The organism is Arthrobacter sp. 9V, from assembly GCF_902506065.1.
Taxonomy (GTDB): Bacteria; Actinomycetota; Actinomycetes; order Actinomycetales; family Micrococcaceae; genus Arthrobacter.
This window is the reverse complement of the sequence record NZ_LR732912.1, coordinates 2,859,680-2,917,350: the sequence shown is the minus strand read 5'-3', so window position 1 is coordinate 2,917,350 and position 57,671 is coordinate 2,859,680. Positions and strand designations below refer to the sequence as shown.

General features: G+C 61.5%; 50 protein-coding genes (2 of these 50 running past the window's edge). 34 read left to right on the top strand and 16 right to left on the bottom strand.

What is annotated here, in order from left to right; all coding sequences use genetic code 11:
- A protein-coding gene (locus BACI9J_RS24780) for a hypothetical protein (RefSeq protein WP_159734821.1) crosses the window boundary here: on the bottom strand, window positions 1–552 show its 5' portion. 27 nt of this gene lie to the left of the window's left edge; 552 of the gene's 579 nt are visible here — the first part of the coding sequence; its start codon is at window positions 550–552; its stop codon lies off the left edge, out of view.
- A 72-nt stretch (window positions 553–624) separates the two neighbouring features.
- On the opposite strand from BACI9J_RS24780, the gene dinB reads away from it, so the two are divergent.
- From dinB to dnaE, 23 genes are all read left to right on the top strand, one after another.
- Window positions 625–1,887 carry a DNA polymerase IV gene (gene dinB / locus BACI9J_RS13420; protein ID WP_159734820.1) on the top strand — a complete coding sequence of 421 codons (1,263 nt, stop codon included), beginning with the start codon at window positions 625–627 and terminating at the stop codon, window positions 1,885–1,887.
- A gap of 238 nt (window positions 1,888–2,125) precedes the next feature.
- Window positions 2,126–2,494, top strand: coding sequence for a DUF3040 domain-containing protein (locus tag BACI9J_RS13415; RefSeq protein ID WP_159734819.1), 369 nt, complete (start codon window positions 2,126–2,128; stop codon window positions 2,492–2,494).
- A 428-nt stretch (window positions 2,495–2,922) separates the two neighbouring features.
- Window positions 2,923–3,354, top strand: a complete 432-nt coding sequence (gene mraZ / locus BACI9J_RS13410) for a division/cell wall cluster transcriptional repressor MraZ (protein WP_144652803.1) — start codon at window positions 2,923–2,925, stop codon at window positions 3,352–3,354.
- Between the two features lie 167 nt (window positions 3,355–3,521).
- Complete coding sequence (gene rsmH, locus BACI9J_RS13405; RefSeq protein WP_159734818.1) at window positions 3,522–4,520, top strand: 16S rRNA (cytosine(1402)-N(4))-methyltransferase RsmH; 999 nt, start codon at window positions 3,522–3,524, stop codon at window positions 4,518–4,520.
- Window positions 4,517–5,176 (top strand): hypothetical protein, encoded by a 660-nt coding sequence (locus tag BACI9J_RS13400; RefSeq protein ID WP_159734817.1) that lies wholly within the window; start codon window positions 4,517–4,519, stop codon window positions 5,174–5,176. Before rsmH ends, BACI9J_RS13400 begins: the two co-directional genes overlap by 4 nt.
- Before the next feature lie 42 nt (window positions 5,177–5,218).
- On the top strand, window positions 5,219–7,015 hold the full coding sequence (locus tag BACI9J_RS13395; RefSeq protein WP_159734816.1) for a peptidoglycan D,D-transpeptidase FtsI family protein: 1,797 nt from the start codon (window positions 5,219–5,221) through the stop codon (window positions 7,013–7,015).
- A gap of 102 nt (window positions 7,016–7,117) precedes the next feature.
- The gene (locus BACI9J_RS13390; RefSeq protein ID WP_159734815.1) at window positions 7,118–8,764 is read left to right on the top strand and encodes a UDP-N-acetylmuramoyl-L-alanyl-D-glutamate--2,6-diaminopimelate ligase; all 1,647 of its coding nucleotides are present in this window, start codon (window positions 7,118–7,120) and stop codon (window positions 8,762–8,764) included.
- 6 nt (window positions 8,765–8,770) lie between these two features.
- Window positions 8,771–10,261, top strand: a complete 1,491-nt coding sequence (locus BACI9J_RS13385) for a UDP-N-acetylmuramoyl-tripeptide--D-alanyl-D-alanine ligase (protein ID WP_159734814.1) — start codon at window positions 8,771–8,773, stop codon at window positions 10,259–10,261.
- Window positions 10,258–11,367, top strand: a complete 1,110-nt coding sequence (gene mraY, locus BACI9J_RS13380; RefSeq protein ID WP_159734813.1) for a phospho-N-acetylmuramoyl-pentapeptide-transferase — start codon at window positions 10,258–10,260, stop codon at window positions 11,365–11,367. The genes BACI9J_RS13385 and mraY overlap by 4 nt, the downstream gene beginning before the upstream one ends.
- Entirely contained in the window at window positions 11,349–12,938 is a 1,590-nt protein-coding gene (gene murD, locus BACI9J_RS13375; RefSeq protein ID WP_159734812.1) for a UDP-N-acetylmuramoyl-L-alanine--D-glutamate ligase, read from the top strand. Before mraY ends, murD begins: the two co-directional genes overlap by 19 nt.
- A 2-nt stretch (window positions 12,939–12,940) precedes the next feature.
- A complete protein-coding gene (ftsW, locus tag BACI9J_RS13370) occupies window positions 12,941–14,242 on the top strand; it encodes a putative lipid II flippase FtsW (RefSeq protein WP_159734811.1) in 1,302 nt (433 codons plus the stop codon).
- A gap of 6 nt (window positions 14,243–14,248) precedes the next feature.
- A complete protein-coding gene (gene murG, locus BACI9J_RS13365) occupies window positions 14,249–15,367 on the top strand; it encodes an undecaprenyldiphospho-muramoylpentapeptide beta-N-acetylglucosaminyltransferase (RefSeq protein WP_159734810.1) in 1,119 nt (372 codons plus the stop codon).
- Window positions 15,364–16,734 carry a UDP-N-acetylmuramate--L-alanine ligase gene (gene murC, locus BACI9J_RS13360; protein ID WP_159734809.1) on the top strand — a complete coding sequence of 457 codons (1,371 nt, stop codon included), beginning with the start codon at window positions 15,364–15,366 and terminating at the stop codon, window positions 16,732–16,734. Before murG ends, murC begins: the two co-directional genes overlap by 4 nt.
- Window positions 16,727–17,656, top strand: coding sequence for an FtsQ-type POTRA domain-containing protein (locus BACI9J_RS13355; protein ID WP_159734808.1), 930 nt, complete (start codon window positions 16,727–16,729; stop codon window positions 17,654–17,656). The genes murC and BACI9J_RS13355 overlap by 8 nt, the downstream gene beginning before the upstream one ends.
- A gap of 216 nt (window positions 17,657–17,872) precedes the next feature.
- Entirely contained in the window at window positions 17,873–19,093 is a 1,221-nt protein-coding gene (gene ftsZ / locus BACI9J_RS13350; RefSeq protein WP_141284800.1) for a cell division protein FtsZ, read from the top strand.
- A 26-nt stretch (window positions 19,094–19,119) separates the two neighbouring features.
- The gene (locus tag BACI9J_RS13345) at window positions 19,120–19,860 is read left to right on the top strand and encodes a polyphenol oxidase family protein (RefSeq protein ID WP_159734807.1); all 741 of its coding nucleotides are present in this window, start codon (window positions 19,120–19,122) and stop codon (window positions 19,858–19,860) included.
- A complete protein-coding gene (locus BACI9J_RS13340) occupies window positions 19,853–20,608 on the top strand; it encodes a YggS family pyridoxal phosphate-dependent enzyme (protein WP_159734806.1) in 756 nt (251 codons plus the stop codon). The genes BACI9J_RS13345 and BACI9J_RS13340 overlap by 8 nt, the downstream gene beginning before the upstream one ends.
- An 85-nt stretch (window positions 20,609–20,693) precedes the next feature.
- Window positions 20,694–21,230 carry a cell division protein SepF gene (locus BACI9J_RS13335; protein ID WP_159734805.1) on the top strand — a complete coding sequence of 179 codons (537 nt, stop codon included), beginning with the start codon at window positions 20,694–20,696 and terminating at the stop codon, window positions 21,228–21,230.
- 106 nt (window positions 21,231–21,336) lie between these two features.
- Window positions 21,337–21,624, top strand: a complete 288-nt coding sequence (locus BACI9J_RS13330) for a YggT family protein (RefSeq protein ID WP_159734804.1) — start codon at window positions 21,337–21,339, stop codon at window positions 21,622–21,624.
- 156 nt (window positions 21,625–21,780) lie between these two features.
- Entirely contained in the window at window positions 21,781–22,479 is a 699-nt protein-coding gene (locus BACI9J_RS13325; RefSeq protein WP_159734803.1) for a DivIVA domain-containing protein, read from the top strand.
- A gap of 99 nt (window positions 22,480–22,578) precedes the next feature.
- Window positions 22,579–23,187: a signal peptidase II gene (gene lspA, locus BACI9J_RS13320; RefSeq protein WP_159734802.1), complete on the top strand. Its 609-nt coding sequence runs from the start codon at window positions 22,579–22,581 to the stop codon at window positions 23,185–23,187.
- The gene (locus BACI9J_RS13315; RefSeq protein ID WP_159734801.1) at window positions 23,180–24,106 is read left to right on the top strand and encodes an RluA family pseudouridine synthase; all 927 of its coding nucleotides are present in this window, start codon (window positions 23,180–23,182) and stop codon (window positions 24,104–24,106) included. Before lspA ends, BACI9J_RS13315 begins: the two co-directional genes overlap by 8 nt.
- A gap of 57 nt (window positions 24,107–24,163) precedes the next feature.
- A complete protein-coding gene (gene dnaE, locus BACI9J_RS13310) occupies window positions 24,164–27,721 on the top strand; it encodes a DNA polymerase III subunit alpha (protein WP_159734800.1) in 3,558 nt (1,185 codons plus the stop codon).
- 41 nt (window positions 27,722–27,762) lie between these two features.
- Here dnaE and BACI9J_RS13305 read toward each other — a convergent pair whose 3' ends face one another.
- Window positions 27,763–28,263, bottom strand: coding sequence for a flavin reductase family protein (locus tag BACI9J_RS13305; protein ID WP_159734799.1), 501 nt, complete (start codon window positions 28,261–28,263; stop codon window positions 27,763–27,765).
- Between the two features lie 114 nt (window positions 28,264–28,377).
- Between BACI9J_RS13305 and BACI9J_RS13300 the strand changes: the two genes are divergently transcribed.
- The 3 genes from BACI9J_RS13300 to nrdR all read left to right on the top strand — a co-directional run bounded on the left by BACI9J_RS13300 (window position 28,378) and on the right by nrdR (window position 30,953).
- Window positions 28,378–28,911 carry a hypothetical protein gene (locus tag BACI9J_RS13300; RefSeq protein WP_159734798.1) on the top strand — a complete coding sequence of 178 codons (534 nt, stop codon included), beginning with the start codon at window positions 28,378–28,380 and terminating at the stop codon, window positions 28,909–28,911.
- 4 nt (window positions 28,912–28,915) lie between these two features.
- Window positions 28,916–30,280 (top strand): histidinol dehydrogenase, encoded by a 1,365-nt coding sequence (gene hisD, locus BACI9J_RS13295; protein ID WP_159734797.1) that lies wholly within the window; start codon window positions 28,916–28,918, stop codon window positions 30,278–30,280.
- A gap of 175 nt (window positions 30,281–30,455) precedes the next feature.
- On the top strand, window positions 30,456–30,953 hold the full coding sequence (nrdR, locus tag BACI9J_RS13290) for a transcriptional regulator NrdR (protein WP_159734796.1): 498 nt from the start codon (window positions 30,456–30,458) through the stop codon (window positions 30,951–30,953).
- 73 nt (window positions 30,954–31,026) lie between these two features.
- Here the strand turns inward: nrdR and BACI9J_RS13285 are convergent, their stop codons facing one another.
- The 3 genes from BACI9J_RS13285 to map form a co-directional block, all read right to left on the bottom strand.
- Entirely contained in the window at window positions 31,027–31,806 is a 780-nt protein-coding gene (locus tag BACI9J_RS13285; protein WP_236558687.1) for an SDR family oxidoreductase, read from the bottom strand.
- Window positions 31,807–31,813: 7 nt separating this feature from the next.
- A complete protein-coding gene (ppgK, locus tag BACI9J_RS13280) occupies window positions 31,814–32,617 on the bottom strand; it encodes a polyphosphate--glucose phosphotransferase (protein WP_159736471.1) in 804 nt (267 codons plus the stop codon).
- Window positions 32,618–32,688: 71 nt separating this feature from the next.
- On the bottom strand, window positions 32,689–33,567 hold the full coding sequence (gene map / locus BACI9J_RS13275; protein ID WP_159734795.1) for a type I methionyl aminopeptidase: 879 nt from the start codon (window positions 33,565–33,567) through the stop codon (window positions 32,689–32,691).
- A 108-nt stretch (window positions 33,568–33,675) separates the two neighbouring features.
- On the opposite strand from map, the gene BACI9J_RS13270 reads away from it, so the two are divergent.
- Entirely contained in the window at window positions 33,676–33,840 is a 165-nt protein-coding gene (locus BACI9J_RS13270) for an SPOR domain-containing protein (RefSeq protein WP_142939513.1), read from the top strand.
- Between the two features lie 44 nt (window positions 33,841–33,884).
- Here BACI9J_RS13270 and panB read toward each other — a convergent pair whose 3' ends face one another.
- The gene (gene panB, locus BACI9J_RS13265) at window positions 33,885–34,790 is read right to left on the bottom strand and encodes a 3-methyl-2-oxobutanoate hydroxymethyltransferase (RefSeq protein ID WP_159734794.1); all 906 of its coding nucleotides are present in this window, start codon (window positions 34,788–34,790) and stop codon (window positions 33,885–33,887) included.
- A 190-nt stretch (window positions 34,791–34,980) separates the two neighbouring features.
- On the opposite strand from panB, the gene glnA (BACI9J_RS13260) reads away from it, so the two are divergent.
- The 4 genes from glnA (BACI9J_RS13260) (at window position 34,981) to BACI9J_RS13245 (ending at window position 40,348) form a co-directional block, all read left to right on the top strand.
- Window positions 34,981–36,321 carry a type I glutamate--ammonia ligase gene (gene glnA, locus BACI9J_RS13260; RefSeq protein ID WP_159734793.1) on the top strand — a complete coding sequence of 447 codons (1,341 nt, stop codon included), beginning with the start codon at window positions 34,981–34,983 and terminating at the stop codon, window positions 36,319–36,321.
- Between the two features lie 9 nt (window positions 36,322–36,330).
- On the top strand, window positions 36,331–39,342 hold the full coding sequence (locus BACI9J_RS13255) for a bifunctional [glutamine synthetase] adenylyltransferase/[glutamine synthetase]-adenylyl-L-tyrosine phosphorylase (protein WP_159734792.1): 3,012 nt from the start codon (window positions 36,331–36,333) through the stop codon (window positions 39,340–39,342).
- Between the two features lie 19 nt (window positions 39,343–39,361).
- Window positions 39,362–39,931 carry a GNAT family N-acetyltransferase gene (locus BACI9J_RS13250; RefSeq protein ID WP_159734791.1) on the top strand — a complete coding sequence of 190 codons (570 nt, stop codon included), beginning with the start codon at window positions 39,362–39,364 and terminating at the stop codon, window positions 39,929–39,931.
- 66 nt (window positions 39,932–39,997) lie between these two features.
- Window positions 39,998–40,348, top strand: coding sequence for a hypothetical protein (locus BACI9J_RS13245; RefSeq protein WP_159734790.1), 351 nt, complete (start codon window positions 39,998–40,000; stop codon window positions 40,346–40,348).
- Window positions 40,349–40,418: 70 nt separating this feature from the next.
- On the opposite strand, the gene glnA (BACI9J_RS13240) is transcribed toward BACI9J_RS13245, so the two are convergent.
- The gene (gene glnA / locus BACI9J_RS13240; RefSeq protein WP_024820496.1) at window positions 40,419–41,843 is read right to left on the bottom strand and encodes a type I glutamate--ammonia ligase; all 1,425 of its coding nucleotides are present in this window, start codon (window positions 41,841–41,843) and stop codon (window positions 40,419–40,421) included.
- A 311-nt stretch (window positions 41,844–42,154) separates the two neighbouring features.
- On the opposite strand from glnA (BACI9J_RS13240), the gene BACI9J_RS13235 reads away from it, so the two are divergent.
- On the top strand, window positions 42,155–42,592 hold the full coding sequence (locus tag BACI9J_RS13235) for an RDD family protein (protein WP_159734789.1): 438 nt from the start codon (window positions 42,155–42,157) through the stop codon (window positions 42,590–42,592).
- 71 nt (window positions 42,593–42,663) lie between these two features.
- Here BACI9J_RS13235 and BACI9J_RS13230 read toward each other — a convergent pair whose 3' ends face one another.
- The 3 genes from BACI9J_RS13230 to lipB all read right to left on the bottom strand — a co-directional run bounded on the left by BACI9J_RS13230 (window position 42,664) and on the right by lipB (window position 45,182).
- Window positions 42,664–43,425, bottom strand: coding sequence for a DUF4191 domain-containing protein (locus BACI9J_RS13230; RefSeq protein ID WP_159734788.1), 762 nt, complete (start codon window positions 43,423–43,425; stop codon window positions 42,664–42,666).
- Window positions 43,426–43,509: 84 nt separating this feature from the next.
- The gene (gene lipA / locus BACI9J_RS13225; RefSeq protein ID WP_159734787.1) at window positions 43,510–44,517 is read right to left on the bottom strand and encodes a lipoyl synthase; all 1,008 of its coding nucleotides are present in this window, start codon (window positions 44,515–44,517) and stop codon (window positions 43,510–43,512) included.
- Entirely contained in the window at window positions 44,514–45,182 is a 669-nt protein-coding gene (gene lipB, locus BACI9J_RS13220) for a lipoyl(octanoyl) transferase LipB (RefSeq protein WP_159734786.1), read from the bottom strand. The genes lipA and lipB overlap by 4 nt, the downstream gene beginning before the upstream one ends.
- A gap of 149 nt (window positions 45,183–45,331) precedes the next feature.
- Here lipB and BACI9J_RS13215 point away from each other — a divergent pair, with 149 nt between their 5' ends.
- The gene (locus tag BACI9J_RS13215) at window positions 45,332–46,993 is read left to right on the top strand and encodes a serine/threonine protein kinase (protein ID WP_159734785.1); all 1,662 of its coding nucleotides are present in this window, start codon (window positions 45,332–45,334) and stop codon (window positions 46,991–46,993) included.
- Window positions 46,994–47,066: 73 nt separating this feature from the next.
- Here the strand turns inward: BACI9J_RS13215 and BACI9J_RS13210 are convergent, their stop codons facing one another.
- Entirely contained in the window at window positions 47,067–47,966 is a 900-nt protein-coding gene (locus tag BACI9J_RS13210) for a TIGR01777 family oxidoreductase (protein ID WP_159734784.1), read from the bottom strand.
- An 85-nt stretch (window positions 47,967–48,051) separates the two neighbouring features.
- Between BACI9J_RS13210 and BACI9J_RS13205 the strand changes: the two genes are divergently transcribed.
- Window positions 48,052–51,597 carry a S41 family peptidase gene (locus BACI9J_RS13205; RefSeq protein WP_159734783.1) on the top strand — a complete coding sequence of 1,182 codons (3,546 nt, stop codon included), beginning with the start codon at window positions 48,052–48,054 and terminating at the stop codon, window positions 51,595–51,597.
- A gap of 97 nt (window positions 51,598–51,694) precedes the next feature.
- Here BACI9J_RS13205 and BACI9J_RS13200 read toward each other — a convergent pair whose 3' ends face one another.
- The 5 genes from BACI9J_RS13200 to BACI9J_RS13180 form a co-directional block, all read right to left on the bottom strand.
- Window positions 51,695–52,123 (bottom strand): OsmC family protein, encoded by a 429-nt coding sequence (locus BACI9J_RS13200; RefSeq protein WP_024820504.1) that lies wholly within the window; start codon window positions 52,121–52,123, stop codon window positions 51,695–51,697.
- A 138-nt stretch (window positions 52,124–52,261) separates the two neighbouring features.
- Entirely contained in the window at window positions 52,262–52,615 is a 354-nt protein-coding gene (locus BACI9J_RS13195) for a hypothetical protein (protein WP_159734782.1), read from the bottom strand.
- A 177-nt stretch (window positions 52,616–52,792) separates the two neighbouring features.
- Window positions 52,793–54,559, bottom strand: coding sequence for a 2-oxoglutarate dehydrogenase, E2 component, dihydrolipoamide succinyltransferase (sucB, locus tag BACI9J_RS13190; RefSeq protein WP_159734781.1), 1,767 nt, complete (start codon window positions 54,557–54,559; stop codon window positions 52,793–52,795).
- A 111-nt stretch (window positions 54,560–54,670) separates the two neighbouring features.
- Window positions 54,671–56,053: a dihydrolipoyl dehydrogenase gene (gene lpdA, locus BACI9J_RS13185; protein WP_159734780.1), complete on the bottom strand. Its 1,383-nt coding sequence runs from the start codon at window positions 56,051–56,053 to the stop codon at window positions 54,671–54,673.
- A 292-nt stretch (window positions 56,054–56,345) separates the two neighbouring features.
- On the bottom strand, window positions 56,346–57,671 hold the 3' portion of the coding sequence (locus tag BACI9J_RS13180; protein ID WP_159734779.1) for a leucyl aminopeptidase. 198 nt of this gene lie beyond the right edge of the window; only the last 1,326 of its 1,524 coding nucleotides appear in the window; the start codon falls outside the window, past its right edge; its stop codon occupies window positions 56,346–56,348.

The following is a 57,671-nucleotide window of genomic DNA, read 5'->3' as shown; positions in this document are numbered from 1 at the left end:
CGCACCAATGGTGAACGTTGAGACGCCTTCCTTTTGCCTGACGGAAACATTCACTGTTTCGCCGTCACCGCGTATGAAGTCCAAGGATGTGACGTTCCCAACAGCTGACGGTCCCGGGACAAGTTTGAAGCCTTGGGCTTCCATTGAGGTCTTGTAGTAGTCCACTACACCCTCCGGGGGCGCCTTGATGGTTCCTACCAGGGCCACCGTGGCTACTGCCTCGCTCTTGTCCACGCTGCTTGAGCGGATGGAAGTGTTGGGCATGACAGGGATGAGCTGCGCAGGAAAACCCGGTACCAATGCGTTGACTGTTGCAGTGGTATCCGGCGCCGGCGCGGGTGTCTCGGTGAAAGTGGTGGTTTCCGGTGAGGCCGTGGACCCTGACGCAGAGGATGACGGCGTTGGCGTCGCCTGGGTGGACGCCGAAGCAGTACCTGGTGTGGACGGCGATGCAGAACCCCCGGGTGACGGTGTGCATGCTGACGCCGCCAAGGCGACACTGACTGCGAGCAGGGCAAACCCTCGCGATTGAGGAGTTCCAAAGAGCTTCACAGGGTATCCTTCCTGGGGCTGAGCCGGACTGTGCCTCCAGTTTAGTCAGAGCCCGGGCATAGTATTGCCGATGTGAGTCAGGAAGCATTCGGTGGCGCTCAAAGCGCAGGCAGCAGGCCCGCCCGCAGCGCTGAAGACGCCCTGCGGGAAATGCGGCGAACCAGCATACTTCACGTGGATATGGACGCCTTCTTTGTCTCCGTAGAGCTGCGGAGCCGTCCCGAGCTTCGAGGCAAGCCGGTCATTGTGGGATTCCCTGCGGAACGCTCTGTGGTGTTGTCCGCTTCCTACGAGGCCCGGGCCACGGGTGTGAAGTCGGCCATGCCGATGTCCATTGCCATGAGGCGGTGTCCGTCGGCGGTGATCATCAACCCCAGGCACAAAGAGTATTACGAGGTCTCCGCCCGCCTGATGGAGATTTTCGCCTCCATCACCGACCTCGTGGAGCCGCTGAGCGTGGACGAGGCCTTCCTGGACGTAAGTGGTGCAATTCGTCGACTTGGGTCGCCGATGGACATCGGACACCTCATTCGCCGCAGGGTGCTCTCTGAACTTGGCATCACGGCATCGGTGGGGATCGCCAGCACCAAGTTCGTGGCCAAGATCGCCTCCACCAGGTGCAAGCCTGATGGAATCCTGCAGATCGACGCCGAGGATTCCGTCCCTTACCTCCATGGTCTCCCCGTCGGGGCTTTGTGGGGTGTGGGGGGAAAGACAGCCGAGGTGTTGTCCCGACTGGGTATCCGCACGGTCGCCGACGTCGCAGCAACCCCTCTGGCGTCGCTCAAAAAGGTCCTGGGAGCCAGCGGTGAGCATGTCCACCGTTTGTCCATGGGTATTGACCCGCGGCCCGTGACTCCGGCCAGGCTTGAGAAAAGTATCGGAGCGGAGGAAACATTCTCTGTAGATACCGCGGACGAGGCCTTGCTGCACAGGGAACTGCTGCGGCTCTCGCACCGTACGGCCATCCGGCTGAGGAGCTCAGGCATGCTGGCAAGGACTGTGGCCTTGAAGCTGCGGTACTCGGATTTCTCAACGGTCACACGCAGCCGCACCGTGCAGACTCCCGTGGACAGCGCGCAACTGATCTACCAGGTGGCCGTGCAACTCCTTGATTCCTTGGGTGCGAGATCCATGAGCGTTCGATTGGTGGGGATTCGTGCAGAGCAATTGGAGCCGGCGGGTCAGACCTCCCTGCAGTTGAGCCTTGATCGGCGGGACGACAACTGGCGGGCGGCCGAACAGGCACTGGACCGTGTCTCCGAACGTTTCGGGTCCAAAACCCTTCTGCCGGCCCGGCTGCTGGAACCCGGAAAGCCCGCCACGGACACTTGATGTCCGAAGGGTTACCCGGGAGGACTCCCGGCGTCTTTCAGAACGGCGTCCGACAAACTATCCTATTTATTACAGAGATTTAGATCGTCTGGACAAACTGTTTCCTGAACAGTCGGCCCCGGGATGCCCGCTAAACCAAGAGGGGATTTCCGGGAACGATTTTCTTGGTCCGATCGTTGTGGAAACAGACGCACAGGAAGCGTTATGTCCAGACGCTGGCTGACTAAAGGAGGTCGCGATGCCCCTCTCGGAGCATGAACAGAAGCTGCTTGAGCAACTTGAAAAGCAACTTCATGAGGACGATCCGAAGTTTGCCAACACCATGGGTTCGGATCCCATCCGCAGCTGGTCTACCCGCCATGTGATCATAGGTGTGCTTGGCGCCATTGCAGGCATCCTTCTTCTGCTTGTTGGCGTATCACTGCAGGCGATACCTGTGGGTGTCCTCGGTTTCGTTGTCATGGGTGCTGGCGTCTACTTCGCTACGTTGCGGGGATCGGCCTTCGGCAAAGCCGGCAAGGGAAAACCTGGCAAGAGTAAACCTAAGAGTTCGTTCATGAGCAGCCTGGAAGAGCGATGGGACGAACGTCGTCGGGACGACAACTGACGGTCCCCTTCGAATCAGCGGCCGGCGGACCCGGCCTCTCCTAAGTCGGCCATGCCCCTGAAGTTCCCGGGGGACATAACGAAAGACCCGCATTGCGGGTCTTTTCGCGTTTAAGGGGCCATTTCCTCCACTTCCCACCCAATTCTCCACTTTCCTCCTTTCTGCTGTGGTGCATCCCCTAAATGCCGGGGTCCCGGGAGGAAATCAGGCAGGTGGACGCGGGCAGCTTGTTCCTCGGGCGCGCTGGCCTCCACTTTCCACCACCACCCATAAACCGCGTGAGTTCAGGACGGATGATTCTCAAAGTGGTGGAGAAACGCCATCAGCTGCGTTGACTGTGGGGCGTTGTGGAGTAAAGTGGAGAACATTAGAGGGTAGTGGCAGTGTTGGGGATGTGCGGGCACCTTGATTGAGGGGCGGTGGGGCCAGTGTTTCTGGGTACACACTCGCCGCGTCTCGATGAAAAGGGCCGGATCATCCTTCCAGCCAAGTTCCGCGAGGAGCTTGCCGATGGGTTGGTTCTCACCAGGGGCCAGGAACGCTGCATCTACGTCTTCAGCCAGAAAGAATTCGAGCGCATCCACGAGTCGATGCGGGAGGCGCCACTGTCTTCCAAGCAGGCACGTGACTACATTCGGGTTTTCCTGTCTGGAGCCTCTGATGAGGTACCTGACAAGCAGGGACGCGTGACGATTCCGCCGGCGCTCCGGGCTTACGCAGGACTTGGTCGGGAACTGGCGGTCATTGGAGCCGGTACCCGGGCCGAGATCTGGGACGCCGAAGCTTGGAATGAATACCTCAACGAGAAGGAAGCAGCCTTCTCGGAAACGGATGACGACAATCTGCCCGGGTTCATCTAAGCCCGGTTGGAGAAGCCGCAGTCCAGCTTCTTGAATGGGATCTCCAGCCGCCCATCGAACTGTCTTCCTGGCTCAACTTCCCCTGAGCCAGGCCGGCGGCCGATAGGCGCGGATGGGGATCCGATTTAAGAATCAGCAGGCAAGCGATTGAGGAAAGAGGAGGCAGCGTGGAAGAGCAGGACGCGGCAAAGCCCACATCGGAGCGCCACGTGCCCGTCCTGAAAGACCGCTGCATCAACCTGCTCGCTCCCGGCTTTGAAGCCGCCAGAGAACGCGGCGAAACCCCCGTTGCAATCGACGCCACGCTGGGAATGGGTGGGCACTCTGAGGCGATGCTCCAGCGTTTCCCCGATCTTCACCTTGTGGGCATCGATCGCGACGAGGAAGCATTGGCCTTGGCCGGCGCCCGTTTGGAACCCTTTTCCGGCCGTACGGACCTGGTTCACGCAGTCTATGACGAGATTGAGGACGTTCTGCTGGACCTCGGCATATCCGAAGTCCATGGCATTCTGATGGATCTGGGGGTCTCCTCCCTGCAGTTGGATGAGCGTGAGCGAGGCTTCGCTTACTCCTACGACGCTCCCTTGGATATGCGGATGGACACCAGCCGCGGACAGACCGCAGCTGATGTGGTCAACAACTACACCGAAGACGAATTGGTGCGCATCATCCGTAAGTGGGGGGAAGAGAAGTTTGCCGGTCGGATCGCCAACCGGATCGTCAATGCGCGCGCGGAGAAACCTTTTGCAACTACGGGAGAGCTCGTAGAGCAGATCCGCAGCGTTGTCCCTGCCGCAGCAGCCAAGAGTGGCGGACACCCCGCAAAGCGAACCTTCCAAGCTTTGCGGATTGAGGTCAATGAAGAACTCGATGTCCTGGAACGCGCTGTTCCGGCGGCTGTGGCCGCCACGGCCATGCGTGGCCGGATCGTGGTGATGTCCTACCACTCGCTGGAGGACAAGATCGTGAAGTCAGTTTTCCAATCAGGTTCCAAATCGTCGGCGCCACTTGGCTTCCCGGTGGAACTTGAAGAGCACAAACCCGAATTGAAGACCATCACCAAAGGCACGGAAGTGCCCACGGCAGCAGAAATCGCTGAAAATCCCCGCGCGGCGTCTGCCCGGTTGAGGGCAGTGGAGCGTATCAAACAGAGGAGAGACGCATGAGCAACGCCGCAGCGAAGACTTTGCCCTCCACGGCGGGCAGTGCCGCACGTGCGCTTCCGGTCCCTGCAGGAAAGCCCGATACTGCCCGCAAGGCACGCACTCCTCTCTCAGTTGTACGCAGTGCGCCAGGCAAGCGAAGGACGCCATTCGTGGTCCTGTGCTTTGTAGCGATGGCGGCCGCACTCCTGACGGTCCTGGTGTTGAACATCTCCGTGTCCACAGCCCAGTACCAGCTGGTGCAGCTGAAAGCCGAAGCTGCCACGCTGAACAAGGTAAACCAGGACCTGACACAGAAGAAGCAGAACTACGAAGCTCCGCAGAACCTGGCGGCGAAGGCTGCAGAATTGGGAATGGTTGCTTCGACCGTCAAGGGTCAGATCGATCTGAACACCATGGCGGTGACGGGCAAGGCTTCACCGGCGGTCAAGGGGGATAACCCCGGTGCCCTGCTTGCTGCTCCGGCCGTTGAGGGCTTGATTGATGTGGTTCCGTCGGTCACTACCAAGGATCCGCTGGAGAGCCGCAAGCCCGATGCCACTCCGGCTGCCACTCCGTCCACGCCGGCAGCAGCCCCTGCGTCTCCAGCAGCCGTCGCTCCTGTTGAGCTTCATGGGGGATCGGTACCGGCACCCATGCAAAAGGCACCAGGGCAGTAGATCGTCAAACCACCGAAGCAGGGCCAGCAGCAAGGAATCAACGTGGCAAAGAACCCCGGCACATCGATAAAAACGAAGACGCCGGCGGCAAGAAAGCGGTTGCGCGTTGGCCTTGGCATCATGCTGACCCTGCTTCTGGTGGTGGGCGGCAAGCTCTTCATGGTCCAGGGCCTGGACATGGGCGGGATGGCTGAGGCTGCCCTGGCAAGCCGTCTCAGGCCCCAGGTTCTCCCTGCTGAGCGGGGACAGATCGTGGACGCCAACGGTACAGTCCTGGCCAGTAGTGTTATCCGCTACAACATCGTGGTGGACCAGACAGTCAACACCGGTACGCAAACCTTCCACCGCTTCAATGAAAAAACTGAGAAGTTGGACGAGATCACCCGTGATCAGGGGATTGCCGACCTCGCCCGGCTTCTGGGGGCTAATGAAAGCACCATCCGCGAGTCATTGACCGGAGAGAAGAAGTACTTCACGGTGGCAAAGGACGTGAAGCCGGAGCTTGAAGACCGGATTTCCAAGCTCTACATCCCGGGACTGAGCGCCGAGGGTGTCAGCAAGCGCGTTTATCCCAACGGCAGCGTCGCCGGCGGCGTGGTTGGGTTCCTGAAGGACGGAACCAGTGGTCAAGCCGGGATAGAACAAACGCAGGACGAGATTCTTCGTGGTGTTGAAGGCAAGCGGGTGTTCGAAATCGGTGCTGATGGACTAAGGATTCCTGTGGCGACCGATGAGCTCACCCCGGCCGTTGATGGAAGCGACGTCAAGCTGACCCTCAACACGGACATCCAGTACTTTGCCCAGCAGGCCATCCAGAGCCAGGTCAACAAGATGAATGCCGAGTGGGGTTCCATCATTGTGATGGACACCAAGACCGGCAACCTCATTGCCCTCGCAGATACCAATTCGCCGGACCCCAACGACCCAGGGAAAGTTGATGCCAAGGACCGCGGAGTCAGGTCCGTGACGGCCGCCTACGAACCCGGTTCCGTACAAAAGATGATCACCGCCGCTGCCGTCATCGAGGAAGGGAAGTCATTTCCCTTGGACCACTTCACCATCCCCTCGGCCTACACCATTGATGGACAGACGTTCACCGACGCCTTTGAGCACGGCACTGAAGAGCGGACCCTCGCCGGAATCCTTGGATGGTCAATGAACACAGGGACAGTGATGGCAGGCAGCCGGCTCACCAAGGAGCAGCGGTACGACTGGCTGAAAAAATTTGGCATCGGTGAGCAGACGGACATCGGCCTGCCCGCGGAAGCCACCGGCATCCTGGCCAAGCCTGAACAGTGGGATGACCGCCAGCAGTACACGGTGCTCTTCGGCCAAGGTGTCTCCCAATCGACTCTCCAGACCGTGCGCGCGTTCCAAAGCATTGCCAACGATGGCGTGATGCTGCAGCCAAGACTCATTGACAGCTACATCACTCCTGAAGGCGAGGAACAAAAAGTTCCCGCCAAGGACTCACGCCAGGTGGTCTCCAAGGAGACTGCCCAGCAGGTCCGGGACATCCTGGAAAGCGCCGTGACCGAGGGCCAGATCAAGGATGCAGCCATTGACGGCTACCGCGTAGGAGCCAAGACGGGAACCTCGCAGGCACCCCGCGAGGATGGGCTGCCAGGGTTTGACGGCTTCACGGCCTCCATGGTGGGCATGGCACCCATGGATGACCCCAGGTTCATTGTGGAAGTTGTGCTGCAGCGGCCCAAGGGAAACATCTATGGCGTCACCAACGGTCCCGTGTTCCGGTCCGTGATGTCACAGGTCCTGCGGACCTACAACGTGGCACCATCCACCGGAACGCCCGCGCGGTTGCCGCAGTTCGTCAAGTAAGCTTCTTGGGCGTCTGTTTCGGCCAAATATCGATCCATCAGTTACGGACCGGGCGCCGCTGGCCCCCAGCCGGTCGTTCCACGAGCACCAACGGAGAACCACGTGTCAGAGCACTATGAGGCAGCTACCAACGCCACGACGCCGGATGCCGGCCACACAGGCTTTCGTCCCGCATCCGTGGCTGCAGTGCCGTTGGCCATCATCGCGGAAACACTCGGTGTGGCCGTCCCCGACGCCAGCCGGGACAGGGGAGTGACCGGTATCACCCTGAACTCGCGGGCCGTCGAAGCCGGCGACCTTTATATGGCCCTGCCGGGGGCCTCCCGCCACGGTGCGGACTTTGTTCCGCAGGCAATCGAGGCAGGGGCGGTTGCCGTTGTCACGGACGACGCCGGTGCACGGCAGCTTGCGCTGGCAGGTGAGCAGCCCGTGCCGGTACTCATTGTTGCCGAGCCGCGGACCGCCGTCGGACGCTTGGCCGCGCTGATTTACCGCAGCCAGCCCGCCGAGGGAGGGTTCCCTGCGCTGTTCGGGGTCACCGGTACCAACGGAAAGACCACCACCACCTATTTCATCAACTCCCTGCTGAATGCCTTGGACAAGAAGCCTGGGCTGATCGGGACCATCGAGATTCTTGCAGGAGGGCAGCCGATCCCCAGCCTCCTCACCACGCCGGAGTCCACGGATGTCCACGCCTTGCTGGCCCTGATGCGCGAACGGGGCCTGGACGCAGCCTCCATGGAGGTCTCCTCCCACGCGATCTCGTTCCACCGTGTGGACGGGGTGATGTTCGACGTCGCTGGATTCACCAATCTGACCCAGGACCACCTGGACCTCCATGGCAGCATGGACGAGTACTTCCGAACCAAGGCCGAACTTTTCACTCCCGGAAGAGCCAGGCGCGCTGTGGTCACGGTTGACGACCAGTGGGGCCGCCAGCTGGCCGGGACGGCCGACATCCCGGTGACCACCCTGGCCACCAAGCCCCTTGATGCAGGCAGTGCCGAGGCCGACTGGAAGGTTGCCTCCGTTACGACGCGTGGACTGGGCTCGGAATTCGAACTCCGACATGCCAGCGGGGCCAGCCTCCGCGTTCACACCGGCCTGCCGGGCGACTTCAACGTTGCCAACGCAGCCTTGGCCACCCTTATGGTGCTGGCGTCCGGGGTGGACGAAGTCGCGCTACAGGCAGCCTTGGATGCGCATGACCCCTTCACCGTGGCAGTTCCCGGGCGCATGCAGCTCGTTTCCACAGAGCCGGCGTCGGTTGTTGATTTTGCCCACAATCCTGACGCTTTGTCCCGTGCCTTGGAAGCCGTTCGCTCGCCCAAAGAGGGATCCCGGGTCATTGTGGTCTTCGGAGCAACAGGCCAGCGCGACCAAGGTAAACGCCCCACCATGGGCGCAATCGCCGCCCGCCTGGCCGACGTCGTGATCATCAGCGACGACGATCCCCACGACGAAGACGCAGCCGCAATCCGTGCTGAAGTCCTCCAGGGCGCCTACGCTGCAAGGGATTCGGAGAACTTGGACAGCGAAATTATTGAGTCCTACCCCCGGGATGCTGCCATCCGACTGGCGGTGGACAAGGCCACCAGCGAAGACACCATTCTCATTGCCGGGCGTGGCCACGAGGTCTGGCAAGAGGTCAAGGGCGTGAATCTTGCACTGGACGACAGAGTGGAATTGCGGGCCGCCTTGACATCCAAGGGATTCAGCGTTTCAACGGACCAGCGGATAGAGTCCTAAACCGAGATGATTGCACTTACTGCGGCGGAGATCGCCGACATCACCCATGGCCGATTGACCGGAGATCCGGTGATCGTGCCCACTTCCGTCGTCACTGATTCCCGGGAAGCGACGCCCGGATCCTTGTATGTTGCCAAACCCGGCGAGCATGCCGATGGACATGACTTCGTTGACGCCGCTTTCGAACGCGGTGCCGTCCTGGTTCTGGCCGAACGTGAAGTGGCCGACGCCGACGGCCGCCCATATCCCGCCGTCGTGGTTGAAGACGCGGTGTTGGCCATGGGTGCGCTGGCAGCCGAGTCCGTCAGCCGCATCCGTGCTGAGCGTCAGAGCCGCGGTGAAGACTTTACGGTGGTGGGCATCACCGGTTCCGCCGGCAAAACCACCACCAAGGACCTGCTTGCAGGTGTGCTTTCCACCGCCGGTGCCACGGTGGCTCCGCAGGGCTCGTACAACGGCGAGGTGGGCGTCCCGCTGACTGTCTTTGCCGCAGACGCCGGTACCCGCTTCCTGGTGATCGAGATGGGGGCTACCGGACTGGGACACATCAAGTACCTGGCAGAAATGGTCAAGCCGGACATCGGCGTGGTTCTGGTGGTTGGCACGGCGCATGCCGGTGAGTTCGGCGGCGTGGAGAACATTGCCAAGACCAAGGGCGAACTGGTGGAAGCCCTGGGCGAGCACGGTACGGCCGTGATCAACCTCGATGACGGCCGCGTTGCTGCCATGCGCACCCGAACCAAGGCCAAGGTGCTGGGGTTCACGGCCTCGCCTGCTACCACCGAAGAGGTGGAAGCGCGCAACGTTGTGGTCAACGATCAAGGCTTCCCTGATTTTGATTTGGTGCTGCCCGACGGCGGTCCCTCAGTTCAGGTGCGAAGCCGCCTGATCGGTGGCCACCACGTCACCAATCTGTTGGCAGCAGCCGCCGCCGCGTTCGCCGCCGGCATCCCGGCCGCTGACATCGCATCTTCGCTCAGTTCCCAGTCAGCGGCCAGCCGATGGCGGATGGAGCGGACGGAACGTGAAGACGGCGTTACCATCATCAACGACGCTTACAACGCCAACCCCGAATCCATGCGGGCCGCCCTTCGAACATTGGCGGACCTGGGACAAGGCAGAAGGACGTGGGCCGTCCTTGGAGCCATGCTCGAACTGGGCGAGGACTCCATCCGTGAGCACACCGCAGTGGGCACCCAAGTGGTGCGCCTGAACATTTCCCGTTTGGTGGTGGTGGGACGTGAGGCGCGTGCGCTTTACGTCTCCGCCATCCAGGAAGGCTCCTGGGGGGATGAGTGTTCCTTCACGGAGACAATGGAAGAAGCCTATGAGCTTCTCCAAAATGAGCTGGAACCCGGAGACCTTGTGCTCTTCAAGTCCTCCAACGGCGTGGGACTACGGCATTTGGGTGATCGGATAGCATTACCTCCACGGGCCGAGCCCACCGGAGAAAGCGCGGATGAAGCTGCCGCAAGCGAAGGGAACGAGCTGCTGTGATTGCACTTTTGATCGGCGCCGGCGTCGCCCTTCTGGTGGCCCTGATCGGGACACCCCTGTTCATCAAGTTCCTTGTGGCCAAGAGCTACGGACAATTCATCCGGGACGATGGGCCCACGTCCCACCACACAAAGCGCGGCACTCCCACCATGGGCGGAACCGTAGTGGTGGCTGCCGTGCTCATCAGTTACTTTGTGACGCACCTGATCATGTGGATGATGAATCCGGACTCCGCAGGCCCTTCTGCCTCGGGACTGCTGCTGCTCTTCCTCATGGTGGGTATGGGCTTTGTGGGTTTCCTCGACGATTTCATCAAGATCTCCAACAAACGCAGCCTGGGCCTCAACGCACGGGCCAAGCTGATCCTGCAGGCGGCTGTGGGGATCATCTTTGCAGTGCTGGTCCTGCAGTTCCCCAATGAGGACGGTCTTCGTCCGGCTTCCACCCAGATTTCCCTGGTGCGCGATATCCCGTGGCTGGACCTCGCATTTGGCGGCACAGTGGTGGGCGCCATCCTCTTTGTGCTGTGGTCCAACTTGATCATCACCGCAGCCACCAACGGCGTTAACCTCACCGATGGCTTGGATGGATTGGCCGCCGGAGCGTCCATTATGGTCTTCGGTGCCTACACCATCATGGGGATTTGGCAGAACAACCAGGCTTGTGGGTCACCCCGGGAAGCCGGCAGTGGCTGCTATCAGGTCCGCGACCCCATGGACCTTGCCCTGCTGGCCGCGATTCTCAGTGCCGCCCTGGTGGGATTCCTCTGGTGGAATACCTCACCTGCCAAGATCTTCATGGGTGACACGGGCTCGTTGGCCATTGGCGGTGCCGTTGCGGCTTTCGCCATCCTGTCGCGCACCGAACTTCTGCTCGCCTTCATTGGAGGGCTCTTCGTTCTCATTACTTTGTCCGTCATCATCCAAGTGGGCTTCTTCAAGCTCAGTGGCGGAAAACGTGTCTTCAAGATGGCACCCCTGCAACACCACTTCGAATTGAAGGGCTGGGCAGAAGTCACCGTTGTGGTCCGCTTCTGGATCCTCGCGGGCCTCTTCGTTGCCGCGGGTCTTGGAATTTTCTACGCTGAATGGGTGGTGCTGCTGTGAACGAAAGCCCCGACATGACCTCGTCCAACACCGACAGGCTGAGCACCCTCACCAGTTGGGATGCAGACTGGGCTGGTCTGCGCGTTGTGGTCACCGGCATTGGTGTCTCCGGCTTTGCAGCCGCGGACACCCTGATTGAACTCGGCGCAAAGGTGGTGGTGGTTGACGCCGCCACCAGCGCCAAGGCCAAAGCCCAGGCCGACACCCTCAAGATTGTGGGCGCTGTTGATGTGCTGCTGGGAGAGGACGCCGTTACCGTCCTCCCGTTGATCGATGAAGCTTTGCCTGACCTTGTGGTGACTTCGCCCGGTTGGCGCCCCGACCAAGCCTTGCTTGCCGCTGCGAAGCGCAAGCATGTCCCCGTTTGGGGAGATGTTGAGCTTGCGTGGCGATTGAGGGTGCGGGCAGGACATAAGACCGCGGACTGGTTGACGATTACCGGCACCAACGGCAAGACCACCACGGTGGGTATGGCTGAATCCATGCTGCAGGCAGCAGGGCTCAAAGCAATAGCTGTGGGAAACGTTGGCACCCCGATTCTTGACGCACTCCGGGATCCGGTGGATTACGATGCCTTCGCTGTGGAACTCTCCAGCTTCCAGCTGCATTGGAGCCATTCGCTCTCTCCCGTAGCCAGTGTCTGCTTGAACGTTGCAGAGGACCACGTGGATTGGCACGGTTCCTATGCTTCCTACCTCGCGGACAAAGCCAAGGTGTACGAGAACACCCAAAAAGCGGCGATCTACAATGCCGACCAGATTGAAACTGAACGCATGGTGGAGAACGCCGATGTCGTTGAGGGCTGCCGGGCGATCGGCTTCACCACCAACACTCCGGCCATCAGCATGGTGGGCGTCGTGGATGGTCTGCTCGTTGACCGGGCATTCATAGCCGAACGCAAAGACTCCGCCGCGGAGCTTGCTGCAATGTCCGATCTCGGCCCAGTGGCACCCCGCCACATGGTGGCCAATGCCCTCGCGGCAGCTGCCCTGGTCCGTGCGTACGGCGTTGATGCGGCAGCAGTGAAACAGGGAATTGCCAACTACCTTCCAGGTGCCCACCGCATTCAGCTGGTGGCCAACCATAACGATGTGTTGTGGATCAATGATTCCAAGGCGACCAACCCGCACGCTGCGTCCGCCGCCCTTTCGGCTTTTCAGAAGGTGGTGTGGATTGCCGGCGGCTTGTCCAAAGGCGTTAACTACGACGACCTCGTCAAACAGCACGCGCCAAGGATCAAAGCCGTTGTGCTCATAGGCACTGACACCGAGGCATTGGAGGGCGCCCTCCAGCGACACGCACCCGATGTCCCCGTGATCGCATCTTCGAAGGGCGACACTGAAGGAGTGCAGACCGCAGCCGGAGACGCCGCTTCGCCGATCTACGGTGAAACCATCATGGCCCGGGCCGTGGCCTCGGCGGCCCAAGTGGCAACGCCTGGCGACACCGTACTGATGGCACCGGCGGCTGCATCCATGGATCAGTTCTCTTCCTACGCTCACCGTGGCGACGCCTTCATCCTGGCAGTACGCGAGCTTGTGGAAGGGCAGGCACCGACCACCAAGGAGTAACAATGGTCAGCACGCCCACCCGCACCCGCGGTAAAGAACCCCGGGACGGGAAGCCCAAGCCGGGATCCGGCGACGGCAACCGCCCAACAGGGCTCCGCAGGCACTTGCGTGGCTTTTGGGACAGCCTTGAAGGCAAGAGCAAAGCACCGAACAGCTCCACCTACTACCTGATCCTCGGCTGTGCCCTCGCGTTGACGGCAATCGGGATCATGATGGTGTTGTCCGCCTCAAGCGTCGAAGCCATCTCCGAAGGCAAATCGCCGTACGCTGACGCTCTCAAGCAGGCGCTCTTCGGTGTTGTCGGACTCATTGCCATGTACGTGATTTCGCGGACCAACGTGAACTGGATGAAGAAACTCTCCTGGTGGGCGCTGGGGGCCGTGATTGTGCTTTTGGCGTTGGTCCAGGTCATGGGCAACACAGTCAACGGCAACAAGAACTGGATCGACATCGGGGGCATCACCCTCCAGCCCTCCGAGATGGCCAAGCTGATCCTCTGCGTGTGGATCGCCGCGGTTCTGGCACGGAAGCAGAAACTGCTCAACCGTTGGATGCACGTCATCATCCCCGTCGTTCCCGGTGCGGGCCTCGTTATTGTCCTGGTGATGTTGGGCAACGATCTCGGTACTGTCATTGTCATTGCGGCCATCACGGCTGCCGGGCTGTATTTCGCCGGGGTCCCTGGACGCATGTTGGCCATTGCCGGCGTCGTGGGCACTGTGGGTGCTGTCCTTGCCACCATCAGCAGCCAGAACCGGATCTGCCGCATCACCTCGTGGTTGGGGACCGCCTCGACGCAATGCACTGAGCAGTTCGACTTCGATTTTCAATCCACCAACGGCATGTATGGCCTTGCGCAGGGGAGTTGGACCGGTTTGGGCCTGGGGCAAAGCCGGCAGAAGTACAACTGGCTGCCGGAGGCACACAACGACTTCATCTTTGCCATCATCGGCGAGGAACTGGGACTTGTGGGAACCATCGTGGTCCTGGTCCTGTTCGCGATCCTTGGCATCGCCATCTTCCGCGTCGTGGTGCGGCAGACCGACCCGTTTCAACGCACCCTCGCTGGTGGAATCATGGTCTGGCTGCTCGGCCAGGCCAGCATGAACATGGCCGTAGTCACCCAACTCCTTCCCGTAGTGGGGGTGCCTCTTCCTTTCATCTCCTATGGCGGCTCGGCGCTGATCATGTCCCTTTGCGGCGTGGGCGTAGTGTTGTCTTTGGCCCGCGGCCAATTGCCGGCGCAACAGCGTTCAGGATTCTTCCCGCGCCTCATGTCCAAGACCGCACGAAAGCGTACTTAGCACTTCATGACTTTTGATTCCGAAAACGCGCCGAAGCCTTTATCCGTCGTCCTTGCCGGCGGTGGGACTGCCGGTCACGTCAGCCCACTTCTGGCCATTGCCGATGCCATCAAGGAAAAACATCCGCAGGCCGCGATCCTGGCTGTAGGAACGCCGTCGGGCATGGAAACCCGGTTGGTCCCCGCGGCCGGGTACCAGCTGGCCACCATTGACCGTGTTCCCTTTCCGCGGCGTCCGTCAGCGGACCTCGTCAAACTGCCCGCCCGGTTGAGCGGCGCGGTGCGGCAGGCCCGGCACATCCTGGAGGAGTCCCGCGCTGACGTTCTGGTGGGGGTGGGCGGGTACGTCTGCACGCCCATGTACCTCGCTGCCCGGAAACTCCGGATCCCCATCGTCATCCATGAGGCAAACATGAAGGCCGGCCTGGCCAATCGCGTCGGTGCCCGGTTCAGCAGGCATGTTGCCGTGGCCTTTGCCGGGACCCGCTTGAGGGGCGCACGACACGTGGGTATGCCCATGCGCCGGGCCATCTCGCAATTGGACAGGACCCAGGCTGCGCCTGCGTCAAAGGCTGCGCTGGGTTTGGACCCCGACCGTCCCGCGTTGATCGTCACGGGTGGCTCCTCAGGGGCCTTGAGCATCAACCGCGCCATCACTGCCGCTCTGCCTGCACTGGCGGCCGCCGGCATTGAGACCCTCCACATCACAGGCAAGGGCAAAGCGGTCAAGGATGACGACGGCGGCATTCTCACCGCAGAGGGTTACCGGCAGGTTGAGTACGTGGACGGCATGGAGAACGTCTACGCCGCTGCCGACGTCATCCTCGCCCGTGCCGGCGCTGGAACTGTCAGCGAGGTAGCCGCAGTGGGCGTCCCCGCTGTCTTTGTACCCTTGCCCATCGGAAATGGCGAGCAGGCGTTGAACGCAGCCCCCTTGGTCGCGGCAGGCGGCGCGCTGATGATCGATGACAAAGACCTCAGCCCGGAATGGCTCCGGAGTGAATTGATTCCGCTGCTGACGGACCGTAGCAGGCTCAGGGACATGGCTCGGAATTCCGAAGCCCTTGGTATCAGAAACGCCGATCAGCGGATGGCTGATCTTGTCTTGGAAGCGGTATCCGCATGACCACCAGCATCGCCCGGCTCGAGTCCCTCGGTCGTGTCCATTTCATCGGAATCGGCGGCGTGGGCATGTCCGCCGTAGCGCGCATCATGGTCTCGCGCGGTGTTCCGGTCAGCGGCACTGATGTCAAAGACCTGCCGGTGATGCGTGACCTCGCCCTGGCAGGCGCCCGCATTGCAGTGGGCTACGACGCCAGGAACCTCGGCGATTCCCAAACGGTTGTGGCTGGTTCAGCCATCCGGGCGGATAACCCGGAGTTAGTGGCGGCACGTGAGGCCGGGCTTCCCATACTGCACCGCTCCGAAGCTTTGGCTGCCACCATGGCCGGCCACCGGGTTGTGACCGTAGCGGGTACCCACGGCAAATCCACCACCACGTCCATGGTGGCCGTCCTTCTGAAGGAAGCCGGTATGGATCCCTCCTTTGCCATTGGCGCGAATGTGCCCGCACTCGGTGTCAACGCAGCGCATGGGGAATCGGATATTTTTGTGGCGGAGGCCGATGAATCCGACGGGTCGTTCCTCAACTACCGTCCGCTGATCGCCGTGGTCACAAACGTCGAAGCCGATCACTTGGATCACTACGGTACGCCGGAGGCCGTTTTTGCTTCCTTTGATAACTTTGCCGCGCTCCTGCCAGCCAACGGCGTGCTGCTGGCATGTGCCGACGACGCCGGAGCCAGGGCTCTGGCAGAGCGCACAGCTTCTGCGGGTTCAACACGGGTACTGACGTACGGAACATCCGATGATGCAGATATCCGGCTTCACGACGGCGGTCCGGGTGACGTTTCGGTTGCCGTCAGTGGGGACGTGCACAGGCTGGACCTGCAGGTGCCCGGCCGGCACAACGCACTGAACGCGGCAGCTGCCTTCGCGGTCGCCGTCGAACTCGGCGTGGAACCCGGCGCGGCCGCGGCGGCACTGGGCCACTTCACGGGCGCATCCCGCCGTTTTGAGCTCAAGGGCCAGGGGAGGGGAGTACGGGTCTACGATGACTACGCCCATCACCCCACGGAGGTCCGCGCAGCATTATCGGCGGCTCGTTCCGTTGCAGCAGGCAAGAAGGTACATGTCCTCTTCCAGCCGCACCTGTTTTCGCGGACCCGTGAGTTCGCCAAGGAATTCGCCGACGCCCTGGATCTGGCGGACACCGCGTTGGTCCTGGATATCTATCCTGCGCGCGAGGATCCGATTCCCGGGGTATCAAGCACGCTGATCACCGATCACTTGGTGAACGGACGGCTGGTTTCGGCTGATGAAGCCGTGGAGGCCGTTGCGGCCGCGGCAAGCGAAGGCGACGTCGTCCTGACGGTCGGAGCCGGAGACGTCACTGCCTACGGGCCCCTCATCGTGGCGGCATTGGATGGCTAGCACCCGCAAGCCCACCTTCAAACCGTCCACGGACCCTCGGCGGAATGCGGCAGGCCGTCCGGGAAATGACCCAGTGGAGGTCATTAGTGCGCAGCGTTCGGTAGAACCGGATGTCAAAGCCTCGGCGGTCACCGACAAAGCGGGAGGCAAAGCCAAGCCTGCCCCCGGCTCCCCGAAAGCCGGAAAGTCGTCGCAGGCTGACAACGTTATTGCCTTTCCCGAGCCCAGGAACCGGCGTCAGCGACGACTCCTGCTCTGGACGCTCTCCATAGTGGCCGTGGTAGTTGGATCCCTGATCGCAGGCGCCGTATTTTCGCCGGTACTGGCAGTCCGCACCATCACCGTGGACGGAACGTCGTTGGTCACACCCGATGCGGTGCAAAAAGCCTTGGCCGGCCTCGAAGGCAAGCCGCTGCCGCAAGTCAGCGAGCAGGAAATCAATGAACTCCTGAAACCACTCGTCCAGGTCCGTTCGGCCACCATGGAAGCGCGGCCGCCCTCCGAGTTGCTGGTGCACGTGGACGAGCGCGTACCCGTGGCTCTGCTGAAGCAGGGGGACAGCTACGTGATGGTGGATGTGGACGGCGTTCAGCTCGGCGCAACGCAGGACCTGGCCGCTGTTGCACTGCCGTTGATAGACGCCGGAGTCGGCACCACCAACACAGAGTTGTTCAAGGCGATTGCCGCTGTTCTGGACACCCTGCCCGCAGACATCCTTGCCAGGATGTCCACTGCCTCTGCAGCATCACCGGACGCCGTGGAGCTGAAACTGGTGGACGGAAAGACGGTAGTGTGGGGCAATGCCGAGGACAGGGAGCTGAAGGCAAAGGCACTTGAAGCGCTGCTCAGGATGCCGGCGGATCCAAAGGTCCCGGTCAATGTCTACGACGTCAGCGTTCCCAGGCATCCATTCACGAAATAAGCAATATTGAGAACGTAACCTGCAGCCGATGGTGGCCTTATTTCACGGCAATCACACGACACGCGCAAGCGGAGATTGCATGTGGGAACCAGAGGAAATACCGTCGCAGTAGAGTTACTTGACATAACTATAACCTTCAACTAGAGGGTTAAGGTCCAAGTATTCAAGTTGGACTCGATCAGTTTCGCTATAGGACACAAGCAAGGGGCACGAAACGTGGCAGCACCGCAGAATTACTTGGCCGTCATCAAGGTCGTCGGCATCGGCGGCGGTGGCGTGAACGCAGTCAACCGTATGATCGAGGTCGGCCTTCGGGGCGTCGAGTTCATCGCCATCAATACCGACGCGCAGGCGCTGCTCATGAGCGACGCAGACGTCAAGCTCGACGTCGGGCGTGAACTCACCCGCGGCCTCGGCGCCGGGGCAAACCCCGAGGTCGGCAAGCAGGCAGCAGAAGACCACGCCGACGAGATCGAAGAAGTTCTCCGCGGCGCTGACATGGTCTTCGTCACCGCAGGCGAGGGCGGCGGCACCGGAACCGGTGGCGCTCCCGTGGTCGCGCGCATCGCCCGCTCCCTCGGTGCGCTGACCATTGGCGTCGTGACCCGTCCGTTCACCTTCGAAGGCCGACGCCGTGCAGGCTCTGCCGAAGCCGGCATTGATGCCCTCCGCGACGAAGTGGACACCCTGATCGTCATCCCCAACGATCGCCTCCTGTCCATTAGCGACCGCAACGTCTCCGTCCTGGATGCCTTCCGTTCCGCGGATCAGGTCCTCCTGTCCGGTGTTCAGGGCATCACTGACCTCATCACCACTCCGGGTCTGATCAACCTTGACTTCGCTGACGTCAAGTCCGTCATGCAGGGTGCAGGATCTGCCCTGATGGGTATCGGTTCCGCCCGTGGTGAAGACCGCGCCGTCAAGGCTGCGGAACTGGCCATCGCCTCCCCGCTCCTGGAGGCGTCCATCGACGGCGCCCACGGTGTCCTGCTTTCCATCCAGGGTGGTTCGGATCTTGGCCTCTTCGAAATCAACGAGGCAGCCCGCCTTGTTCAGGAAGTTGCCCACCCGGAAGCGAACATCATCTTCGGTGCCGTTATTGATGATGCCTTGGGAGATGAAGCACGCGTGACCGTCATCGCCGCCGGCTTCGACGACGTCAAGGCCACCTCGCCTTCCATGGACCAGTCGCGTCCGGCCCAGAACCCGGTGCCTTCGGATCGCCCGGCTGCTCCGAGCAGTGCACCGTCCAACGCTGCCGCTCCCCAGCACGCTACGGCAGGTATTGGTGCCGCAGGCTTGAGCAACTGGGGGCAGCAGCGCCCGTCCGCTCTGCCCGCTGACTCCGGCTTCGACGTCGATCTTCCTGCAGTGGTTGAACCCGACCTTTCGGGCAGCCGCTCGGACGATCTCGACGTTCCTGACTTCCTGAAGTAAGCCGCGTTCGAAAGAGTCAGTACCAGGTGTTTTGGTGGCGAAATGAAGTACGTCCCGGCGTCTCTGTAGCCTTTACGGATACAGGCGCCGGGAACCTGGCTCTCCATGTGCAGGACGAACCCTTGGAAGTCATGGCTCGTCGCGCCCGATTGGAACAAGCTGTTGGCTTGGCGAAGCACGGCGCAGCTGCACGGCAGTTCCAATACATGGATCAGGTCCATGGAAATCACGTTGAGTTCATTGAAGCCCACGGTCCCGGACCGACCGCAGATGCCATGGTCGCCGCTGCCCCGTCCACGCCCTCGGCTATAAGTCGATCCGCGCAGCCTTTGGCCGTGATGGTGGCTGATTGCGTCCCGGTTCTGCTGGTTGGCACCGACGCCGGCAATAGTCCCGTGCTGGCGGCCGCCCACGCCGGCCGCCCCGGGGTTGCCTCAGCCATTGTGCCGGCCACTATCGCGGAAATGCGACGCCGTGGCGCTGTTGATATAAGCGCATGGCTGGGCCCGTCCATTTGCGGATCGTGCTACGAGGTTCCGGAGCAACTGCGCGCCGAGGTGGCGGCCAGGATTCCCCAAACCTGGTCCACCACCTCATGGGGAACGCCTGCCCTGGACTTGCCGGCCGGTGTTCGGGCCCAGCTGACCGCACTGAAAGTCCCCGTGGAGTATTCGGGGGAGTGCACGCTTGAAAACGGCTCCCTTTTTTCATATCGGCGGGACTCCCTGACCGGTCGATTCGCAGGTTTGGTGTGGACGCATGACTAGCCCTGAATTTGGCAACGAGCAGCCCGAGCCGGCCGGCGACACCCGCGCCGCTGAGCTGTCTGACAGGCTGGAGCTGGTACGTCACCGGATAGAGTCTGCTGCACGGGATGCAGGACGAAGCGACCTTCCGAGGCTGATTGTGGTGACTAAGTTCCATCCCGCAGCAGATGTTCGTCGCTTGGTGGCGCTCGGCGTCAAGGACGTCGGCGAGAACCGTGACCAGGAAGCAGCTTCCAAGAGTGCTGAACTCTCCGGAGCTGACGTGCGCTGGCATTTCATCGGACAGCTTCAGAGTAATAAGGCGAAGTCCGTGGCCAAGTATGCTGCCTCGGTCCAGTCCGTTGACCGCACGCAGCTCGTTGACGCGTTGGCCAAGGCCGTCCTAAGAGAGAAGGACGCCACAGGGCGCAACGACCTCGACTGCTTCATCCAAGTCAGCCTGGATGACGACGCCGGGGCACACCGTGGTGGCGCCCGCCCGTCTGATGTTGAGGTCCTCGCGGGAAAAATTGAGTCAGCGGACGGTCTCGTGTTGTCCGGGCTGATGGCTGTAGCGCCGTTGGGGGCTGATCCGGAGGCAGCGTTTGAGCGGCTCGCCGGGATTTCCGAGGCGCTGCGCGCAGTACATCCTGCCGCAACAGGTATTTCTGCCGGAATGAGCCAGGACCTGGAAGCGGCAGTGAGGTTCGGGGCGACACACCTGAGAATTGGCTCCGATATTCTCGGTTCCCGTCCGGCCGTGGGGTAGCGTCAAAGTATTGGAATGACGGGCCGGGGTTCCAATATGTCAAGTCATGGCGGCCCGCCTACTGCAGAAACGATAGGAGTGCACCATGGCTGGCGCTCTGCGCAAGACAATGATCTATCTTGGGCTCGCCGACGGCGATGAACACTACGAATCTGAGCAGTCCGTCGCCACGCACCACGACGAAGAACGCCCCCAGGCACAGGAACGGGAAGAGCGCCGCGCGCCCGCTCCCGTCCGGGAAGTTGTCCGTGAAATGCCCACTGTAGATGCCGAAGAGGAATACCGCGCCCCCGTGACACCCATCAAGCGTGCGGCATCCAGCCGCGAAGATGCCTCGGGCCTGAGGCAGATCACCACCGTTCACCCCCGTTCTTACAATGACGCCAAAGTCATCGGTGAGAGCTTCAGGGATGGCATTCCGGTCATCATGAATGTCACTGACATGGGTGAATCCGATGCCAAGCGGCTTGTGGACTTCTCTGCCGGCCTCGTGTTCGGACTGCATGGCAGCATCGAGAGGGTGACCAACAAAGTCTTCCTGCTGTCGCCGTCATACGTTGAGGTCATTGGAGATGACAAGAAGGTCAGCGAAACGCAGGCCAGCTTCTTCAACCAGAGCTGATAATAGGTTTTTGCGGATGCCAGGCGGGTCAACCTGCCTGGCATCTGTGTTGCAATAGTAGGGACCGATCGGCATTCCGGAACAAGTGGGAGATCTGAGCTAACTCGTGGGCATTGTTTTCGGCCTTATCTATATTGTGTTGTTGCTGTTCTTCATTGCCCTGATCATCCGTCTCATCTTCGAATGGGTCCAGATGTTCGCCCGCCAGTGGCGGCCCAGGGGTGTGGCGTTGGTTACAGCCCATGTGGTCTACTCCGTGACTGATCCTCCGCTTGGCAGGCTCAGGAAGCTGATACCACCCCTGCAACTGGGTGGAATATCCCTGGATCTGGGGTTCTTGATCCTTATTATTGCCGTCAGCATTGCCATGGCGGTGACCAACAGCTTGGCTTAGCTGTTCCGCGGAACCCGGGCCACCGATGGTCCTTAGGCCGCAAATTCTCCAAATCAACACGATGGTGTTGAATTGGAGGAACAAGATGATATTTAGGTACCGTAGTTTTGAACGGCCGGAAGGCCTACTGACTAACTAGACCAACGAGGTGACCAGATGGCTTTGACGCCAGAAGACGTTGTCAACAAGCGCTTTCAGCCGACCAAGTTCCGCGAAGGCTACGACCAGGACGAGGTTGATGACTTCCTCGACGAGATCGTGGTGGAACTTCGCCGCTTGAACCAGGAGAACGACGAACTTCGCAAGAAGCTCGGCGAGGCCGGTTCGGCCGTTCCCGCTGCAGCTGCTGCGGCTCCGGTGGTTGAGAAGGTCCCGGCCCCGGTTAAGGTTGACAAGGAAGCTGAGGCGAAGGCGGAAGCCGAAGCCAAGGCTGCAGAAGATGCCAAGAAGAAGGAAGCCGAGAAGGCAGCAGCTGCTGCTGCAGCTCCGAAGGCACCTGCTGCAAGCAACGGCGTCTCCACTTCCGCTGAGTCCGCTGCAGGCCTGCTTGCCATGGCGCAGCAGATGCACGACAAACACGTTTCCGACGGTGCGCAGCAGAAGGAAAAGATCATTGCCGAGGCTCAGATCGAGGCTTCCAGCCTTGTCAACGACGCCCAGGAGAAGTCCCGCAAGATCCTTGGTGCCCTCGAGCAGCAGCGCTCCGTTCTCGAGCGCAAGGTTGAGCAGCTCCGAGGCTTCGAGCGCGATTACCGTTCACGCCTGAAGGCTTACATCGAAGGTCAGCTCCGCGACCTCGACGCCCGTGGTTCTGTCGCTGCCCCTGAGGTCGGCGAAGCAACCGCTGACGTTTAGCAAGTATTCTGAAAGCCGGTGGCTGAGGACTCCTCGGCCACCGGCTTTCGCTGTTAAAAAGACTGACAGCACCCCGCTCGCTTCCCGAATGAAAGCACTATGACCGACGACTTCACCGCTGACGCCACAACGCAGACGCCCACCCAAGGCCGTAAGTGGCGTCCTGCCATGCTCTGGCTCTTTGCCGGCTTCGCCGTGTTCGCCTACGTTTTTGACCAGCTCACCAAGCTCTGGGTGACCAGCACCATGACAGAGGGTGAGCGCATTCCTGTGTTGCCTCCGCTGTTGCACTGGTACTACATCCGTAATTCCGGGGCGGCGTTTTCCATCGGCGAGAATGTGACGTGGATTTTCACGATCGTCATGGCAGCAGTCTCCGTGGCAATCCTCTTTCAGCTGCGGAAGTTGGGCTCGGCCTGGTGGGCGCTCTCCCTCGGGCTGCTCCTGGGCGGTGCCTTGGGCAACCTGACCGACCGCCTGTTCCGGGAGCCGTCCTTCGCCATGGGCCACGTGGTGGACTTCATTCAGCTGCCGAATTTCGCCATCTTCAACATCGCAGACTCCGCCGTGGTATCCGGCGTCGTTATTATCTGCCTCCTGACACTGCGGGGTGTGGGCATGGACGGAACGCGTCATGTTGCCGCACCAAAGCCTGCCAAGGATGCCAAACCCGCCGGCGGCACCACCGGGGAGCCCGCCGGTGAGTAAGTCTCTGGTAGTTCCTGAAGAGCTGGCAGGTGTCCGGGTTGACGCCGGGTTAGCGCAGCTTCTGGACATTTCCCGTTCTGCCGCGGCGCTGCTGATTTCAGAAGGAAACGTCACCAGCGGCGGAGTTGCGGTAGGAAAATCGGCAAAGCTCGTTGCCGGTGCACTGCTTGACGTCACGGTTCCCGAGCGGCCGGATCCCTTGGAAGTCGTGGAGGAAGTTGTGGAAGGCCTGAAGATCCTGCTGGACGACGACGAATTCGTTGTTATCGATAAACCAGTGGGGGTTGCGGCACATCCCTCACCGGGTTGGGTGGGGCCCACCGTAGTAGGAGGCCTCGCCGGCGCCGGATACAGGATTTCAACATCCGGTGCACCTGAGCGTGCGGGGATCGTTCACAGGCTGGATGTGGGAACGTCCGGTGTCATGGTGGTTGCCAAGACCGAGAACGCTTACACGGTGCTGAAGAAGGCCTTCAAGGAACGCACGGTGGACAAGGTCTACCATGCCGTTGTCCAGGGCCTGCCCGATCCCCTTCAAGGCACCATAGATGCCCCGATCGGACGTCATCCTGGCCACGACTGGCGCTTCGCCGTCATCGAGGACGGTCGGCCGTCAGTGACGCACTATGAGGTCCTGGAAGCATTCGGCAAAGCAACCCTGGTGGAAGTACACCTGGAGACCGGCCGCACACACCAGATCCGCGTCCACTTCTCAGCGCTGCGGCATCCTTGTGCCGGAGATCTCACCTACGGGGCGGATCCTCGTCTCGCAGCCACGTTGGGGCTCACCCGGCAGTGGCTGCATGCGCGTCAGCTTGGTTTCACCCACCCACGCACGGGGGATTGGGTGGAAGTCAGCAGCGACTACCCGGCCGACCTCCAGTACGCCCTGGATCTGCTGGCCACCGGTTCCGCATAGACGGATTTCACTGCCCGGGTCCGCTTCCTGTCGGACCCGGGACGGTAGACTGTCGTGGTGACTTCCAGCAATGATTCGTTCGTCCATCTGCACACCCATACCGAATACTCCATGTTGGATGGAGCTGCCCGGCTCGGTGAGCTTTTTGATGAAACCGAACGGCTGGGGATGCCCGCCCTTGCCACAACGGACCACGGATATCTGTTCGGTGCGTTTGATTTCTGGCGCAAGGCCACGGACAAGGGCATCAAACCGATTATCGGCGTCGAGGCCTATGTAACTCCCGGTACAGCCCGCGGGGACAAGGAGCGCGTGCGCTGGGGCGACGAAAGCCAGCGCAAGGATGACGTCTCCGGTGGTGGCTCGTACACCCACATGACACTCCTGAGCTACAACAACGTGGGCATGCGGAACCTCTTCAGGGCCTCGTCCATTGCTTCCCTGGACTCTGTCTTTGGTAAATGGCCGCGGCTGGACCGGGAACTCCTCAACACCTATTCCGAAGGTCTGATCGCCACCACAGGCTGCCCGTCCGGAGAGGTCCAGACCAAACTACGGCTGGGACTTTACCGAGAGGCTGTTGAGGCCGCAGCAGAGTTCCGCGACATCTTCGGAGCAGAGAACTACTTCTGTGAGTTGATGGACCACGGGCTGGACATTGAACGTCGTGTTACCGGCGACCTCCTGCGCTTGGCCAAGGAACTCAACCTTCCGTTGGTTGCCACCAATGACCTCCACTACACCCATGAGCACGACGCCAAGGCACACGAAGCGTTGTTGGCCATCCAGTCCGGTTCCACACTCCTGGAACCTACGTACGACAATGGGGGTTCCCGTTTCGCGTTCTCGGGCAGCGGCTACTACCTGAAGTCGCCGCAGGAAATGCGGGAGCTGTTCCGGGACCACCCCGAAGCCTGCGACAACACTCTGCTCATTGCCGAGCGCTGTGAAGTCTCTTTCAATACCGGTGCCAACTACATGCCCCGTTTTCCCTGTCCTCCCGGGGAAGACGAGACCTCCTGGCTGGTCAAGGAAGTGGATACGGGCCTGAAGTACCGCTACCCGCAGGGCATTCCTGACAAGGTACGGGCCCAAGCCGACTATGAGCTCGGCGTCATCACCTCCATGGGATTCCCCGGGTACTTCCTCGTGGTTGCGGACTTCATCAACTGGGCCAAGAACAACGGCATCCGGGTAGGTCCAGGCCGTGGTTCCGGCGCAGGTTCCATGGTGGCTTACGCCATGCGCATCACCGATCTTGACCCCTTGCAGCATGGCCTGATTTTTGAACGCTTCCTCAACCCGGACCGCGTTTCCATGCCCGACTTCGACGTCGACTTCGATGATCGCCGCCGCTCCGAGGTGATCGACTACGTCACCAAGAAGTACGGCGATGAGCGTGTGGCCATGATTGTCACGTACGGAACCATCAAGACCAAGCAGGCCCTCAAGGACTCCTCCCGCGTGCTTGGTTACCCCTTCAGCATGGGCGAGACCCTGACCAAGGCCCTTCCGCCTGCGGTCATGGCCAAGGACATTCCGCTGGCGGACATCCAGAATCCGGAGTCCAAGCGCTACAGCGAAGCAGGGGATTTCCGCCAACTGATCGCCACGGACCCTGAGGCTGCCAAGGTCTTCGAGACCGCACTGGGCATCGAAGGCCTGAAGCGCCAGTGGGGCGTGCACGCTGCCGGCGTCATCATGTCCTCGGACCCCATCATTGATGTCATTCCCATCATGCGCCGTTTCCAGGACGGCCAGGTCATCACCCAGTTCGATTACCCCACGTCCGAGGGCCTCGGCCTGATCAAGATGGACTTCCTGGGCCTCAGAAACCTGACAATTATTTCTGACGCCCTGGAAAACATTAAGATGAACCGCGGCGTTGACCTGGACCTGGAGAATCTGGAGCTCGACGACGCCGCGTCCTACGAACTCCTGGCACGTGGTGACACTTTGGGTGTGTTCCAGCTTGACGGTGGTCCCATGCGGTCACTGCTCAAGCTCATGAAGCCTGACAACTTCGAAGACATCTCCGCAGTTCTTGCCCTGTACCGGCCTGGTCCCATGGGCGCAAACGCCCACACCGACTACGCCCTGCGCAAGAACGGGATTCAGGAAGTCATTCCCATTCACCCGGAGTTGGAAGAACCTCTCAGGGAGATCCTTGGCGGCACCTTCGGCCTGATCGTGTATCAGGAGCAGGTTATGGCTGTAGCTCAGAAGCTGGCCGGATACTCGCTCGGCCAGGCAGATATCCTTCGCCGCGCCATGGGTAAGAAGAAAAAGTCCGAACTGGATAAGCAGTTTGCCGGCTTCTCCCAAGGCATGCAGGACAACGGCTACTCCATGGCCGCTGTCAAGACGCTCTGGGACATTCTGCTCCCGTTCTCCGACTACGCCTTCAACAAGGCCCACTCGGCAGCGTACGGTGTGATCTCCTACTGGACGGCGTACTTGAAGGCGCACTACGCACCGGAGTACATGGCCGCCCTTTTGACCTCCGTGGGTGATGACAAGGACAAGTCGGCCATCTACCTCAACGAGTGCCGCAGAATGGGCATCACGGTCCTCCCGCCGGACGTCAACGAATCCTCATTGAACTTCACTCCGGTAGGAACCGACATCCGCTTCGGCATGGGTGCCATCCGCAACGTGGGCGTCAACGTGGTGGATGCCATGGTGGCCGCCCGCACGTCCGAGGGCAAATACACGTCCTTCAAGGACTTCCTCTTGAAGGTGCCCGCCGTAGTTTGCAACAAGCGCACCATCGAATCGCTGATCAAAGCCGGCGCGTTCGATTCGCTGGGGCACCATCGGCGTGCTTTGGCAATGATCCACGAAGAAGCCATAGATTCGGTGATCACACTCAAACGCAATGAGGCAATCGGCCAGTTCGACCTTTTTGCAGGCTTCGAAGATCAAGAACCCGAAGCGTCGCTGACCACCGAGATCCCGGACCTGCCGGAGTGGGAGAAGAAGGACAAACTGTCTTTCGAACGGGACATGCTGGGCCTTTACGTTTCGGACCATCCCCTCCAAGGCTTGGAGGGCGTCCTCAGCCAGCATGCGGAACAGTCCATCACCTCGATCATCGCCGAGGACGGACCGCACGACGGCGCAATTGTCACCATTGCGGGCATGATCACCTCGCTGAGCCGCAGGATCGCGAAGGCCAGCGGAAACGCCTACGCCCGGGCAGAGATCGAAGACCTCGGGGCTTCCATGGAGGTCATGTTCTTCGGCCAGGTGTACGGGCCCATTGCCTCAGTCCTGGCGGAGGACTTGATTGTTGTGGTGAAGGGACGGTTGCAGCGCCGCGACGACGGTGCGGTCACTCTGAACTGCATGGAGCTTTCCGTGCCGGACCTCAGCGAGAGCGTGAACGGCCCCGTGGTGATCACCATTCCCACATTCAAGGCCACAGAAGCTGTAGTGACGGACCTGCGCGATGTATTGCGCACTCACCGCGGGAACTCGGAAGTCCGGCTCAAGCTGATGGGTGATACGAAGGTGGAGGTCATGGGTTTGCCGGTGCACATGAGGGTCAATCCCAGTCCGTCGCTCTTTGGTGACCTGAAGGTCCTGCTGGGTCCGGCCTGCCTGGATAACTAATCCGGATACCCGGACCTTTAGAGGACTGCATCTTTGGACGGCTAGATTTCATAGTCAAGCGGGGCTGGCTTGCTGTATCCGCCGCTGTGGTACAGCAGGGGAGTGCCGTCCTCGCCGACTTCTCCGGCAACAACCTCCACCACCACTACTGCGTTGTTCTCGAAGGACAGGCGCATCTGTATCCTGCCCACGAGCCAGCCGCTGACGTCCTTGAGGATGGGGACGTCGTGGGGGCCCGGCTCCCAGTGATCGCCGTCGAAGCGGTCACGTGTCCGTGCGAAGCGATTGGCGAGGGCTTGATTCTCCAGCCCCAGCATGTGGACTCCGATGTATTCCGTGTTGGCCACAGCAGGCCAGGAACTGGAGCTCCTGGCCATGTTGAAGGTGAAGCGTGGCGGCTCGGCGGAAAGGGAGGCCACGGACGTGGCGGTGAATCCAAACGGGCTTCCGTTAAGGTTCGCCGTGATGATCGCCACCCCGGCTGCATGCCGGCGGAACATTTCCCTGAAAGTCTGATCGAAGCCGGAAGGTTCGCTGGACACGTGGACATTCTCCTGAGCTGTGGCGGCTGTACATCTTTCTTTCAGAGTATTCCTCCCATACTGCGAGACCCACATTTTGTTGAGTAGGCGTGAACCTTTGTTAATGTGAGTTGCATGACCGAGCCCACCGTGCACGTCCCAGCCGTTGCAGAACCGTCGTCAGCCCTGAAGCCTTGGCGGTCCAAGGACATTCTTTGGCTGGTTCTTCCGGCTGCTTTGGGCGTGGTGGTCGGGGTGACCTGGTGGTTGCTCGCTCCCGGCGGTTTGAACCTGATCTCGGGCAATCCGGACCTGGCCAATGCTGCAAATCCTGATTCCTGGCTTCCGCGCGACTTGCTCCTGGCAGCCCTGATGCTGCTGGCAGGGTGCCTCACCGGCGTCATGCTTGACGGAAAGCTGCAGGGCGAGGGATCCGGCCGGCGTTTGGGATTTGCTCTTGTTGGCGGAGCCTTGGGTGCTCTCATTGCTTGGCTGGTTGGCTTGCTGGCAGCCCAATTGCTGGGGCCCGCCCCGGATCCGGCACTTGGCCCCGGGTATGGTTTCACGCTTCGCTCCTACGCCGTCCTGGTTCTATGGCCCGCCGCGACCGCCTTCATCACGTTCGTCCTGGCGCTGTTCGGGGTTATGTCGAAGAAGCCCGTAAAATAGCCGGGTGACCACTTCCTCGGATACCTCCGCCCCCTCCACTGACGCCCTTGAGTTCCGGAGCATCGATTTCCGGGGCCGCCATCTCTCCTTGGCGGAGCTGCGTGCCGCTGTACCCAGGGCGCAGCATCAGACCATGGCGGACGCGGAGCAGAAAGTCCTGGACATCATTTCCGATGTCCGAAGCCGGGGCTTTGCTGCCTTGGGTGAACTGGCAAGCAAGTTCGACGGGGTGGAGCAGTCCCACCCCCGGGTCCCGGCAGAGGCGCTTACCCGCGCGCTGACTGAACTTGATCCCACGGTCCGTGCGGCCTTGGAGGAGTCCATCAACCGCGCCCGGCAGTTTGCGGATCGGCAGCGCCCTGCCAACGTTGAGGTTCAACTGGGCGACGGTGCTGTTGTCAGCCAGAACTGGATCCCGGTAGGACGCGTTGGGCTGTATGTTCCGGGAGGGCTCGCCCCGTTGGCTTCATCGGTCATCATGAACGTCGTTCCTGCGGTTGCCGCCGGCGTCGAGTCCATTGCACTGGCCTCCCCGCCGCAGAAGGACTTCGGTGGCCTCCCGCACCCCACTATCCTGGCTGCGGCCAAGCTCCTGGGCATCGATGAGGTGTATGCCATCGGTGGTGCACAGGCGATTGTGTCGTTTGCTTACGGCGTCCCGGGAACCGGCGACGAGTTGCCCATTGAGCCTGTTGATGTGGTCACCGGCCCCGGCAACATCTTTGTTGCTACAGCCAAGAGGCTGGTGAAGGGTGTGGTGGGCATTGACTCGGAGGCCGGAACCACGGAAATTGCCATTCTGGCCGACTCCACGGCGCAGGCCCCTTTGGTGGCCGCTGATCTCATCAGCCAAGCCGAGCACGATCCCAAAGCAGCTTCCGTGCTGGTGACTGAGTCCGCGGAGCTGGCTGACGCCGTCGTGCTTGAACTGCGACGCCAAGCGGCGGCAACCAAGCACAGTTCCCGCGTCCTTGAGGCATTGTCCGGACCGCAGTCCGGTGTGGTGCTGGTGGACGATCTTGAGCAAGGAATCGCCGTCTGCAATGCCTACGCAGCTGAACATCTGGAAATCATGACGGCGGACGCGGCCGCCGTTGCATCGCGCATCCGCAACGCGGGTGCAATTTTCGTCGGCGACTTTAGTCCTGTAAGCCTTGGTGACTATTGCGCGGGTTCCAACCACGTGCTGCCCACCAGCGGCACGGCGGCTTTTTCGTCAGGGCTCAACGTCACTACGTTCCTCCGCGCAGTCCAGGTCATCAACTACGATCGCGCCGCATTGAAGCAAGTGAGCGGACATATTGAGAGTTTGTCCGGCGCAGAGGACCTCCCTGGCCACGGTGACGCTGTCCGAATCCGCTTCGCCTAAGGTGCCTTAACCACTACATATAAGGGTGCCGGCTACTACATGTAGTAATTACACGCTTGTCATTACGGTGTGGCGGGCCGTAAACTGGTGTCGGAAGTGAATCTTCCGGCACCATTTGCGTTTTCGGCTCCCTGCCGTTTTCGATCTGTGCCGGAGCTGTCAGGGGAGGCCCAACGTGTACTGTCCGTTCTGCCGGAATCCCGACTCCCGCGTCGTGGACAGTCGGATGGCTGACGACGGTTCCTCCATTCGCCGCCGCCGCCAATGCCCGGAATGCGGACGCCGCTTCACCACCGTGGAAACCACCAGCTTGTCCGTCATTAAAAGGTCGGGCGTCGGTGAACCGTTCAGCCGTATCAAGGTCATTAGCGGAGTCCGCAAGGCATGCCAAGGGCGCCCGGTAACAGAGGACGATCTGGCCATGTTGGCCCAGGAAGTCGAGGAGAATATTCGATCCTCCGGCGCAGCGGAGATCGATGCCCATGAGGTGGGCCTGGCCATTCTTGGCCCGCTGCGGAAGCTTGATGAAGTGGCATACCTTCGTTTTGCGAGTGTGTATCAGGCCTTCGAGTCATTGGAAGACTTCGAGTCAGCCATCTCGCTGCTCCGCCACGAGGCAGAAGAGGCCAAAGCAGGCGCCCAAGCCGCAGATTCGGAAAAAAGCCCGCTCTAACTCCGGTGGCGGCAGCGGAGGGGAAGCCGCAGCCGCCACCGGCACCAATCCTTTACCGGCGCCGAACCGGACCCTAACGTCCGCCGGATACGGGCAGCACTGCTCCTGTAACGTAGCCGGCAGAATCGGACATCAGCCACATCACTGCCGCAGCCACCTCTTCGGGCTCAGCGCCACGCCCCATGGGAATTGTAGGGTTCAACCTCTCCACCCGGTCCGGCATTCCGGCGGCCGCATGGAGGCCTGTGTTGGTGCTGCCGGGAGCCACGGCATTGACGCGGATGCCCTGTTTGGCCACTTCTGCCGCAAGACCAACCGTGAGGACATCAACAGCGCCCTTGGTGGCCGCATAGTGGACCCAGGTTCCGGGCGAGCCGGCTTTGGTGGCGGTGGAGGAGATGTTGATGATGGATCCGCCGATTCCGCCATTGTCCGTGGAGAGCCGCCGAACGGCCTCCTGGCACATGAAAATCATTCCGGACACATTGACGTCAACAACCCGCTGCACCGTTTCCGCCGGTACGTCAACCAAGGTCCCGATCAGGTTCCCGGTGACGGCGGCGTTGTTGATGACCGCGGTCAGGGCACCCCGGCCCGCAGCGGCGTCGAACAAGCGTCCGACGTCGGCTGGCTGGCTGACGTCGGCCTGAACGCTGACTGCCTTGCCGCCTTGGGCCAGGATGTCATTGACTACCGCCAGCGCGCCTTCGTTGTCTGTGGAGTAGTTGACCACGACGTCGTAGCCCGCGGCAGCCGCGGCCTTGGTCACGGCGGCACCGATCCCGCGGCTGCCGCCTGTGACAATCGCGACTCCGGGTCCGGTGTGCCGGACGGTTGTGGGTTGCACTGCCACGCGGCGGCTACTTGGCGAGTTTGTGGTGCAAAGCGACTTCCAGCGCGGCGCCCACGATCCCGGCGTCGTTCTTCAACTTTGCCGTGACGATTTTGGTCCGCAGTTGAAGGTGCGGGAAGTACTCGTCCGAGCGCTTGGAGATGCCGCCGCCCACGATGAAGAGTTCGGGGGAAAACAGGAACTCAACATGCTGAAGGTAGCGGTTCAACAGCACGCCGTACTCGTCCCAGCTCAGGCCATCGCGTTCGCGGGCAACAGCTGAAGCCTTGGTCTCGGCGTCGTGGCCGTCCACTTCCAAGTGGCCGAGCTCGGCGTTGGGGACCAACTGTCCATTGAAGATGAATGCCGAGCCGATCCCGGTACCCAGGGTGATCACCAGGACGGTGCCGTCCACGCCCTCGCCGGCGCCGTAGCGGGCTTCTGCCAGGCCGGCCGCATCGGCGTCGTTGATGACCTCTACCGGACGGCCCAAGCGCTTGGTGAAGGTAGCGTCGATGTCGGTGCTGAGCCAGCTCTTGTCAACGTTGGCTGCAGAGTTGACCACACCGTGCTGGATGATTCCGGGGAAGGTCACACCTACCGGCGTGTCCGCTGCCGGGGCGTCGGGACGGCTGGAGAGTTCCTCCACGATTTGAGCCACTACCTCAGCTACGGCCTCGGGGGTGGCGGGCTGGGGAGTGGGAACGCGGAAGCGGTCGCCAATCAGCTTGCCTTTTTTCAGGTCGACAATGCCGCCCTTGATGCCGGTGCCACCGATGTCGATGCCGATCAACGGGGCGTTCTTGTGGGTCTTCTCATCCTTCTTGGACAATGCAATTCCGATCATGGCAGGAGGGGATGGGCATGGCGCAGCCTCCGGGCTGCATGGACCTTCCGGAGAGCTCAGGGAAGGGTCAGGATTTCCGCGCCGGTCTCTGTGACCAGCAGGGTGTGTTCGAATTGGGCCGTACGCTTGCGGTCCTTGGTGACAACCGTCCAGTCGTCGGCCCACATTTCCCAATCGATGGCGCCAAGGGTCAGCATGGGCTCAATGGTGAAAACCATGCCTGCCTCGATCACGGTGTTATACGCCGGGGCTGCGTCGTAATGCGGAATGATGAGGCCGGTATGAAAGGCCTCTCCCACGCCGTGGCCGGTGAAATCCCGGACTACGCCATAGCCGAAGCGTTTGGCGTAGGACTGGATGGCCCGGCCGATTACGTTGATTTCGCGGCCAGGGGCCACAGCCTTGATGGCCCGGTTGAGCGACTCCTGCGTACGCTCAACCAGCAAACGGGACTCTTCATCCACGTCGCCAACCAGGAAAGTGTAATTGGTATCCCCATGCACTCCGTTGATGAAGGCCGTGATGTCGATGTTCAGGATGTCGCCATCCTGGACCACGGTGGAGTCGGGGATTCCGTGGCAGATGACTTCATTGAGGGAGGAGCACAAGGATTTGGGGAACCCCCGGTAGCCAAGCGTCGAAGGGTAGGCATGGTGATCCAGAAGGAACTCGTGCCCTATTTTGTCCAGCTGGTCCGTGGTGACGCCTGGTTGGAGGTGTTTGCCCACCTCAACGATCGCTTGCGCGGCGATCTTTCCGGCGATCCGGATCTTCTCGATGGTCTCCGGGGACTTCACCTCGGAGCCGGTGAACTTGGCGGGTGCCTTCTTACCTACATACTCCGGCCTGGGAATCGACGCCGGGACGGGTCGTTCAGGGCTGATGGTTCCCGGGGTGAGGGCGCCAATGGGTGCAGTCGAAGCAAGAGAAGGCATAGATTGATCATATAAGGCACACAAGAGACGTAAGTAACAAAGCGTGGCCGGGTTCCTGTGACCCCGCCAACGTTACGCGTCGAAGGGCCCCGGGATGGAGGAGGAGACGTGACGGAGTACTGGTACAACGTCAAGACGCATGAGATCGAAGAGGACGCGATGTCCGATTGGTCGCAGCTGATTGGCCCTTACAAGACCAGGGAAGAAGCTGAGCACGCCCTGGAGAAGGTCAAAGCACGAAATGACGCCTGGGACGCCCAGGACGACGACTAGCCCGGACCAGGAACGGGCCTGGACGAGGACTATCAGGACGAGGACTAGAAGGAGTGTTCCGGTCCAGGGAACTGGCCGGAACGGACCTCTTCCCCGTAAGCGGCGGCGGCATCGCTCAGGGTAGTGCGAAGATCTGCGTATTGCTTGACGAATTTGGCCATCTTGCCGCCCCGCAATCCGGCCATGTCCTGCCATACGAGAACCTGACCCGTGGTGCTCTTGCCTGCGCCGATTCCCACGGTGGGCACCCGCAAGGCTGCATCCACAGCCGCTGCGGTCCCGGCAGGCACCATTTCCATGAGGACGCAGAAAGCGCCCGCGTCCTGCAGTGCAACGGCGTCATCCACCAGTCGCTGAGCGTCATCGCCGCGGCCTTGGACACGGTATCCGCCCAGGGAATGTTCGCTTTGGGGCGTGAATCCGATGTGGGCCATGACGGGGATTCCAGCCTGAACCATGGCTTTCACGGTCTCGGCATAATAAGCGGTTCCCTCAATTTTGACCGCGTGGGCCAGTCCTTCCTTGAGGAATCGGACTCCGGTGGCGACTGCCTGGCCGGGTGAGACTTCATAGCTGCCGAAAGGCAGGTCTGCCACTACCAGCGCACGCTTGGCTGTCCGGCTGACTGCCCGCGTCAACGGCAGGAGCTCATCGACGGTGACAGGAAGGCTTGTCTCATTGCCGAACACGTTATTGGATGCGGAGTCGCCCACCAGGAGGACTTCGATTCCGGCCTGGTCAAAGATCTCGGCCGTGTACTGCTCATAGGCTGTGAGCATTGCGAAGTGTTCGCCGTTGTCCTTGGCCTGCTGAAGGTGGTGGATGCGGACCCGGCTGATGGGTTTCCTGCCGGCGGCCGGAGGCACATCGGCCCCGGTTGCCGGGCCCGTGCCGTAGGGTGCGGGAAGCTCGGCGGGCGTGGTGGACTCAGGAAGGTTGCTTGGGGCCATGGATAGAGCCTAAGCGGTGCCGACGACGGCTGCCACCAGTGTGCCGGGCGTCACCTAATGTAAACGCTGTGTTACGCGCAGCTACTGCTGCGGCATTAGCACGGAACTCTTAGTAGAGTGAAGGCTGAGCTGCCGTGGCTTCTATCCATTGAAACCAGCGGCATGGACACTGAATCGGAAAAGAGGCCCTATGGACCGCCAGCAAGAGTTCGTTCTGCGGACAATCGAAGAGCGTGACGTGCGCTTCGTACGCTTGTGGTTCACCGACGTCGTAGGTTCGCTTAAATCAGTGGCGCTTGCGCCCGCTGAAGTTGAGGGTGCCTTTGAAGAAGGCCTTGGCTTCGACGGTTCGGCCATTGAAGGCCTGGCCCGCGTGTTCGAGTCTGACATGCTCGCGCAGCCGGACCCGTCCACGTTCCAGATCCTGCCATGGCGTGGAGAGACCGAGCAGACGTCCCGCATGTTCTGCGACGTCCTGACTCCCGACGGCGAGCCGTCTGCCGCGGACCCCCGCAACGTCCTCAAGAGGACCCTTGCCAAGGCAGCTGACATGGGGTTCACCTGCTATACCCATCCTGAGATTGAGTTCTACCTGTTGAAGTCCAAGGACCTCGGCCCGGACGGCGCCCCTGTTCCTGTGGACGAGGGCGGCTACTTTGACCATGTCCCCGGTGGTGTGGCGCAGGACTTCCGCCGTACCGCGGTGACCATGCTCGAATCCGTGGGCATCTCCGTGGAATTCAGCCACCACGAGGGCGGCCCGGGCCAGAACGAGATTGATCTTCGCTATGCGGACGCGCTTCAAACCGCGGATAACATCATGACCTTCCGGACGGTCATCAAAGAGGTGGCTCTTCAGCAGGGTACATATGCCACCTTCATGCCCAAGCCGTTCACGGACCACCCGGGTTCGGGCATGCACACGCACTTCTCCCTGTTTGAGGGCGACACCAATGCGTTCTTCGAAGCAGGCGCCGAGTTCCAGCTGTCCAAGACGGCACGCCAGTTCATTGCCGGCATCCTCAAGCACGCTCCGGAATTCACGGCGGTTACCAACCAGTTCGTTAATTCGTACAAGCGCCTTTGGGGCGGCGGCGAGGCTCCGAGCTACCTGAGCTGGGGCCACAACAACCGCTCTGCGTTGGTTCGTGTTCCCCTGTACAAGCCCGGCAAGGGCCAGTCGGCACGTATCGAGTACCGTGGCATTGACAGCGCAACCAACCCGTACCTGGCCTACGCTGTGCTGCTCGGTGCCGGTTTGAAGGGCATTGAAGAAGGCTACGAACTTCCCGCCGCAGCTGAAGACGACGTATGGTCGCTGACAACCGCGGAACGCAGGGCCATGGGGCACGCGCCGTTGCCGGCCAGCCTCCACGACGCCATTCGCACGATGGAGGAATCCGAATTGGTGGCTGAGATCCTTGGTGAGCAGGTGTTCGAACACTTCCTGCGCAACAAGCGTGCCGAATGGCAGGACTACCGCCTTCAGGTCACCCCGTACGAGTTGCAGCGCAACCTCGGCATTCTTTAGGCCGGGGCAATGAGCCTTGCGCGTCGGCTCATCTCAGCCGGATTCAGTGACCTCGAAAAAGGCGAACGGTTCCTTGCTGCCCCGGAACTGGACGGGATAGATGAGGATGCCCTGTTCGCCGGGCTGTCCTTGTCGGCAAGCCCGGATACGGCTCTTCAATCACTGGTCCGGCTGATTGAGAAGAATCCCGGGCTGAAAAAGCTGGCCGCGGCTGACCAGGACACCAGCGAGCCCATGTACCGGCTCCTGGGTGCCTCGGAGGCGTTGGGGGAGTTCCTCATGCGCCGACCGGAGCACTTGGACGTGTTCAATGTCCGGGTCAGCCCGGAGCCTGTTCAGGCCTCCAACGACGAGCTCCGGGCGAGGCTGCTGCGCTCCGTGAAAGCTGAGCCCGCTGCTCAGCGGCCGGTAGCCGGAACGACCGGATTGCCCGCCTACGCGGCCCTGCGGAGCGCGTACCGCCGTGGTCTGACAGAACTGGCCATTAAGGATATCTGCGCTGCATCGCCTACGGACTTCATGCCAGCGGTCGGCGCTGAATTGGCCGACCTCGCCGGTGCTGCCATCGAGGCTGCCCTTGCCGTGTCCCGGGCCGAAGCTGCTGCCCAGTTCGATACGAACGAGATCGCCGACGTCGGGCTTGCCGTTATTGGCATGGGCAAGTGCGGCGCCCGGGAGCTGAACTACATTTCCGACGTCGACGTCATCTATGTCATCGAAGCCGGAGAGTTGGACGATGCCCGCGCGTCCACCATCGGTACAGCCTTGGCCTCGGGCATTTCGAGGGCCATTTCTTCCTCCGCCCCTGAACCGGGGTTATGGGAAGTGGACGCCAATCTCCGTCCGGAGGGAAAGTCCGGCCCGCTGGTCCGCACGCTGCCCTCCCATTTGAGTTACTACGCCCGGTGGGCGGAAAGCTGGGAGTTTCAGGCGCTTCTGAAGGCGCGGACGATTGCGGGCGATCGGGAGCTGGGCCAGCGCTATGAGAAGGCCGTGGAGCCCCTTGTCTGGGCATCTGCGGGACGCGAGGGATTTGTGGAGTCGGTCCAGGCCATGCGCCGCAGGGTGACCGACTACATTCCGGCTGCCGAGGAACAACGTCAGATCAAGTTGGGCCGCGGCGGCCTCCGCGACGTTGAATTCACCGTTCAACTGCTGCAGTTGGTGCATGGCAAATCTGACGAGTCACTTCGTCGCCGGGACACCACGTCTGCCATCGCTGCCCTTTCTGCGGGGGGTTACATTGGACGCACGGACGCCGCGGCCTTTGACAACGCGTACCGATACCTGCGTCTGCTGGAGCACCGAATTCAGCTGTTCCAGTTGCGCCGGACCCATCTCATGCCCGTTGCCGAGGATGCCCAGCGCTTCCTGGCCAAGGCAGTCCTGGGGCCGTTCGCTTTGGAGCGGCCGCACCCTGACCAGCTGATGGCCACATGGCAAAAGACCAAAAAAGCTGTCCGTGAGCTTCATGAGCGGATCTTCTACCGTCCGCTGCTCAACACCGCAGCTAAGCTGAGCAGCGAAGATGCGAAGCTCAGTCCGGAGGCTGCCCAGGGTCGTCTTGCCGCACTTGGTTACGTGGACCCTCAGGGTGCCATGCGGCATATCGAAGCACTCACCGCAGGAGTCAGCCGACGCGCAGCCCTGCAAAGGCAGCTATTGCCGATCCTCTTGGGATGGCTGGCCGAGGGAGTTGACCCCGACGCCGGACTGCTCGCCTTCCGCAGGGTCAGCGAAGCACTGGGAACCACTCACTGGTACTTGGGGCTTCTCAGGGATTCCCAGGCGGCGGCTGAGCGGCTCTGCCAAGTGCTTGCCAATTCCCGGCTGATTTCGGATCTGTTGGAAGTATCCCCGGAGTCCGTTGCCTGGTTGGGCAGCGATAAGGAACTGGTGCCCATACCCTTTGAAGCCCAGTGGCAGGAGATCCGGTCCAAGCTCTCCCGTCATGCCGACCCTGAAAGTGCCATGAGGCTCATCCGGCTGATCCGGCGCAGGGAAATCCTCCGTACCGCAATCGCGGATAGCGCAGGATTGCTCGATCAGGATGCCGTTGGGTTGGCCTTGGCTGAAACGGACCGGGCCACGGTTCTAGGAGCATTGCATGTAGCGGAGTCGGTGATCGCGTCCACCGGGCCATTGAAGACTGATGTCCTGGTGGTTGCGATGGGCAGGCAAGGTGGGCGGGAGATCGGCTACGGCTCGGATGCGGACGTGATTTACGTTCACCGTGCCCGTCCCGGGTTCACTGATGCCGAGGCCCAGGAGCAAGCCACCACCATTGTGGCCAAGCTTTCCAGCTTCCTCACGCAGCCGCTCAAGCCCGCGATCATGGCAGAACGAGTGCTCATGGTGGACGCGGATCTCCGTCCTGAAGGCAAGAACGGCGCCATGGTCCGGTCCCTGGATTCATATGCGGAGTACTATCGGCGCTGGTCACTCATTTGGGAGGCGCAGGCCCTTCTGCGGGCCCGGCCCATGGCAGGCTCGGATGAACTGGCCGCCGACTTTGTCCGTCTCATCGACCCCATCCGGTACCCGGAGCAACTCGCAGAGACCGATGTCCGCGAGATCCGCCGTGTCAAGGCCCGGGTGGAGTCCGAACGGCTGCCTCGCGGGGCTGATCCTGCCCGGCACGTGAAACTCGGCCGTGGCGGGTTGAGCGATGTTGAGTGGTTGGTTCAGTTGATTCAGCTTCAGCACGCCGGAAAGCATCCGGAGCTGCGGACATCGTCCACCCTGGACGCACTGGCGGCTGCGGAAAAGTTGGATTACATCTCTGAAGACGACGCCACGCTTCTGCGCGAGGCGTGGAGACTTGCCAGCCGCATCCGTTCCGCAAACGTCATTGTGACAGGACGCGCCTCGGATCTCGTGCCCTCATCACGGAAGGACCTGGAAGCTGTGGCGCGCTGGTGCGGCTACCAGCCCGGCAATGCGGGTCATTTCGAAGAAGACTACCTGCGGCTGAGTCGCAGGGCGCGGGGCGTATTCGAGAAAGAGTTCTACGGCAACTGAAGGATGAGAAATCCACGTAATGCTTGAATCTGAATCAGAAGAGGATTTCTCTATCCCCGGTGAGCCTCATGGGCCAGGTGACATCTGGTTGATTCCCCTCAAAATGCTCGACGACGACGCCCGCGCCATTCAGCTCGGCGCTGTGGCAGAGTTGGCCGTGGAAGCCCAGCAAAGGGAATTCGTGGGGGATCCCCTTCGCATGATGCTCATCTCCTTGGAAGAAGAATCCCGATTCCCATATGTCATTGAGTCGGGGGGAGTAGCGGTGGGTGTGCTGACCCTCCAATCGGGGGCCGCGACGCTCGCAGGCTGGCCCGATGACGAGTCGGTGTGGTTGTTGCGTGGATTCCTTATTGATTCAAAATGCCAAGGGCGCGGCCTCGGTACCCTGGCCGCACGCGCCTCAGTGGAGGAAGCACGGAAACTGATGGCCAGGCTGGGTGGCGGGCAGGCCGGCGTCGTGCTTTCGGTAAATGAGCGCAATCCGGCAGGGCTGGCCGCATATACGAAAGCCGGTTTCGTGGACTCGGGCCGCTATGTGGGCGGTAGCGCGGGGCCACAGCGGACCATGTACAAATCCTTCGGATGACTCCAAAAGCTAAGTGTCCTTATAGACTTCTTATGTATCTGTTCTCAACGCGCATAGGGGAAGTACATGGAATACAACGGAAATCCGTCTGAGAAGGCCATTCCTGCCGGAGAACTGGACCGGCGTCACGTAGGCCATTCTGTGAGCTTTCAGCCCAATGACTTCACGGTAGTCTTCGGTACCATCGCGGGCATTGCAAGGACCGAAGCTCTTGTGTACCTGTCGCTCGCCGGAGTTGGCGGTGGGACTCATCTGAAGGACGAATACGATCTTCCCATCGACAAGAACGTGTACCTTCAGCTGGACCCGCTAGGTAGCGCGGAAAAGGGAATTTCGGAGGCCGCCAGCTTCGTCAAGGACAAGCTGGACGAGATCACCAAGAATCTCAGGGACCGCGACCCTGGCAAGTCCGAGTAGCCCGGACCCACAAAAGAGGCCAGCCTCAGTCCGTTGGGACTGAGGCTGGCCTCTTTGTTACGCGGTGATATTAGACGCCGTAGTAGAGCTCGAACTCGTAAGGGTTCGGGCGCAGGGACAGCGGGCGGATCTCGTTCTCGTACTTGTAGTCAATCCAAGTGTCGATCAGGTCCTGGGTGAAGACGCCGCCGGCCTGGAGGAACTCGTTGTCCTCGCGCAGAGCCTCAAGTGCTTCTTCCAGGGAACCCGGAGCCTTGGGGATGTCCTTGGCTTCCTCGGCCGGGAGCTCGTAGAGGTCCTTGTCGATGGGAGCCGGCGGTTCAATGCGGTTGCGGATGCCGTCAATGCCGGCCATCAGCTGGGCAGCGAAGGCCAGGTACGGGTTGGAGGAGGGGTCCGGCGCGCGGAACTCGATGCGCTTGGCCTTCGGGTTGGTGCCCGTGATCGGGATGCGGATACCGGCGGAGCGGTTGCCCTGCGAGTAAACCATGTTCACGGGGGCTTCGAAGCCCTTGACGAGCCGACGGTACGAGTTGACAGTCGGGTTGGTGAAAGCCAGAACTGCGGAAGAGTGCTTCAGCAGGCCGCCGATGTACCACCGAGCCATGTCGGAGAGGCCTGCGTAGCCCTTCTCGTCATAGAACAGGGGATCGCCGTTGCTCCACAGCGACTGGTGGCAGTGCATACCCGAGCCGTTGTCACCGAAGACAGGCTTCGGCATGAAGGTGACGGACTTGCCCCAAGCATCGGCAGTGTTCTTGATGATGTACTTGAACTTCTGCAGATCATCAGCGGCCGCGGTCAGCGTGGTGAACTTGTAGTTGATCTCAGCCTGGCCGGCGGATCCAACTTCGTGGTGGGACCGCTCAACCTCAAGGCCGGCCTTGTCCAGTTCGATGCACATGGCGTCGCGGAGGTCGGCTTGCTTGTCGGTGGGGGAGACCGGGAAGTAACCGCCCTTGACGGGGGTCTTGTAACCGAGGTTACCGCCCTCTTCCTTGCGACCGGTGTTCCAGTGTGCTTCTTCAGAGTCGATCTTGTAGAAGCTGCCCTGCGGGGAGGACTCGTACTGGATGTTATCGAAGACGAAGAACTCGGCTTCGGGAGCGAAGAACGCGGTGTCGGCGATGCCAGTGGATGCCAAGTACGCTTCGGCCTTCTCAGCCACGCCACGGGGGTCGCGGTGGTAAGGGTCACCCGTGCGGGGGTTCACGATGGAGAAGTTCAGCGCGAGCGTCTTCTCGATGCGGAACGTGTCGATGAAGGCCGAGGTCACATCCGGGATGAGCTGCATGTCGGATTCGGCGATGCCCTGGAAGCCGCGGATGGAAGATCCGTCGAAGAGCTGGCCGTGGACGAAGAAATCGAGGTCGACGCTCTTGGCCGGCACGTTGAAGTGCTGCTGGACACCAGGGAGGTCGGTGAAGCGGATATCGACGAATTTGACGTCTTCGTCTTTGATGAACTTGAGGACTTCGTCCGCAGTCTTGAACATCTATGCTCCTTATGCATATCAAGTAACAGGCCCGGAAGGCCGCGTGGTGCAGCCCATTCCAGGGGCCGGAGACACAAAAAGATCCCCGTTCCATGGTGGCTGGCAACTCATACCACCATAGGGAGATGGGATTTCCCGGGGGTGTCAGTATTGTTTCCGGCAGGTTACAGAATCATCTGTCGTGTAAACGGTAGTCGGCTGTCCGGTATCCGGTCCATCCGGGTCCGGTGGGCGAACACCCGCAGGCGTTGCGCGCCGGCGGCTGCTCCTGCGGGTCGGTTGGCAGTCATGCCAGCAGTTAGGCTTGGAGTGTGGTAGATCGAAAAGACATTGGCTCCTGGTTGAGCGGCCCGGACACTTCCGGAATCTCCAAATATCCCGGCGAACGGCTGGGCCTGCCCGAGTCCGGGCCGGGCTCCATGGCGCGAGCCGGCCGCCGCATCCTGGGCATCGTGGTGGACTGGGCGATCGCGCTGGTGATCAGCAATTTTGCCTTCGGCGGTGACTCGTGGGCAACTCTGGCTATTTTTGCCGCAGAGCAAATCCTCCTGATTGGAACGCTGGGATACAGCATCGGTCACAGGATCGCCGGAATTCACGTGGTTCGCTTGGGCGGTGGCCCTGCGGGACCTTTGGCCGCAGTGGTTCGAACCCTCCTTCTATGCCTGGTCATTCCTGCTGTGGTGTTCGATCCCGACCAGCGCGGCCTGCATGACAAAGCGATGAACACGATCCTCATCAGGATGTAAACGTAGTCAGCCCCAACGAAAACCGCCCCTGTCTCAACGTGAGAGACAGGGGCGGTTTCAGTTAATGGGGATCAGCGTCCGCGGGCTGCCTTGCGGTCCGGGCGGGCCTTGTAGGGGTCAATGCCTTTGGGGATCGGCAGCCGGTTTCCAAGGGAGTTGATGCGCTTTGACACGGCGTTAACTTCTACCTTGGTCAGTTCGTTCTTCAGTTTGCCCATGGTCTTGGCCAGTTTGTTCAAGGGCACCTGGCCTTCACCGCGACCTGATTCCAGAACATGGATGGTGACGTTGGGCAGGATGCGGGTGAGGCGCTTACGCTCGGCATCGACCAACGGCTTGACGCGGTGTGTGGGCCCTTCGCTGACAAGGACCACACCCGGACGGCCAATGGCCATGAAGACGGCGTCCTGTGTGCGCGGGTTAACGGCAACAGGCTGATCTTGCGTTACCCAACCGCGGCGAAGAGTACCCAAAGCGGCGCCGGAAGCGCCCGGCTGGTTCTCAATCTGCGCGAAGGCGGCCTTTTCTGCCCGACGGGAGAGAATGAAAACTGCCGCGAGAAGACCCAGCGGAATACCAATGATCAGACCGGTAACCCAGTTCTCCAGCAGGAAGCCGATAAGGAGGGCCACGGCAACCACTGCAAGGAATGCCAGCAGCATGACCCAGACAACCTGCGGGTCATTCCGCCTGGTCATCTTGAAGACTTCAGCGATCTGCTTCAGTTGGCTAGGCTTCTTGGCCTTGGCTTCCTTGGGCTTGCGCTTGAACAGCCCACGCTTGGGTGCGTCGGCCGAGGGGGTCGAATTGCTGGAATCAGAGGAGTTCGCCATAGTGCCTTAATTCTACGTGATGGACACAGAAGGACCGGACGCCGTTACGTGGGCATCCGGTCCTTCGCTGCTGATCGGTGGTGTCTAGCTGTGGGCGGCGAGGATGGTGGAGGCTTCCTGGCGGGTGGTGCCGGAGGACTCGATGTGTGCCAGGGCTGCGGGGATTTCCCAGCCCTTCTTGCGCATGGCCGTGGCCCACAAACGCCCTGCACGGTACGAGGACCGCACCAACGGACCCGACATGACACCAAGGAACCCGATTTCTTCGGCCTCGTTCTGAAGGTCCACGAACTCCTGCGGCTTGACCCAACGGTCCACGGGCAAGTGCCGCTCGGACGGGCGCAGGTACTGGGTAATGGTGATCAAATCACACCCGGCCGCGTGCAGGTCCCGCAACGCTTCGGAAATTTCCTCGCGGGTCTCGCCCATGCCCAGGATCAGGTTGGACTTGGTCACCATGCCCAAATCCCGGCCCTGCGTGATTACGTCCAAGGAGCGCTCGTACCGGAACGCCGGACGGATCCGCTTGAAAATCCTCGGCACGGTCTCCACGTTGTGCGCGAACACCTCGGGCTTGGAATCGCAGATCGCCGCGATGTGCTCTGGCTTGCCGGAGAAGTCCGGGATCAACAACTCCACCCCGGTGCCGGGGTTCAGTTCGTGGATTTTCCGGACGGTTTCGGCGTACAACCACACCCCCTCATCGGCGAGGTCATCACGGGCCACCCCGGTCACGGTGGCGTAGCGTAGCTGCATGGCCTGGACACTGCGGGCCACCTTGGTGGGTTCGAACATGTCCACCGGGGAGGGCTTGCCGGTATCGATCTGGCAGAAATCACAGCGCCGGGTGCACTCGGACCCGCCGATCAGGAACGTCGCTTCCTTGTCTTCCCAGCACTCGAAAATGTTCGGGCAGCCGGCCTCCTCACACACCGTGTGCAGGCCTTCCTTCTTCACCAGGTTCTTGAGCTGGACAAACTCCGGCCCCATCTGGACCTTGGCCTTGATCCACTCAGGCTTACGTTCAACCGGGACCGCCGAGTTACGCTGCTCAACGCGCAGCAACTTACGGCCTTCAGGTGCCAAGGTCACTGGAGTGCTCCTTCGGGTGTGGAAACGAGTGCTTCTTCGTGCTTGCTGAATTCTTCAACAAAGCGGTCAACGATGTCGGCCGGGTTGATGGTCCGGCCGGTTTCCAGCGACATGGTGGTGACGCTGGCGTCGGTGATGCCACAGGCGATGATCTGGGCATAGGGCGCCAGGTCATTACTGCAGTTGATGGCTACGCCGTGCATGGTGACGCCGTCCAGGACCCGAATGCCGATTGCCGCAATTTTGCGGTCAGGGCCGTGCTCGTCGGCGAGGATCCAGACTCCGGCCCGGCCTTTGACCGTGACTGCCTTGATGCCGTAGTCCTGCATGACGGCGATCATGATCGCTTCTAGGCGTTCCACGTAATCGCGGATGCCGGCACGGTTCTTGAGCTTGAGGATTGGATAAGCAATGAGCTGGCCAGGGCCATGCCAGGTCAGTTTCCCGCCGCGATCCACGGGAACCACAGGAGTCCCGTCAAAGGGGCGCTCGTGGTCTTCGGTGAGCTTGCCCGCCGTGTAGACGGCGGCGTGCTCGAGGATCAAGACGGTGCTGTTTTTCTCGCCCGCAACAACTTTGTTGTGGATTTCGCGTTGCAGGTCCCAGCCCTGCATGTAATCAACGAAGTCCGGGGCAAGACCCAGTTGTGAAAACTCTAGAGTCATGGGTTCAAGCTTAGACCCCGCAGGAGACTGGCCATGGTTTTGTGGTGAAGCTCTCAGTCGCATCCCGGGTGGTCGGTACCGGGCCGCTGACGAGGCAGGGGCTGTGGATAACTTCTGCGCAAATTCCTGCATTCCGGTACACCTTGTTTATGGAAACTCTGGACACCCCCGAGGCCGTGGCTCCCCACGTTCCGGGTTATGTAATATCCCGCCCTCTGGGTCATGGCAGCAGCTCGACTGTTTGGCTCGCCACGAGGGATAAGGACGGTGCGCGCTTTGCGATCAAGTGCGCCAGGCCAGATGCCGCCGGTGCGGGGCTGAGGGGAATGCCTCATGTTGCGGGGGACGCCGTCCGGGAGATGAGGCTCCTCTCGGGGCTCAAGCACAAGCACCTCATACGTGTTCACGAAGTCCTTCCGGTGCGTGGGATGGCGGAGGGAACGCTGGGGGTGGTCATGGACTACGCAGCGGGAGGCTCGCTGGGCAACCTGATCTCTGCGAGGGGGAAGCTGCGGATCGGAGAAGCCGTGACCATCCTGACTCCCGTCGCCCAGGCATTGGATTACCTGCACGCCAACGGTGCGGAGCACGGGGACGTGGCACCTGGAAACGTCTTGTTTACTGCAGAAGGAATGCCATTGCTGGCAGATTTTGGTCTTGCCGCAAAGGTGGGGGACAAGCCGCACGGCCCCGGGCCAGGAACGCCGGGCTTCATGGAACCCGCGGCGCAGGCAGCCGGGAACGGGGAGTATTCCGGGTCAAGCCTGCAACCGCAACGGGATGTCTATTCGCTCGGAGCGGTGGGCTGGTATTGCCTGACGGGAACAATACCGGGGCCGGAACAGGACCGTCCGCCCTTATCAATCCTCGTACCTGATGTCCCGAAGGCCTTGGTGGCTGCCCTTGAAGCTGCCTTGGACGGCAATGCCCGCAATCGGCCCTCGGCGAAGGAGCTTGGCACGGCGATCTTCAGGAGCGCTGCTCCTGAGCCGCTGGATCTGTCCGGCGCCGTGCATGCCTCGGTGATCCCTGAATTGCTGACCAGACGCGAGACTTTGGGGCGTTCACCACGCCGTCCAACCCGTTGGCTGACGGCGTGGTGGAGACGATTGCACCGGCTGCCCATGCCGGAGCTTCGGGCGGCACATCCTTCTCGCAGTCTACGCGGCCGCCCCCGCTGTGGGGGTGGCGGTCGGCCACTGGCCATGACAGCGGTGGTAGTGCTGATTGGTGTCGGGTGGTGGATCACCTGGCAGCAGAGCGTCCCGACGACGGCGATTGTCCAACCAGCCGCGACCGAAACCGGCCTTGCCGTCCCCGGTGAAAGGGCGGATCCCGGGGCCGCGCAGGATCTTTCGAACACCCCGGACCTCCCGCCGGCACTCGCGGAAGGGCTGCGATCCCAGGATCCCTTGATTGCGATCCCGGCATTGTCAGCCGTGCGCGACATTGCCTTGGGGAACCGGCGCTTGGAGCTTTTGCAGACAGTTAATGCGCCGGGTTCACCGGCCGAGGCCACCGATAAACAGTTGGGCGATTATCTACGGGGCGCGGGGACGGCGTTTGCAGGACTCCACACAGCCTTGACAGCTTTGGCCGTGGATGGACCCCCGCAGGGAGACCGTGTGCTGGTGTCCGTAACAGCCACTACGTCCGGATATGAGGAACGCCTGGCATCAGGGGAGGTTGTCAGGACCGAGGGCGCAGGGGCGCCACAGCAGCTCCGGCTGGACGTGGTTCGAACAGACGGGCGCTGGCAGATCTCGGGAATCCTCGAGGCCGCACCCGCAAGAAATGGCATGGCTGAGTGACGGCAGCTCGGAGTGGTAGCTGGAACTTCGGCGTGAGCACAACACACCATCACCAGCACGAGCCGAGGACCTGTCAGCTGCTCATTTCCTGGCGCAGCCATGCCATGGCGTCAGGGAGGGAGGGGTGCAACCAGTGGAAGCCGGCCTCCTGCAGCCGAGCGGGTTCCATCCGCTGGTTGGCCATGATGAGTTCATCCGCCAGTCCGCCCAGAACCAGCTTCAGGGCTGGTCCGGGCACCCGAAGGAAAGCCGGCCGGTGGAAGGCCTTGGCGAGTTCGGCAACGATGGTGTTGACGTCTGCACTCTGCGGGGCGCAAACATTTACCGGCCCTTCCAGGTTTCCTGTGATCAGGTATGCGAGGGCGCGGGCTTCGTCGGCCAACGTGATCCATGGCCAGTACTGGCGGCCGTTGCCGAACGGTCCTCCCAGCCCCAGCTTCAATAAGGGCAGCAGCGGCCCCAGAGCTCCGCCGGAGGTGCTGAGCACCACACCGGTTCGCGGAGTCACCACTCTTACTGCCGATGGCGAGGTCCTGGCCATTCGCTCCCATTCGAAGGTCAGATGCCCCAGCACGCCGGTGCCTTGGGCTGCATCTTCCCGCAGGACACCATCGCGGGAAGCGCCATAAAAGCCGGAAGCGGATTGGCTGATGAACGTGCCCGGTGGTGTGCTGAGTCGCCGCATGGCATTAGTCAGGGTCTGCGTGGGCCGAATGCGGGATTCCGTGAGGACTTTGATCCTGCGTTTGGTCCATGGACGGTCTCCGATTCCAGCGCCGGAGAGGTTGACCACAGCATCTGCGCCGTCCAGGACAGTCTCATCAAGCTCACCCTTGTCCGGATCCCACGTCCATTCAAACGCCGATTCAGCTGGTCTCCGCACCAAGCGGATCACCTCGTTGCCTTCAGCGGTCAACTGCTCGGACAGGGCGGTTCCGATCATTCCCGAAGCTCCGGACATCACGATTCTCATGACCCATCTCACCATGGCGAACGCTTGTGGTGGAAACGGCAGTGGATGCCGCAACTGAGGGGTGCCTCTTGACTATGATCGAACAATGACCTCCTCCAGCTACCTCCGTTTCCCGCATGTGCACGGCGATCTGGTCACCTTTGTGGCCGAAGACGACATCTGGATCGCACCCCTTTCAGGCGGCCGCGCCTGGCGCGTTTCCTCCCAGCAATTGCCGGCCAGGAACCCGCGGTTCACTCCGGATGGCAAGAGGCTGGTCTGGACCACAATTGTGGGCACGTCACCGGAGGTGGTGACGGCAAACGTTGACGGCGGCGGGTACAGGCAGCTCACCTACTTCGGGCACAGCACCACCAAGGTCAAAGGCTTCACACCAGCAGGGAACGTTGTGGTGACGAGCGCCTTCCAACAGGCCGAAAGCCGACACACACACGCCTACAGCCTCCCGCTGGACGGTGGCGCCGCCGTCGAACTGCCCTTCGGGCCAGTGGAGGCTGTTGCCTTCGGTCCTGAAATTGGTGACGAGAAACCTGTTGTCCTGGCAAGTGTGCTCTCACGCGAGCCCGCATGGTGGAAGCGCTACCGGGGCGGCACGGCCGGGAAGCTCTGGATCGATGCTGACGGAAACGGTGAGTTCGAGCGGCTTGTGAAGGAGATCGACGGAAACCTGACCGACCCCCTGTGGATCGGCGGCCGGATCGCCTTCCTTTCGGATCACGAAGGTTACGGAAACCTTTATTCGGTACTCCCGGATGGTTCCGGGCTGCGCCGGCATACGGACCACGAGGACTTCTACGTCCGCCACGCCAGCACGGACGGCAACCGGGTGGTCTTTGAATCGGCAGGCGAGCTTTGGATGTTGCCGTCCTTGGACGCCGAAGCCGAGCCCGTTAAATTGGACGTTACCCTTGGCTCGGCATCTCCGGGTCGGCGCCCCGCGCCTCTGAAGACGTCGGCCCACTTGGGTGATGTCATCCCCAACGCCACCGGTACCGCCAGCGCTCTTGAAGCGCACGGGACCATCCACTGGCTCCGTCACAAGGACGGACCTTCGCGGGTGGTTGAGGCGACACCCGGGGTACGCGCAAGGCTTCCCCGGCCACTCACAGATGGCCGAATCGCCTACATCGCCGATCATGGGGGAGTGGAGGCGTTGTACGTCAAGCGCATCGCTGCCCGCCTGGCTGCTGTGGTGCAACTTCCCAAGGTCATTGCTGAACAACCTGCGCCCGTTGCAGAAGAATCAGCCCCTCTTCCGAAGCCTGTTGCCGCATCCAATGTGTTGGGAACGGCAAACGCTGCGGCAGTCACGCACTCCGCGGACGCGCCCGCGGAGCAAGCACAGGCCGGCTCGGCTGCAAGCGCCAACACCGAGCCATCAGCTGACACTGCAGGCGGTGCCTCTGCACCTGCAGTTGCGGTGGCATCCGAAGATTCCGCGGAGCTTCGTTTGGAGTTCCCGGCCCCTAGCCGGACGGTTGCGTTGGAAACCAGCCCGGATGGTCGTTGGATTGCTGTCGGCACCTCGTTCGGCGACGTCTTCATTGCAGACACCTCGGCAGGAACACTGGAGCGCCTGGTCAGCGTCGGCGAGGGCAGCATCGAGCAATTGTCGTGGTCCAGTGACTCCCGGTGGCTTGCCTGGTCAGAGCCGGTAACGTCCTTCGGTTCGCGGAGCAAACTCCGCATTGCCCGTCCGGCAGAGCCCGCAGCAGAGATCATCGACGTCACGGACGGCCGGTTCTGTGACGAGTCTCCTCAATTCACGCCTGACGGAAAGTTCCTGGCATTCCTGTCCAACAGGAGTTTCGACCCCGTCTACGACGGTCATTCCTTCGACCTCTCCTTCCCAAGTCCCATCAAGCCGTACATGGTTGCCTTGGCCGCGGACACGCCGTCGCCGTTCGGCCCGTCCGTGGACACGCTTGAGGACGCCGCGCCGTTTGCGGCCACATCAGCGGCGGCCAAGTCAGGCGACGTCAAGTCCGACGCCGGTGACGCTGCTGCCGTGCGCGTGGACCCGGAGGGGCTGGCCCACCGGGTCATTGCTGTGCCGGTACCCCAAGGTAACTACTCGCAGCTGTCTGTGGGTGACGGCGCACTGTTGTGGCTTGACACCGAACTTTCCGGTGTCATGGGCGATGGGCGGGGAACCCTCCAGGACAAGAAGACACCGCCATCCCTGGTCCGATATGACCTTGCCAAGCGCAAGCAGGCCACGCTGGTCAAGGCAGTGGACAGCTACCGGTTGTCTGGCGATCTTAGCCGGATCGTTTACGTGCTGGACAAGCAAGTCACGTCTGTCCCTGCTGAGAGCAAGGTGGAAGAAGACTCCGCTGAGCTTGTAAAGGTGGAGCTGAACCGGGTTCGAGTCATCATGGACCCTGTGGCTGCTTGGGGGCAGGCTTTCGACGAAGCCTGGAGGCTGCAGAGGGACTTCTTCTGGACTGCCGACATGGCGGGCCAGGACTGGGATTCCGTGTACAAGCGCTACCGTCCTATTGTTGACAGGCTCGGGTCCCACGATGACCTGGTTGACCTGCTGTGGGAGATCCACGGCGAGCTGGGCACCTCGCACGCCTACGTCAAGCCCGCCCCCGTCACCGAGCCTGGACGAAACGGCCAGGGCAGGCTTGGTGCGGAGTTCCAGCTCGGCGACAAGGGCTGGGAAATTACCCGGATCCTGGCAGGCGAGTCCTCCGATCCCCTGGCTACTTCACCGTTGACCCGTCCTGGCGCGGATGCGAAGGTGGGCGACATCCTGCTGGCGATCGACGGCGTCGAGCTTTCAGCGGTGCTGACCCCGGCGATGCAGTTGGTGGGTTCGGCGGGCAGGACCGTTGAACTGACCCTCTTGAATGGCGAGGGCCATGGTGGCGCTGCCGGTGCCCAACGACGCGTGGCAGTAGTTCCCGTGCGTGATGAGGAACGGTTGCGGTACCAGGATTGGGTCCGGGCGAACCGACGCACAGTCCGCGAGGCCTCGGACGGAAAGTTCGGCTACCTGCACGTCCCGGACATGATGGCCAACGGTTGGGCGCAGCTGCACCGCGATTTGGACACCGAGACGGCCTTGGATGGCCTGATTGTGGATGTGCGCCGGAACCGCGGTGGACACACATCCCAGCTGGTTGCCGAACTGATCGGACGCAAGGTCACGGGATGGAGTATGCCGCGTGGTGAAAAGCCCCGGACCTACCCACATCACGCTCCACGTGGTCCGGTGATCATCCTCGCCGATGAATTTGCCGGATCCGATGGCGACATCATCACCCAGGTTTCCAAGCTCAGGGGCATTGGTCCCGTTATTGGTACGCGTACGTGGGGAGGCGTTGTGGGCATTGATAACCGCTTCTCACTTGCTGATGGCACAGGTGTCACGCAGCCCCGATACGCCACATGGTTCAGCGGCGGGATAGGTTGGGACGTCGAAAACCGGGGCGTGGAGCCGGACATCGAGGTACTCTTTCCGCCGCACGCGTATGCGGCCGGAACTGATCCGCAGTTGGAGTATGGGATTGGCGCACTGAAGGAAATGATCCAGGAACTGCCCACAGACCGTCCACCACTGCGCGAGGGCTACCGAAAGCTCCGACCGGCACCATTGCCGTCGCGTCCCAAAAAGGGTTAGTCCACGCGTAAACATGGAAAGAGCCCCGCCACTTCCCTGAGGAAGTGGCGGGGCTCTTGCTTACTTTCAGGGCTGCGGTGTTCAACCCCGTGTGATGCTATGCGGCGAGGGTGGCATCCAAAGTGATTTCGATGCTGGCCAATGCGCCGGAAACCGGGCAGCCGGTCTTGGCGTCTTCGGAGATACGGCGGAAGTCTTCCTCGGAGAGACCGGGGACCTTGGCCGTCATGGTCAAGTGGCTGCCGGTGATACCGGTGCCGGGAACAAACGTGACGTCTGCCTTGGTGTTGACTTCTTCCGCGGTGAATCCTTCGCCTGCAAGGGCGTGGCTGAACGCCATGGAGAAGCACGCGGAGTGGGCAGCGGCGATCAGTTCTTCAGGGCTTGTCTTGCCACCGGACTGCTCAGTGCGGGCCTTCCAGGTGACATCGAACGTGCCCAGTCCCGAGCTGTCCAGCGTTGTGTTGCCGGCGCCCTCGATCAGGTTGCCGTTCCAAACCGTGTGTGCGGTGCGTGTTGCTGCCATGTCCACTCCTTGGGGTCGTTGTGAGTCGGCAACCAGCCTTCGGCAGGTGCCACCGGGATCAATCCTATGGATTTGCTTCCCGGACCGCACGGCTATTCCGCTGATGGTGGATTGTGACCCCCACAGCGGGGCCGGGAACTAGTTCCAGAGGGTGGCAATGGCGATGTTGATCAATGCCAGGCCACCTACGCTGTGGGCCAGCCCGGTGGAAACCGGCTCGCCGTTCTTAACCTTGCGCGAGCCGATAACGGCGAGAACAGCTACCGCCACTGCAATGGCGAATTTGACGCCGAGTTTGAAGTAGTTGGGATCTGCGTCCGGCAGCAGGGGAAGCACGCCCATCATGGCAATGCCTGTGAGGAGCTGAAGGAAGGCGCCGTCGCGCTGGCGCGGGTGGACAGTAGGCGTCTTGAGCGTGGCGATCCAGTAGCCCACAATCATGGCTGCGCCGACGATGTGCAAGAACACCAGGATGTTGAAGAGAATACTCATGACCTCAGCTTATCCAGTTGGTTCTACGTCCTGTAGCAAAGCCACGCGGACGCGAGCCAGGAGCCGATGAAGCGGGCGGATAGTCAGAGCAATCGGCATACACAGCAGAAAGGGCAGGCTACCGGTTTCGGTAGCCTGCCCTTGTGCTGATGCAGTGGTACTTAGTGGCGTTTGGTCCTAGAGACCGAGGTCTGCTTCGAAAGCGCCCTCTTCAAGGCGGGCCTTGAGAGTCTGCAGGAAGCGGCCTGCGTCCGCACCATCCACCAGACGGTGATCGTACGTCAGCGACAGGTACATCATGGAGCGGATGGCGATCGAGTCGTCGCCGTTCTCGTCGGCAACCACAACGGCCCGCTTGACGATCGCACCGGTTCCGAGAATGCCTACCTGAGGCTGGTTAATGATGGGGGTGTCAAACAGTGCACCAACGGAACCGATGTTGGTGATGCTGAAGGTGCCGCCGGAAAGCTCGTCCGGGCCGATCTTGCCATCGCGGGTACGGCCTGCGACGTCGGCGATCTTGCTGGCCAGGCCAGCAAGGTTCAGGTTGCCGGCGTCGGAAATGACGGGAACCAGAAGGCCCTTGTCAGTGTCCACTGCGATCGCCAGGTGCTCGGCGTTGTGGTACGTGATTTCCTGCTTGGATTCGTCGTACGCGGCGTTCAGCTTCGGGTGCTGCTTGAGAGCCTCGGCCACCGCCTTGGCGATGAACGGCAGGAAGGTGAGCTTGACGCCGTTCTGGGCCTGGAACGAGTTCTTGGCCTTGAGGCGGAGCTTGGCGATCTTGGTCATGTCGACCTCGTGCACCTGGGTCAGCTGAGTGGAGACCTCAAGGGACTCACGCATACGGCGGGCAATGACCTGACGGATACGCGGGGCCTTCTCGGTGGTGCCTCGCAGCGAGGACGCCACTACCGGGGCTGCGGCCTTGGCAGCCGGAGCAGCCGCCGGAGCAGCTGCAGCGGGGGCTGCGGCTGCCTGCTTGGCTTCAGCGGCGGCCAGGACGTCCTGCTTGCGGATGCGGCCACCGACGCCCGTGCCGGAAACCGAGGCGATGTCCACGCCGTGCTGGTTGGCAAGCTTGCGAACCAGGGGAGTTACGTAACCGGATTCCGAAGAACCTTCTGCTGCGGGAGCAGCGGGGGCCGGTGCAGCGGAAGGTGCAGGAGCGGCCGCTGCGGGAGCGGGAGCAGCTGCGGGTGCCGGAGCGGCTACGGGTGCCGGAGCGGCTGCGGGTGCAGGAGCTGCTGCAGGTGCCGGAGCGGCAGGAGCTGCTGCGGGTGCCTCGGCTGCGGGAGCAGGGGCGGCTGCCGGGGCTGCTGCACCGGAACCGATGACGGCCAGAACGGAGCCAACCTCAGCGGTCTCGTCCTCGCTGACACGGATTTCCTGCAGCGTGCCCGCTACCGGGGAAGGAATCTCGGTGTCAACCTTGTCAGTGGACACCTCCAGGAGCGGCTCGTCAACCTCAACGGTGTCGCCTACGGCCTTGAGCCAGCGGGTGACAGTACCTTCGGTGACGCTTTCGCCCAGTGCAGGGAGAGTTACTTCATGGCCTTCGCCGCCGGAAGCAGCGGGGGCCTCAGGGGCAGGCGCTTCTTCAGCTGCAGGCGCAGCAGCAGCCTCTGCGGGTGCAGTTTGCTCGGCAGGGGCAGCGGGTGCTTCCTCAGCCGGTGCGGCTTCAGGTGCCGGAGCGGCTGAGCCGGAGCCGTCGCCGATACGGACCAAGGGGGCGCCTACTTCGGCCGTCTCGTCTTCAGCGACGAGGATTTCTTCGATGACGCCAGAGATCGGAGAAGGGATTTCAGTGTCTACTTTGTCGGTTGAAACCTCGAGCAACGGCTCGTCGATCTCCACCCGGTCACCAACCTGCTTGAGCCAGCGGGTGACGGTTCCTTCGGTGACACTCTCACCGAGGGCGGGCAAGTTAACGGATTCAGACATGTCGTCCCCGTTCTCCTTATTGATCTTTGTGCGGATGAATTCTGCTGGTCCGGGTCAGGTGCATGCGGCATATTCCGCCACACGCACCTGACCCGTGGGTCTTGGTAAGACTTAGCCGTGGAGAGCCTTGCCCGCGAGGGCAAGGTGGGCTTCGCCCAGGCTTTCGTTCTGGGTGGGGTGGGCGTGTACCAGCTGGGCCACGTCCTCCGGGTAGGCTTCCCAGTTCACGATCAGCTGGGCTTCACCGATCTGCTCGCCCATGCGGGAGCCGATCATGTGGATGCCCACCACGGGGCCATCCTTCTGGCGGACAAGCTTGACGATGCCACCGGTGCCCAGGATTGAGCTCTTGCCGTTGCCGGCCAGGTTGTATTCCTGGGTCTGCACCTGGTCGTCGCCGAACTTCTCCTTGGCGGCCTTTTCGGTGTAGCCCACCGTGGCGATTTCAGGCTCGCAGTAGGTGACCTTGGGGATGTTGATGTCCTCGACGATTGCCGGGTTCAGGCCGGCGATTTCCTCTGCGACAAAGATGCCCTGCTGGTAGCCGCGGTGTGCAAGCTGGACGCCGGGGACGATGTCGCCAACGGCGTAGATGTTGCCGACGCCGGTGTGGAGGCGCTCGTTGGTGATGACGAAGCCGCGGTCGATGGTGATACCGGCTTCTTCGTAGCCAAGGTTGGCGGTCACTGGACCACGGCCAACTGCAACGAGCAGGAGGTCGGCTTCGAAGGTCTGGCCATCAACCAAGGTGACCTTGACGCCGTCGTCGTTCTGCTCAACGCCCTGGAAGAAGATACCGGTGGTGAACTTGATGCCGCGCTTCTTGAATGCACGCTCAAGGTTCTTCACGATCGCGGCGTCCTCGTTGGGGACCAGCGAGGGGAGGCCTTCGATGATGGTGACGTCCACGCCGAAGGACTTCCAGACGGAAGCGAACTCGACACCGATGACGCCGCCGCCCAGGACAATGGCGCTCTTGGGGATGTAGTCCATGGTGAGGGCTTGGTCGGAGGTGATGACCTTGCCGCCGATTTCCAGGCCGGGCAGGGACCGGGAGTAGGAACCCGTGGCCAGAACGATGTTCTTGCCCGTGTAGGAGGTGCCGTTCACGACGACGGTGTTGTTGCCCTGAAGCTTGCCTTCACCCTCAATGACGGTGATGCCCTTGGACTTGATAAGTCCCTGGAGGCCCTTGAACTTTCCGGCGATGATGCCGTCCTTGTAAGCGTTCACGGCCGACATGTCGATGCTGTCGAGCGTGACGTTCACGCCGTACTTGGCGGAATCGCGTGCATGGTCAGCCAATTCGGCCGAGTGCAGGAGTGCCTTGGTGGGAATGCAACCGTTGTGCAGGCAGGTTCCGCCGAGCTTTGCCTTTTCCACAAGGCCAACGGTGAACCCAAGCTGAACGGCCCGCAGGGCAGTGGCGTAGCCGCCGCTGCCGCCACCGAGTACCAGGATGTCGAATTCTTGCGCAGTTGCCTGATCGGCCACTAAAACGCTCCCTCGCGTGAATGATGACACGGGACTGGTGTCATCTGGTCTTTGGAACTTGTTCTGCCGTGATTATGCCAGCACCTAAGTTCTCTTGCATTTGTGACTATCGAGTTCACCTTAGCGAACCACCTACCCATGCTCCACCCTCTGCGGGCGTTTTGGGGAGCGCTTGTGTCCAGACTCACGTTCACTTGTGACACAGCGCTACACCCCGCATAATTCCGGGGTTGCACGGGCGGCCGCCGGAGATCCGGCAGGCAGCCCGGGCAGCCCCGGAAGGCAGGACGTGCTAGGCAGAGGCGGCCAGGAGGTCCTCGGCGTAGGCAACCAAGGTTCGGACGGTGCATCCGGTACCCTGCTTGGGCGTGTATCCATACGGAGCGCCGTTGTTGAACGACGGCCCGGCGATGTCCACGTGGGCCCACGGGATCTGCTGCCCGGCGTCGTCTTTGCCCACGAATTCGCGGAGGAAGACCGCTGCGGTCATCATGCCGCCGTTACGCTCACCAATGTTGGCCAGGTCCGCCACTTGTGAATCCAGGCTGGGACGGAGTTCTTCGGGCAAAGGCATGGGCCAGACAAGTTCGCCTGCCCTGTCAGCGGCTGACTTCAACGCAGCGGTGACGGAGTCTGACCCCATGATGCCGGCAGTGCGCAAACCAAGGGCGATCAGCTGAGCACCTGTCAGTGTTGCGACGTCGATGATCGCATCCGGCTTCTCCAAGCTGGCCGCGACGATGCCGTCGGCCATCACCAGACGCCCTTCAGCGTCTGTGTTCAGAACCTCAACAGTTTTGCCGCCGTAGATCGTGAATACGTCAGCGGGCCGGGCTGCGGCGCCTGAAGGCATGTTCTCTGCAATGCAGAGCCATGCGGTCGCCTTGAGGGGCAAACCGAGGGAGGCGATGGCCAAGACAGTGTTAAGTACGACGGCGGCGCCGGCCATGTCGCTCTTCATATCACCCATGCCGAGGGCCGGTTTGATGGAAATACCGCCGGTGTCGAACGTGATGCCCTTGCCGACGAGGGCAATCTTCTTTGTGGCCTTGGCGGGGGCGTATTCGACTTTGACCAGGCGCGGCTGGCGGGTAGAGCCCTTGCCGACGCCGAGGATACCTCCAAAGCCTTCTTTTTCCAGGCGCTTTTCATCCCAGACGGTGATCTTGACCGGAAGGCCTTTGGCCAGTTCCTTGGCGGACTCGGCGAAGGACTCGGGGTACAGGTGGCTCGGCGGTTGGTTGACCAGTGTGCGGGTTGAGTTGACGGCTCGAGCCAGCACGATGGCGCGGTCCAGGGCAGGCTGGGCAGACCTGGCATCCACATCGGAGAAAATCAGCGCCTTTGCCACAGGTGCCTTCAGCCCGTCCTTGCTGGAACGGAACTCTGTATAGGAATAGGCGCCCAATGCGGCGCCTTCGGCAACAGCCGCGACATCGGCGAGGGTCGCCGTCGGGAAGGCCAAAGTAACCGAAGGTGTACCGGCCAGCTGGCGCACGGCGGACCCCGCAGCGCGCCGCAGGGCTTCTTCGCCCAGGTTTCGGTCATCAGGAAGCTTTCCCACTCCTGCAAGGACAAGAATCCCTGAGCCTGTCTCGGGCAAGCCCGGGAGCCGGTG

Coding starts and splice junctions, on each gene's coding strand:
- BACI9J_RS13415 (WP_159734819.1), top strand. CDS start 2,126: ATGCCCCTCTCGGAGCATGAACAGAAGCTGCTTGAGCAACTTGAAAAG.
- BACI9J_RS13400 (WP_159734817.1), top strand. CDS start 4,517: ATGAGCAACGCCGCAGCGAAGACTTTGCCCTCCACGGCGGGCAGTGCC.
- BACI9J_RS13385 (WP_159734814.1), top strand. CDS start 8,771: ATGATTGCACTTACTGCGGCGGAGATCGCCGACATCACCCATGGCCGA.
- murD (WP_159734812.1), top strand. CDS start 11,349: ATGGGTGGTGCTGCTGTGAACGAAAGCCCCGACATGACCTCGTCCAAC.
- ftsW (WP_159734811.1), top strand. CDS start 12,941: ATGGTCAGCACGCCCACCCGCACCCGCGGTAAAGAACCCCGGGACGGG.
- murG (WP_159734810.1), top strand. CDS start 14,249: ATGACTTTTGATTCCGAAAACGCGCCGAAGCCTTTATCCGTCGTCCTT.
- murC (WP_159734809.1), top strand. CDS start 15,364: ATGACCACCAGCATCGCCCGGCTCGAGTCCCTCGGTCGTGTCCATTTC.
- BACI9J_RS13355 (WP_159734808.1), top strand. CDS start 16,727: ATGGCTAGCACCCGCAAGCCCACCTTCAAACCGTCCACGGACCCTCGG.
- BACI9J_RS13340 (WP_159734806.1), top strand. CDS start 19,853: ATGACTAGCCCTGAATTTGGCAACGAGCAGCCCGAGCCGGCCGGCGAC.
- BACI9J_RS13335 (WP_159734805.1), top strand. CDS start 20,694: ATGGCTGGCGCTCTGCGCAAGACAATGATCTATCTTGGGCTCGCCGAC.
- BACI9J_RS13325 (WP_159734803.1), top strand. CDS start 21,781: ATGGCTTTGACGCCAGAAGACGTTGTCAACAAGCGCTTTCAGCCGACC.
- lspA (WP_159734802.1), top strand. CDS start 22,579: ATGACCGACGACTTCACCGCTGACGCCACAACGCAGACGCCCACCCAA.
- BACI9J_RS13300 (WP_159734798.1), top strand. CDS start 28,378: ATGACCGAGCCCACCGTGCACGTCCCAGCCGTTGCAGAACCGTCGTCA.
- map (WP_159734795.1), bottom strand. CDS start 33,567: ATGCCTTCTCTTGCTTCGACTGCACCCATTGGCGCCCTCACCCCGGGA.
- panB (WP_159734794.1), bottom strand. CDS start 34,790: ATGGCCCCAAGCAACCTTCCTGAGTCCACCACGCCCGCCGAGCTTCCC.
- glnA (WP_159734793.1), top strand. CDS start 34,981: ATGGACCGCCAGCAAGAGTTCGTTCTGCGGACAATCGAAGAGCGTGAC.
- BACI9J_RS13255 (WP_159734792.1), top strand. CDS start 36,331: ATGAGCCTTGCGCGTCGGCTCATCTCAGCCGGATTCAGTGACCTCGAA.
- BACI9J_RS13250 (WP_159734791.1), top strand. CDS start 39,362: ATGCTTGAATCTGAATCAGAAGAGGATTTCTCTATCCCCGGTGAGCCT.
- BACI9J_RS13245 (WP_159734790.1), top strand. CDS start 39,998: ATGGAATACAACGGAAATCCGTCTGAGAAGGCCATTCCTGCCGGAGAA.
- glnA (WP_024820496.1), bottom strand. CDS start 41,843: ATGTTCAAGACTGCGGACGAAGTCCTCAAGTTCATCAAAGACGAAGAC.
- BACI9J_RS13230 (WP_159734788.1), bottom strand. CDS start 43,425: ATGGCGAACTCCTCTGATTCCAGCAATTCGACCCCCTCGGCCGACGCA.
- lipB (WP_159734786.1), bottom strand. CDS start 45,182: ATGACTCTAGAGTTTTCACAACTGGGTCTTGCCCCGGACTTCGTTGAT.
- BACI9J_RS13215 (WP_159734785.1), top strand. CDS start 45,332: ATGGAAACTCTGGACACCCCCGAGGCCGTGGCTCCCCACGTTCCGGGT.
- BACI9J_RS13210 (WP_159734784.1), bottom strand. CDS start 47,966: ATGAGAATCGTGATGTCCGGAGCTTCGGGAATGATCGGAACCGCCCTG.
- BACI9J_RS13205 (WP_159734783.1), top strand. CDS start 48,052: ATGACCTCCTCCAGCTACCTCCGTTTCCCGCATGTGCACGGCGATCTG.
- BACI9J_RS13200 (WP_024820504.1), bottom strand. CDS start 52,123: ATGGCAGCAACACGCACCGCACACACGGTTTGGAACGGCAACCTGATC.
- BACI9J_RS13195 (WP_159734782.1), bottom strand. CDS start 52,615: ATGAGTATTCTCTTCAACATCCTGGTGTTCTTGCACATCGTCGGCGCA.
- sucB (WP_159734781.1), bottom strand. CDS start 54,559: ATGTCTGAATCCGTTAACTTGCCCGCCCTCGGTGAGAGTGTCACCGAA.